Here is a 56780-nt window from a genome sequence, read left to right on the forward strand (position 1 = left end):
CGCCATCATGGCCGGCCGCCAGGCCCGGCTGTCGCTGCAGCTGGCCAGGACCGCCATGCACTGGTCCAGGCTGACCACGGTGCCGGCCGACGAGGCCGAGCGCCTCATCTCGGCCGCCGCCGAGGCGTTCGCCACGTTCCCCGGCACGGCGCGCGAGCACGGCGAGAGCCTCATCGTGCACGCGCGGGTCGTGCTGCGGACCGGCGCCTCGGCGCGGGCGAGCGAGCTGGCGAACACGGCTCTGAGCCTGTCGCACGACCGCGCCGGCACCACGCCCGCCGAGGCCCACCTCGTGCTGGCCACCGTCGCGTTCGACGAGGGGGGCGACGCCTCCGCGCACCTGCGCGACGCTCACCAGGCGCTCGACACGCTCGACCGGCCGGTGTTCGGCTCGGATCGGCAGGCCGCGCGCTGCTGGCGTGAGCTGGGCGACCTCTACGGCAGGGCCGGGTCCAGAACACAACAGACCGCCGCATATCGTAAGGCCCTCGAAGCCGCTGGAGTCCGTTCGGCCATGGCGGGGGTGACCGTCGACGCCACAGTTTCGCGCTGATCCTCCGGGAGCTCCAGATTTGGCGTTTTGAGTCTGGAATAATTAGGGTCTACCAGTCATTGACTCATAGGATGATTGGTTTCCCCGGAGGAGGCGGACTGTGAGTCTGCGTACGGCGCAGCGGGCTTCGCTCGTCGACCAGGTGATCGATCAGCTCAAGGAGCAGATCACCTCAGGGTCGTGGCCGATGAACGGCAAGATCCCGACCGAGACGGTGCTCGCCGAGCAGCTCGGGGTGGGTCGCAACACCGTTCGGGAGGCCGTACGCGCGCTCACGCACGCCGGGCTGCTCGAGTGCCGTCAGGGGGACGGCACTTACGTCCGCGCGACCAGCGAGCTGTCCGGCGCGATGCTGCGGCGGCTCAAGCAGGCCGAGCAGCTCGAGATCCTCGAGGTACGTCGTGCGCTTGAGGTCGAGTCCGCGCGCCTGGCCGCCACCCGGCGCACGGACGACGACATCAAGCGCATCGAGGCGGCCCTGGCCGAGCGCGACCGGGCCTGGGAGCTGGACGACCCCGACTACTTCGTCGAGGCCGACCTGGCCTTCCACATGGCCGTGGCGCACGCGACGCACAACCTGGTGCTGATCGACCTGTACGAGGACTTCTCGGCGGCTCTGCGCGCCAGCATCACGGCCGCGGGGACCTCGCTCGACAAGAGCTACATCCCGCACGACGCCATCGCCCGCGCCATCGCGGCCGGGGACGCTGCGGCGGCCGAGCGGGCGGGTCACGCCTGCATGGAACACATCCTCATCGCCCTCACCGAGTCCTGACCCCTCCCCCGGGGTGTGACAAAGGAGACAGCCGGCTCTGGAATGGCGCCCGATCGCTTCGGTGCTTTAGCGGAAGAGTGAAGCGAAAGGAAGAACGCCATGACCATCCTTGTCGCCTACGACGGCTCGGCCGACGCGCGGACCGCGATCGAGTTCGCGGCCAAGCATCTCGCCGCCGAGCCCACCGTCGTCGTCACAGTGTGGGAGCCGCTGCTCGTGCAGCTCAAGAAGTATCCGCTGGCCGCGGGCGCCCTCGACCAGAGCACCGAGGACGAGTCGCACGCGCAGGCGGAACAGCATGCCCGGGAGGGAGCCGAGCTGGCCATCGCGGCCGGGCTCTCGGATGTCACCTATCGGGCGGTGGCTGACAACGAGTCGATCTGGAAGACGATTGTCGATGTGGCGGATGAGGTGGATGCCTCGGTGATCGTCACGGGGTCGCGGGGGTTGGCGGGGGTGCGGTCGGTGTTGCTGGGCAGTGTGTCCAACCACGTGCTCCATCACGCGCACCGGCCGACGCTCATCGTCCCGCCGGCCAAGCCCGCCCGCTGAGAGAGCTCAGGACCTCAGTCGAAGCGCGCCACCGCACTTCGGCTGGGGTCCTTTTGCGTGAGGAGGACGGCCTCGGGGTCCCTCCAGGGGCCGGGCCCGACCGTGACGACGGCGAGGGGCAGCCCCGGGGTGGGGCGTCAGGAGGCCGTGGGGAGGGGCGTTTCCGTGAAGGTGGCGCAGCCGGGTGAGGGGGCGCAGGCCTGGGGTGGGGGGCAGAGGCGGGTGTCGATGCGGCGCGCGCCAGGCCCCTCGTCGCCGAGCCGGTCGTGGGGGTTGGCCACCGGGCACCGGTCGAGCGACAGGCAGCCGCACCCGATGCAGTCCGTGAGATCGTCGCGCAGCCGCTGAAGCTGCTCGATCCGGTCGTCCAGCTCCCCGCGCCAGGCGGCCGACAGCCGGGCCCAGTCGTCCCGGTTGGGCGTGCGCTCGTCCGGCAGCTCGGCCAGGGCGTCCTTGATGGTCTTCAGGGGGATGCCGATGCGCTGGGCCAGCCTGATGAACGCGACCCTGCGCAGGCTGTCGCGGGTGTACCGGCGCTGGTTGCCGGCCGTACGGCGACTCTTGATCAGGCCCTTGGTCTCGTAGAAGTGCAGGGCGGACACGGCGACCCCGCTGCGTTCGGCGAGCTCGCCGACGGTGAGCTCCTTGGTGTTCCAGGCGACCTTCGTCATACCTGGAGATTACTTGAGGGTTCGCTCGAACAGGGTCTCGAGGACCACGATCGTCTGCGTCCCCGTGACTCCGTCCACCCCGAACACCCGGCGCAGCACGTCCTGCAGCTCCACTGTCCCGGCCGTACGGACCTTGAGCAGCACCGACGCGGGACCCGCGATGACGTGCGCCTCCTCGACCTCCGGGATCGCCGCCAGACGGTCGGCGCTGTCGCCCATCCACGTGCTGCCGTCCACCAGCACGTACGCCGTCACCGCGCGCCCGAGCGCCGCCTGGTCCACCTCGATCGTCGTACGCCTGATCACCCCGCGCTCGCGGAGCTTGCGCACCCGCTCGTGCGCGGCCCCGCTGGACAGCCCCACCGCCTTGCCCAGCACCGCGTACGACCGCGTCGCGTCCTCCTGCAGCAGGCCGATCAGCATTCTGTCGATATCATCCACAACCGAATGCTATCCGGTGATATGCCAGCAGTGCCGAACAGCATATTGTGGACGGCATGACGGACACGATCCCCACTGAGTTCGAGGTGCTCGACGAGCGGTTCGCCGTGGTAGGCGGAGACGACTATGTCGAACGCCTCCACACCGGCACCCGCTGGGCGGAGGGCCCTGTTTACTTCCCGGCCGGCCGGTTCCTGGTCTGGAGCGACATCCCCAACGAGCGGATGCTGCGCTGGGACGAGATGACGGGCGCGGTCGGCCTGTTCCGCCAGCCGTCCGGTTACACCAACGGCAACACCCTCGACCGCGAGGGCCGGCTGATCTCCTGCGAACACGGCAACCGCCGCGTCACCCGCACCGAGCATGACGGCTCGATCACGGTCGTCGCCGACCGCTGGGAGGGCAGGCGGCTCAACAGCCCCAACGACGTCGTGGTCCGCTCCGACGGGTCGATCTGGTTCACCGACCCGCCGTACGGGATCCTCAGCAACTACGAGGGCTACGCCGCCGAGCAGGAGATCGACGGCTGTCACGTCTACCGCGCCGACCCGGTGACGGGCGAGGTCCGCGTCGTGGCCGACGACTTCGCCCGCCCCAACGGCCTGGCGTTCTCGCTCGACGAGAGCCGGCTCTACGTCGCCGACACGCGAATGAAGCACCTGCGCGTGTTCGAGGTGCGCGAGGACGGCACGCTGGCCGGTGGCAAGGTCTTCGCCGAGGGGACGGAGCAGGACATCTTCGACGGCCTGCGGCTCGACGACACGGGCCGCGTCTGGGCCGCGGCAGGCAGGGCGCTGCTCTGCTACGACCCGGACGGCACGCTGATCGGTCGGCTGAAGCTGCCGGAGCCCACGGCCAACCTGGTGTTCGGCGGGCTCAAGCGCAACCGGATGTTCATCACGGCCTCGTCCTCGCTCTACTCCCTGATGACCAACGTCACCGGCGCGCGCCCGGTCTGGGCCGGGCGCTAGCCTCACTCCCACCTGAACAGCCGCACGGCCAGCCCGCTGAAGATCAGCAGCGCGGCGCCCACCACCACGAGGTGCGCGGTCTGCGGCGCGTGGCCCGCCCAGGTGTCCCTGAGCGCCTGGGCGAACGGGCCCGCGACGGAGTAGTCGCTGACCGTCCGCAGTGCGTCCGGCATGAGGTCGCGCGGCACCCACATGCCCCCAAGGAACATCAGCGGGAACATCACCGCGGACCCGATCCCCGGCGCGACCTTCGCGTTGGGCGCCAGCGCGGCGATCACCAGCCCGATGGCCTGCAACGCGGCGCTGCCGAGCAGGAAGACCAGGATGAATCCCACCCACTGCCGCGGCGCCGCCGACCCGAACACCAGCGAGCCCGTCACGATCAGCAGGGCCGTGGTGACCGCTCCGACCACCAGGTTGATCAGGAGCTGCACCCCCAGCAGCCGTGCCGGGTGCACGGGCGTGGTGGACATCCGCCTGAGCACCCCTTGCTCGCGGTACCCGGTCAGCACCGCGGGCACCACGCTGCAGGCCAGGGTCAGCAGCGAGAGCAGCGTCATCAGGCTCGGCATCTGCGTGTCCACTGCCCGCTCCCCCGACGCCCCGGGCTGGGTCATGTCCGGGATGCTGAGGCCCAGCACCAGCAGGAGCGCGACCGGCAGCCCGACCGTGAAGAGCAGGAACGGCCATTCGCGCAGGTGCAGCTTGGTCTCCACGAGGAGCAGCTTCATGACAGCTTCCTTCCGGTGAGTGCGAGGAACGCGTCGTCGAGCGTGGTCTGCTCGATCCGCAGGTCTCCTGGGACGACCCCGTGCTGGGCCAGGGCGAGCGTGACGGCCGGCGCGAGGTTGCCCGTACCGCTCACCACGAGTTGTTCGCCGCTCCTCGTGACCTCGCGTACCTCCGGCAGGGCCCGGAGCAAGGCGTCGTCGACCGGAGCCGACGGCCGGAACCTCAGCCGCTGCTCCCCGCCCACCTGCGCGATGAGCCCGGCAGGCGTGTCCGTGGCCGCCACCTTGCCCGCGTCGATGAGCGCGAGCCGGTCGCAGAGGCGCTCGGCCTCCTCCATGAAGTGGGTGACCAGCACGATCGTCACGCCGGAGTCGCGTACCTGCTCGACCAGCTCCCAGGTGTCCCTGCGGGCCTGCGGGTCGAGCCCGGTGGTCAGCTCGTCCAGCACCGCCACGCGCGGCCTGCCGACCAGCGCCAGCGCGACCGAGAGCCGCTGGCGCTGCCCGCCGGAGAGTTTCTTGAACGCCGTGTCGCGCTTGCCGCCGAGGCCGACCCGTTCGAGCAGCTCGGACCAGTCGGCGGGGTCCGGGTAGAAGGAGGCGTACAGGTCCATGGCCTCCCACACCTTGATCTTCTCGGGCAGCGCCGCGCTCTGCAGCTGCATGCCCAGCACATGCCGCAGCTCGCCCCTGTTGAGCTGCGGGTCCAGCCCGGCCACCCGTACGGTGCCGCCGTCGGGCACGCGCAGGCCGGCCACGCACTCGACCGTGGTGGTCTTGCCCGCGCCGTTCGGGCCGAGGATGCCGAAGATCTCACCCTCCGCCACCTCGAACGACACGTCGTCGACCGCCAGGTGGTCCGGGTACTGCTTGCGCAAGTTCCTGACTTCGATGACCTTCATGCAGACGACGCTAGGAACACGGCCTTCGCCGGGGAATCCGGCTGGATGTCGGGCAAGGGTGTACCTAGGTGCAATGGTCCGGTCGCGCCCGTTGGACCAGACTGGAGGCATGCTGCTCCGAAGGTTCGGTCAGGCCGCGGCGCTGGTCGCGCTCCTCCTCGTCGAGGTGCCGGCGATCGTGCTCAGCCTCACCATGCTGGTGCTGTCGTTCGGGGTGGGCATGGTGTTCCTGTATTCGCCCCAGGTCCAGCTGGTCAGGAGGCTGGCCGAGCTCAACCGGCGGCTGATGCGGAGCTGGACCGACGTCCACATCGAGTCCCCGTACCTGCCCAAGCCCCCGCCGCCGGAGCCGCAGGCGGACGGCCTCTACCGCTCCGACCGGACCCTCTACAAGACGCCGCGGATCCCCGCGTGGAACAACCGGTGGAAGTGGCTGATCTCCGACCCGGCGACCTGGCGCGACATGATCTGGCTGGCGCTCGAACCGGTGGTGAAGGCGGCGCTGCTGCCGGTGTTCGTCACGCTCCCCGAGCGTGGCATGCGGATCTACGCCCTCTGGAGCGACCTGATACTCCGCGCGACCGTCGCCAGCCGCCTGGCGAGCCAGGTGAGCCACCTCAAGCGGACGCGTAACCTGGCCGCCGACTCGCAGGCGGCCGAGATGCGCCGGATCGAGCGGGACCTGCACGACGGCACGCAGGCCCGGCTGGTGGCGATCGGCATGACGCTGGGCGCGGTCGAGCAGCTCGTCGACGACGATCCCGCGGCGGCCAAGGCGCTGCTGTCGAAGGCCCGGGACGCCTCCTCCGAGACGCTGACCGAGCTGCGCCGGGTCATCCGCGGCATCCACCCTCCGGTGCTGGCCGAGCGCGGGCTGGCCGACGCCGTACGCGCGCTGGCCATGGACAGCCCCTTGCAGGTCACGGTGGACGTCGACCTGCCGCACCGGCCGGAGGCGCCGGTGGAGGCGGCGGTGTACTTCGCGGTCAGCGAGCTGCTCTCCAACGCCGCCCGGCACGGCGACGCTCAGGCGGCGACGGTGGACCTCAGCACCGACGGCCCCAACCTGCGCGTCACGGTCACCGACGACGGCCTGGGCGGCGCCGACCCGGCCAAGGGCAGCGGCCTGTCCGGGATCGAGCGGCGGCTGGCCGCCTTCGACGGGCTGCTCGCCCTGAACAGCCCGCCTGGCGGCCCCACCACCGTGGCGATGGAGCTGCCCCGGGTGCTGCCCGAGCACTGGGCGGGCAGCCTGCCCCGGCTGCCGCGCTGGAAGGCGGCCGTCGTCGTGTTCCTCTGGGCCACGGCCTGGTGCCCGACCTTCCCTCAGGGCATCGTGGCCGGCGTCATGAAGACGATCGGCGTCGAGGAGAAGAGCTGGTTCCTCGCCCTGTACCTGCCCGGGCCCTGGCAGTGGCCGGTCATCCTCGGCATGATCACCCTGGGCCTGTGCATGCACATCCTGGCCATCTGGATACCCTCCAACCACAACCGCGACCTCTGGCTCGCGCGTGCCACGCCGATCAAACCCTGGTGCTGATGAAGAACCGCGTACTCGTCGCCGAGGACCTCTACCTGCTCAGAGACGGGCTGGTGCACCTGCTCCAGGCCCACGGCTTCTCGGTCGTGGCGGCCGTGGAGAGCGGGCCCGAGCTGCTGCGGGGCCTGCTGGAGCTGCGGCCCGACGTCTCGATCGTGGACGTGCGGCTGCCGCCCACGTTCACGGACGAGGGGCTGCAGGCGGCGCTCGCGGCCAGGAAGCAGGTGCCCGGGCTGCCCGTCCTCGTGCTGTCCCAGCACGTCGAGCAGCTCTACGCGCGCGAGCTGCTGGCCGACGGCTCGGGCGCGATCGGCTATCTGCTCAAGGACCGGGTCTTCAACGCCGAGCAGTTCATCGACGCCGTACGCAGGGTCGCCGAGGGCGGCACGGCCATGGACCCCGAGGTCATCGCCAAGCTGCTGGCCAGCAACGCCAGGCACGAACCGCTGGCCGCGCTCACGCCGCGCGAGCGGGAGGTGCTGGAGGCCATGGCGGAAGGGCGCTCCAACACGGCCATCTGCCAGCGGCTCTATCTGAGCGAGAGCGCCGTGGCCAAGCACACGGCCTCCATTTTCGCCAAGCTGGGGCTCGCGCCGTCGGACGACGACAACCGCCGCGTACTGGCCGTACTCGCCTATCTCAACAGCCGCTAGGAACCCTCCACCTGGGGTTGGCCATCCGGAGACTGCCCCGACTTGTCGGTCGCACCGGCTATTTTCATAAGGGCATGGCGACGAAGGGGTGGTAGCAGGTGAAAATCCGGGTTAACCGCGATGTTCTGGCAGATGCGGTGGCGTGGGCTGCCCGAGTCCTGCCCTCCCGCCCCGTGGTGCCCGTCCTGTCCGGGCTGCTGCTGGAGGCGGGCGACGAGCTGGTCCTGTCCGCGTTCGACTACGACGTCTCGGCCAGGGCCTCGGTCGACGCCGACGTGGCCGAGACGGGCAGCGTGCTGATCCCCGGTCGGCTGCTGGCCGAGATCAGCAGGAGCCTGCCAGCCGACGACGTGGAGATCGTCACCGAGGGCGCCGAGGCGGTGCTGACCTGCGGGAGCGCGGAGTTCGGGCTGATCACGATGCCGGTCGAGGACTTCCCGACCATGCCCACGATGCCGCCGAGCATCGGCGCCGTCGGCGGCGGCGTGTTCGCCTCGGCGGTCGGCCAGGTCGCACCCGCCGCCAGCCGCGACGACACGCTGCCCATGCTCACCGGCATCAGGGTCGACATCGAGGGCGAGTCCGTGGCCATGGCGGCCACCGACCGCTACCGCATCGCCGCCCGCGACTTCGCCTGGCGCCCGGCCGGCCCCGATCTCGCGGTCTCGGCCATGGTCCCGGCGAAGGTGCTGGTCGAGGTGGCCAAGTCGCTGCGCGGTGGCGAGGTGTCGATCGCGATGGGCGACGGGGTGGCGGGGTTCGAGAGCGTCGGGCGGAGCACGACTGTGCGGCTGCTCGACGAGCAGTTCATCGACTATCGCGCCCGGCTGACCTCCGACTGGTCGATCAGGGCCGACGTGGCGGTGGCGCCGTTCGTCAACGCCATCAAGCGGGTCGCCCTGGTGGCCGAGCGCAACACCGCGATCCGGCTGTCGTTCAGCCAGGGGCAGGTGCTCATCCAGGCGGGCGGCGGCGACATCGGGCGCGGCGCTGAGGTGGTCGACTGCGAGCTGCGCGGCGACGACATCCAGATCGCCTTCCAGTCGCAGTTCCTGCTCGACGGGCTGACCGGGATCGAGAGCGAGCTGGCCCGCATCAACATGGAGTCGCCGACCAGGCCCGCCCTGATCCAGGACGTGCCCGGCGACGCCGAGCCCGCCTTCCGCTACCTCGTCATGTCACTCCGCCAGGGCTGAGCCGCCGGTCTGGCGCTCGGCGACCAGCTTGAACACCCTCTTGAACTCCGTGTACGCCTCCTCGCCCACGGCCTCGGCGTGCTCCGCCTCCATGGCGGCGAGGATGGCGTCCGACTTGACCATGTGATCGCGCCCCTTCTCGGTGGGCACGATCAGCTTGGCCCGCCGGTCGGCCGGGTCCGGCTGGCGCTCCACGTAGCCCAGCTCGACCAGCTCGTCCACCAGCGTGCCGATCACCTGCTTGTGCTGGCCCGACTGCGCGGCCAGGTCCGTGGCCCTGCTGCCCTCGTCATCCAGGTACGCGAGCACCGCCCCGTGCCGGGGCCTGAGCCCGGGATGCCCCTGCCTGCCCAGCGTCTCGAACAGCTGCCGCTGCAGGCTGAAAAGAGTCCTGCTGGACAGGATGCCGAGATCGGGCTCTTCCTGCTTGCGCCGGCTCCTGCGCACGGTCACGTCCTCCATTTAGTCATTAATCTTGATTGTCACTAAATATTACTATATCGTCGACGGCATGAGCATCTTGATCACGGGTGCCAACGGCACCGTTTCCAGCGCTGTCCTCCGCTCCCTGTCCGGCACCCTGTCCGGCATAGGGGACGTGCGGGTCCTCGTGCGTGACGCGGCCAAGGCGCCGTCGGGGGTGGAGGTCACGGTCGGCGATCTGGACGACCCCGCCACGCTCGACCGGGCCTTCCACGGCGTGGACACGTTGTGGCTGCTGACCGCCATGGGCCCGCAGGCGCCGCACGCGAGCATGAACGCCGTCTGGGCCGCCCGGCAAGCCGGGGTGAGCCACGTCGTCCGCATGTCGGCCATCGGCGCGGCCCACGACGCGCCGACCCGCAACGGCCGCCTGCACGCCCTGTCGGACGTCGAGCTCGCGGCCTCTGGCCTCGACTGGACCGTCATCCGCCCGGCCTTCTTCATGCAGAACCTTTTCGGCTCGGTCAACGGCGACACCTTGTACGGCGGGCTCGGCGAGGGGCGGCTCGGCATGATCGACGTACGCGACATCGGCGACTTCGCCGCCACGGTCCTGCGCGCTCCCGCACAGCACAAGGGCAGCACCTACACTCTCACGGGCCCGGCCGCCGTCTCACTGCGGGACGTGGCCGCCGTGCTGGACGAGGTGTACGGCACTCCGATCGCCTATCAGTCGATGGCGCCGGACGACGTCCAACGGTCGATGGTGGACGCCGGGCTGTCCCCGTGGATCGCGGCGGTCACCAGGGAGTACCTGACGGCGTACTCGGCGGGGTGGGGTGACTACACGACGCCGGACTTCGAGAAGGTGATGGGCCGCCCGGCCCGGTCGTTCGCCGACTTCGCCCGCGCCCACGCCGCCGAGCTCCGCCCCTGACCGTCACTCCGGGAGCAGGGCCGGGCCTCCGTGGTCGCGCAGCCGGCGCAGGAACGTCAGGTTGTAGGGTCCGGGGAACTTGATTTGTTACCAGGGTGTTCGACCGGTGAGAAGATCGAGGGTGCTCCGAATAGCGAAAGCCGTACTCGCAAGATTGCCGGAACCGCTGCACGCACTTGCGCTGAAGCATCGTGAACTGCTGAAGTTCGCGGTGGTGGGTGGAACAACGTTCTTAGTGGACAACGCGGTGTTCTACGGGCTGAAGCTGACCATTTTGGAACCGAAGCCGGTAACCGCGAAGATCATCGCGGTGCTCGTGGCGACGATCGTGTCCTACGTGTTGAACCGCGAATGGTCGTTCCGGACCAGGGGCGGCCGCGAGCGCCGTCACGAGGCGGCGCTGTTCTTCCTGGTCAGTGGCGTCGGTCTGGTGCTCAGCTCCGCGCCGCTATGGATCTCCCGGTACGTGTTCCACCTGGAGACCCCGGAGGTGAGCCTGGTGACCCAGGAGATCGCCGACTTCATGAGCGCGCAGATCATCGGCACGCTGATCGCCATGGTCTTCCGCTTCTGGGCGCTCCGAAAGTGGGTCTTCCCCGACGAGAAGGGCCAGTCCGGCAGCGTACGACTGGCTCCCGCTCCCGATTCCACGGACGAGGCGGCTTGACGGCAGCGAATCCAGAAGCCGTTTCGGCGATTGGACTGCTTCATGCCGCTGCTGCGCCCGTCAGTGCTGCGCCATGTCCACGAACCGGCTGTAGTGGCCCTGGAACGCCACCGTCACCGTCGCCGTGGGGCCGTTACGGTGCTTGGCCACGATCAGGTCCGCCTCACCCGCCCGCGGCGACTCCCGCTCGTAAGCATCCTCCCGATGCAGCAGGATGACCATGTCGGCGTCCTGCTCGATGGACCCGGACTCACGCAGGTCGCTCACCGCGGGGCGCTTGTCCGTGCGCTGCTCCGGGCCACGGTTGAGCTGGGAGATCGCGATGACCGGCACCTCCAGCTCCTTGGCCAGCAGCTTGATCGCACGGGAGATCTCCGAGACCTCGTTCTGCCGGCTCTCGGTCTTCTTCGGCGAGCTCATCAGCTGGAGGTAGTCGATGACCACGAACCGCAGGTCGTTACGCTGCTTGAGCCGCCGGCACTTGGCCCGGATCTCCATCATCGACATGTTGGGCGAGTCGTCGATGAACAGCGGCGCCTCCGCCACCTCGCTCATCCGCCGGGCCAGGCGCGTCCAGTCGTCGTCGCCCATCATGCCCGAGCGCATGGCATGGAGGGCGACCCGGGCCTCGGCGGACAGCAGACGCATGGTGATCTCGTTGCGCGACATCTCCAGCGAGAAGATGACCGTGGTCATCCCATGCTTGATAGCCGCAGAACGGGCGAAATCCAGACCTAGCGTACTTTTACCGATGGCAGGCCGGGCGGCCACAACGATCATCTGGCCCGGGTGGAGGCCGTTGGTGAGCTGGTCGAGGTCCTGGAAGCCGGTCGGCACGCCGACCATCTGGCCGCCGCGGCTGCCGATGGCCTCCAGCTCGTCGAGGGCGCCGGGCATGATGTCGGCCAGGGGCGCGTAGTCCTCCGAGGTGCGGCGTTCGGTGACCTTGTAGATCTCCGCCTGGGCGCGGTCGACGAGGTCGTCGACCTCTTCGTTCTGCCCGCCGTAGCCGAAGGAGACGATGCGGGTGCCGGCCTCGATGAGGCGGCGCAGGATGGCCTGCTCCCTGACGATCTTGGCGTAGTAGCCCGCGTTGGCCGCGGTGGGGACGACGGCCGTGAGGGTGTGGAGGTAGGCGGCCCCGCCCACCCGGGCCATCTCGCCGCGCTTCTGCAGCTCGTCGAAGACGGTGACCGCGTCGGCGGGCTCGCCCCTTCCGTAGAGGTCGGTGATGACCTCGTAGACCATCTGATGGGCGGGCCGGTAGAAGTCGTCGGACCGCAGGATCTCGACGACGTCGGCGATGGCGTCCTTGGACAGCAGCATGCCGCCCAGGACGGACTGCTCCGCCTCGATGTTGTTCGGGGGGGTGCGCTCGAAACCAGGGCCTGCGCCCGTCTCGTCGTCAATACTCACCGCGCCCCCTCGAACACTTGCAGGCGGTCGCACCACCCCCACTTGTAGCCGACCGGTCTGACAGTTTCTCGGAGTCGCGAGCCGACGGCAACGCGACCTGTGGACAACCCTGTGGCCAAGCTGTGCACTACCGTGCCCAAGGTGTGAAAGGCCTGTGGACAGTTGCTGTGGATAACTCTCTCGGATATCCACCGAATGGCCTCTGACCTGGGCGAACGGTATCCACCGGCTGTGGAGAAAAGAAAGTTTCGCCGACACGCCGTGTAATGGCCATAATGGACAAATGCTCATTACCCCCAGGGATCGGGAGATACTCCGCTTAGCCGTACCGGCGTTCGGCGCGCTGGTGGCCGAGCCGCTCTTCCTCCTCGCCGACTACGCCATCGTGGGTCACGGGCTGGGCACCACGGCGGTGGGGGCGCTGGGGGTGGCGGGCACGGTTCTCGCGACCCTGGTGAACCTGTGCGTCTTCCTCGCGTACGGCACCACGGCCTCCGTGGCGCGTCAGACGGGCGCCGGGAACCACGCGCGGGCCATGCGCAGCGGTGTGGACGGGATCTGGCTGGCCCTGGCCATCGGCGCGCTCCTGATCGCCGTGTGCTGGCCGCTGGCCCCCGCCATCGTGGAGCTGTTCGGGGCGGGCGAGGGGCAGGGCGCGCAGGCCGTGACGTACCTGCGGATCAGCCTGCTCGGCGCGCCCGGCATGCTGGTCGTGCTGGCCGGGACGGGGGTGCTGCGCGGCCTGCAGGACACCGTCACGCCGCTGGCCGTCGCCATCGGCTCGTTCGTGCTGAACGCGGTCCTGAACGCCTGGTTCGTGCTGGGGCTGGGGTGGGGCATCGCCGGGTCGGCCTGGGGCACGGTGATCGCGCAGACGCTGGGCGCGGCCGTCTACCTCGCCGTCGTGGCGCGGGGCGCGCGGCGGCTGGGGACGCCGCTCACGCCCGGTCTTGCGGGGGTCAAGGAGGCGGGCACGGCCGGGTTCGCGCTGCTCGTCCGTACCCTCTGCCTGCGGGTGGTGCTGCTCGCGGCCACCGTGATCGCCACCAGGATGGGCGAGGCGGAGCTGGCCGCGTACGCCATCGCCACCCAGGTGTGGACGCTGCTGGCGTTCGCGCTGGACGCCATCGCCATCGCCGGGCAGGCCATCACGGGACGCTCGCTCGGCGCCGGAGACGTCGTGTCCACCAGGGCCGCGACCAGGCGGATGGTGCAGTGGGGCGGCTGGTCGGGCGTGCTGCTCGGCCTGCTGGTCGTGGCCGCCAGGCCGCTGCTGCCCGGGCTGTTCGACACGGACCCGCAGGTCACCGACCTGCTGCTGGCGCTGATGTGGCCGGTGGCGGCGTTCCAGCCGGTGTGCGGGGTCGTGTTCGTGCTCGACGGCGTGCTGATCGGCGCGGGCGACCAGCGCTACCTGGCGTGGGCGGGGGTGTGGACGACGCTGGCGTACCTCCCCGCCGCCCTCCTCGCCTCCGGCTTCGGGGTCGTCGCCCTCTGGTGCGCGCTCGGGGTGTGGATGCTCGCCCGCCTGGTCAGCCTCGTACGCCGGGCCGCCGGCACCGCCTGGCTGGTGACCGGAGCGTAGGCGCTCTTACTTTGGGCACAGGCCCCGCTACCTGCAGTGATCTGCGGAAACACTGTGACCGTCCTGTGCTTGCTGTTGTCCGAGTGGTGAGACATTGTGGGCGCGTTCCCTGAGCGGGGTGTTCCTTGTCCACGATTCTGCGGCGACTGCCACCCACCGAGGCGACCGGACTACGCACGGGCGCCCGCCACAGCCTGGCCGAGCTGTACCGCCCGGCCGACCTGGTGGTGCTCGGACTCGGTGTGATCATCGGCGCCGGCATCTTCTCCATCGCCGGGCGGCAGGCGGCCACCACGGCGGGTCCCGGCGTCATCCTGTCCTTCATGATCGCGGGCATCGCCTGCCTGCTCGCCTGCCTGTGCTACGCCGAGCTGTCGTCCACGATGCCGACCTCGGGCAGCGCCTACACCTTCACATACGTCATCTTCGGCGAGGTCTGGGCGTGGATCATCGGCTGGGCGCTGATCCTGGAGCTGCAGTTCGCCGCCGCCGTCGTGGCCAGGGCGTGGGCCGCGATCACGGTCGGGGCGATCGCCAACTTCGGGGTACGCGTGCCGCACCAGGAACTCGTCGGCGACGTCCTCGTGTTCGTGATCCTGGTGCTGCTCACCGGCGTGGTGGCGCTCGGCGCGCGGATCGGGCTGCGGGCCCTGTGGATCATGGTGGCGGCGAAGCTGCTGGCCATCGGGGCGGTCATCGTCGTGGGCCTGCCCCACATCGACGTGCGGAACTTCGGCGAGTTCCACGTGCCGTCCAAGATCCTGCAGAAGCCGCCCACGACCGTGCTGGAGATCCTGTTCGGCCAGAGCCACGCGTTCGGCTGGTTCGGGATCTTCGCGGCGGCCTCGGCCATCGCGTTCGCGTACATCGGGTTCGACATCGTGGCCACCTCCGCCGAGGAGACCGTGAACGCTCCGGCCGCCGTGCCCAAGGGCATGATCCGCAGCCTGATCATCGCCACCGTCCTCTACATCGCGGTGGCCCTGGTCATGGTGGGCATGGTCCCGTACACGAAGATCTCCGAGGACGCGCCGCTGACCGGGGCGTTCCGGGCGGTCGGCGTGGACTGGATGGTGCACGTCATCGACGTGGGCGCGGTGCTCGGTCTGACGACGGTGATCCTGGTGCTGATCGTGGGGCAGACGCGGGTGCTGTTCTCGATGGCCCGCGACGGGCTGATCCCCCGCGGCCTGGCCACGGTCAGCCGGAAATATCACACTCCGACCCGGGTGACGCTGGTGATCGGGGTCGTGGCGATCGTGCTGGCCGAGTTCGTGCCGGTGCTCACGATGCAGGAGCTCGTGGTGATCGGGACGCTGTTCGCGTTCGCGTTCGTGGCGGCCGGGGTGATCGTGATGCGGCGGCGCATGCCGTACCTGGAGCGGGGGTTCAGGGTGCCGCTCTCGCCGCTGCTGCCGGGGCTGTCGCTGGTGGCCACGCTCTGGCTGATGGTGAACCTGCAGCTGCTCACCTGGGCGTGGTTCGCCCTGTGGATGGCCTTCGGCCTGCTGGTCTACCTCGTGTACGGCCGCCGCCACAGCCTGCTGGCCCGCCCGCACACCCCGATCGAGCCGGCCCGCGGCCGCCACCGCCGCTAGAGCCGGCCCGCCACCGCACCCCCGATCGGGTCAGTATGCGGACACCGCCGCCGCTAGAGTCGGCCCGACTCCAGGACGCTGCGCAGGAACTCCCTGGTGCGGGGGTTCTCCGGCTCGGTGAAGATCTGCTCGGCGGGGCCCTTCTCCAGGAGCACGCCACCGTCGAGGAAGCACACCGTGTCCGAAATATCGCGACAAAAGCTCATTTCGTGAGTCGTGAGGATCATCGTCATGCCCGACTCCTTGAGCTCCTTGATGACCCCCAGCACCTCCAGCACCAGCTCGGGGTCGAGCGCCGAGGTGACCTCGTCCAGCAGCATCAGCCTGGGCTGCGTGGCCAGCGCCCTGATGATGGCCACCCGCTGCTGCTGCCCGCCCGAGAGCTGGTCGGGGTAGGCCCGCGCCTTGTCCGCCAGCCCGAACCTGGCCAGCAGGCCGTGCGCCTGCTCCTCGGCCTCCCCCTTGGCCACCTTGTGCACCTGGCGCGGCGCGAGCGTGACGTTGTCCAGCACGGTCATGTGCGGGAACAGGTTGAACGCCTGGAACACGATGCCGAGCCTCTTGCGCACGTCGTCCACGTTCACGCGCGGGTCGGTGATGTCCTCGCCGTCGAGGAGGATCACGCCGTCGTCCACGGTCTCCAGCAGGTTGACGCAGCGCAGGAGCGTGGACTTGCCCGAGCCGGAGGCCCCGATGAGGCTCACCACCTCATGCGGGCGCACCTCGAGGTCGATGCCGCGCAGCACGCTGTGGTCGCGGAAGTTCTTCCACACCCCGTCAATAGTGAGAAGGCTCATGCGCCACGCCTCCTGCGCGTGCGGGCCGCCAGGTGGTCGGTGAACCTCGCCAAGGGGATGGTCAGCAGGATGAACAGCAGCGCCGCCGCCAGGTAGGCCGTGTAGTTGAACGTGCTGGCCGCGTGGATCTGCGCCTGCCTGAGCGCCTCCAGCGGCCCGATGGTCGCCACGAGCGCGGTGTCCTTCTGCAGCGAGACGAAGTCGTTCAGGAGCGGCGGCACGACCCTGCGGGTGGCCTGCGGCAGCACCACGAACCGCATGGTCTTGAAGTGGCTCAGCCCCAGCGAGCGGGCCGCCGCGACCTGGCTCGGGTGGATGGAGTCGATGCCCGAGCGGAACACCTCGGCCACGTATGCGCCGTACGAGAGCGTCAACGCGATGATGCCCAGTGTCACCAGGTCGGTCGGAATGCCCTGCAGCCGGAGCGCGGGCAGCCCGAACCCGGTCAGGTAGATCACCAGGATCGTCGGCACACCGCGGAAGACGTCGGTGTAGAGCGTGGCCAGCGCCCGGATCGGGAAGAACGCGGGCTTCCTGATCCCCCTGGCCAGCGCCACCAGCATCCCGACGACCAGGATCAGCGGCTCGGCGATCAGGAAGATCTTGATGTTGAGCAGGAAGCCCTTCAGCACGTCGGGCAGCGCCTTGACGAGCTCGTCGGGGTTGAAGAACTTGTCCTGCACCGTGGGCCAGCCGGGTGAGTTCGTGACGATCCAGGCGACCAGCACGATGAAGACGATCGTCGAAACCGTCGCGAGCGACGCCGAGCGGCGGGCGTGCGACCGGCGCACCCGCTCCCGCTCGACCTGCCGCTCCGACTTGACCCACGCGCCCGCCGCACCCGTCCCGGACCCGCCGAACTCGCCCGCGGCCTGACCGACTCGGCCGAACTCGCCCGCCGCCGGCTTGCCAGGTCCACCGGGCTCGCCCACCGCCGCCTTGCCGGGTTCGCCGGATTTGCCCGCCGCGCCCTTGCCGGGTTCGTCGAACTCGCTCATCGCAGCTCTGGCGCGCCCGCCGCCGAGCCGAGCCACGCCTGCTCGATCTTGGCCAGCTCGCCCTTAGACTTCAGCGCCTCAACGGCCTTGTCGACGCACGGCTTGAGCGCGCTGCCCTTCTCCATGACCAGCCCGAACTCCTCGGGCGTGCCACCCGTCGAGCTGAACTGCCCCACGATCTTGGACTTCTCGACCTGCGCGGCCGTCACGTAGAACGCCGTCGGCAGGTCCACGACCAGCGCGTCCACCTGCTTGTTCTTCAGCGCGTTGACGGCGTCGATCTGCTCGTTGTAGACGTTGGGGTCGTCGGCGGGCTTGATGACGTTCTTCACCGCGTCGAGCGAGGTCGTGCCCACCTGTACGCCGATCTTCGCGCTCTGCAGCTCGGCCAGGCTCTTCGCCCCGGCGAACTTGCTCCCGTCGATCGCCACGATGGCCTGCTTGACGGTGTAGTAGCCCTTGCTGAAGTCGACCGCCTTGGCCCGGTCGGGCGTGATGGACACCTGGTTGACGTCGAAGTCGAACTGCTTGACGCCAGGGGCGAACGCCGAGTCGAACTTGATCGTGCTCCACTGCACCTCGGTGCGGTCGAAGCCGAGCTCCCCCGCCACTGCGAAGGCCACCGCGCTCTCGAAGCCCTGCCCGTTGCTCGGGTCGTCGTCCTTGAACCAGGGCTCGAAGGCGGGCTTGTCGGTGCCGATGGTCAGCTTGCCCGCGTTGACCAGCTTGAGCTGGTCCTTGGTGCACGCGGTGGACGTTGACGCGATCGGGCTCGCCGAGCTCGACGTGTTGTCGACCGGCGCGCAGCCGACGAGCGCCACGGCCAGCGCGAGCAGCATAAGGGGACGGGCCATGGCAGCCTCCAGGGGGAACATGCGAAAGAACGAACGCATTCTACGCTGACCGAATAGGAAATTACGCCCGGCGGTGCCCCTGACCACGGAGTTGGCCAAGATGGGCTCGCGTAACGGCGGCCCGCCGGTGAAGGGTCAGCGGGCGTTTCCTGGAAGGCGCTGAGCCGGAGTACGGCGGGTGGCCTGACCGTGCGCAGCCGTACAGGATGGGGTTTTTCAGCCGGTGGCCAGCGGGCGTTTCCGGGAAGGCGCTCACGAGGGCAGGAAACGTGAAAGCCCCCTCCGGGCGGAGGGGGCTTTCGCAGCAGGACTCAGCCCGCGACGACCTCGACGTCCACAGAGGCCGAAACCTCGGGGTGGAGCTTGATGGTGACGCGGTGCGAGCCGACGCTCTTGATCGGGTTGACGATCTCGATGCGGCGGCGGTCGACGATCGGGCCACCGGCGGCCTTGACGGCGTCGGCGATGTCGCCCGTCGTGATCGAGCCGAACAGGCGGCCGGACTCGCCGGCGCGCGTGGTCAGGCGGACGCGCAGCGCGCCGATCTGACCGGCGACCTCCTTGGCGGTGCCGAGGTCGCGGATCTCGCGAGCGTCGCGAGCCTTCCTGATCGTCTCGATCTGCTTCTCGGCGCCCCGCGTCCAGCGCATGGCGTAGCCGCGCGGGATGAGGTAGTTACGGCCGTAGCCGTCCTTGACCTCGACGACGTCGCCAGGGGTGCCGAGGCCGGAGACCTCGTTGGTGAGGATGAGCTTCATATCGACAGGCCTCCTTAGCGCGCGGTGCTCGTGTAAGGCAGCAGGGCCACCTCACGCGCGTTCTTGATCGCGGTCGCCACGTCGCGCTGGTGCTGGGTGCAGTTGCCCGTCACCCGGCGCGCACGGATCTTGCCGCGGTCGGAGATGAACTTCCGCAGCAGCGCCGTGTCCTTGTAGTCGACGTAGGAGATCTTGTCGTGGCAGAACAGGCAAACCTTCTTCTTCGGCTTGCGCAGTGCCGGCTTAGCCATCGTGGTGCTCCTTTCAGAGCCCCGCCTTCACGGGCGGGAATGGACTCGGGCTTGTGGACAGGTTTTAGAAAGGCGGTTCGTCGCTGAAGTCGCCGCCGCCGCCTCCGAAGCCGCCGCCGCCCTGCTGGCCGCCGCCGCCTCCGAAGCCGCCACCACCGCCACCGCCGCCGCCGTAACCGCCGCCGCCCTGGGGCGGGGCGGGCGAGGCGGAGGCCCACGGGTCGTCGGCCGGGCCGCCGAAGCCGCCTCCGCCGCCGCCACCACCCTGGCGGGAGGTGCGGTTGACCTTGGCGGTCGCGTTACGCAGGGACGGGCCGACCTCGTCGACCTCGACCTCGTAAACGGTGCGCTTCTCGCCTTCCTTGGTCTCGTAGGACCGCTGCTTGAGCCGCCCCTGCACGATGACCCGCATCCCGCGCTGCAGGCTCTCGGCGGCGTTCTCCGCCGCCTGCCGCCACACGTTGCAGGTCAGGAAGAGGCTTTCGCCATCTTTCCACTCGTTGGTCTGACGATCCATGAACCGCGGAGTGGACGCGATGCGGAATCGAGCCACCGCTTGCCCCGTCGGGGTGAAGCGCAGCTCCGGGTCGTCGACGAGGTTGCCGACGATGGTGATTACGGTGTCGCCTGCTGCCATGGCTAGCGCTCGCCTTCCTGCACGCCTTCGCTTGGGTTACGGCTCAGAGTACGGGGCTTCCCCGACAAAAACCGGGGGTTAGTGCACGTCCGGACGCAGGACCTTGGTGCGCAGGATGCCCTCGTTGAGGTTCATCTGCCGGTCGAGCTCCTTGACCGTCGCGGGCTCCGCGGACAGGTCGATGACGGCGTAGATGCCTTCCGACTTCTTGTCGATGTCGTAGGCGAGACGGCGACGGCCCCAGACGTCGACCTTCTCCACGGTGCCGCCGTCGTTGCGGACCACGGAGAGGAACTGGTCGAGGGACGGCGCGACAGTGCGCTCATCGAGCGAAGGGTCCAGGATGACCATTACTTCGTAACGACGCATGCGGACTCCAACCTCCTCTGGACTCTTGCGGTCACGACACTCTGCCGTGACAGGAGGACGCTGACGTCTGTGCCCGGGCGCCCCTTTCGGCGCCCCGGGGCGATGGTTCGACCATCACAACGCAGCTTGCCCAGGTTACCAGCCGCGGGAAGGTGGGAAGGCCTTTAGGAAACCTAGGGGGTGGTGGCCGTGCCACATGTCCTTCAGCCCTCCGAGAGGGAGCGGTTCAGGCTCACACTCAACAGCGACGGACATGCGCATCCGGTGGAGAACGCCCTGGCGGTGGGAGCGCTCGTTTGCGGTCTCGTTGCCTTCGTCTCCACATTCTGGGTCTCCGCGCATCCGATCTCCTCGTGGGTCGGCACGCTGGGCTTCGGGGTCGGGTTGTATTCCCAGTACGTCTCGGCGACCACGCCGCAGCGTGCGCTCAACATCGTCGGCATCGTGGGATCGTTCGTGGGAGCCGCGCTGGGCATCGCCCACGGGGGCTTTCTCCCCCACTGAACGTCATCGAGGTGCTGCGGAACGGCCCCGGCGCGGGGCCGTTCCCGCATGCCGCTCACCCGCCGATGTGCAGATCTATACCGAGCAGGACCAGGAACCAGAGGAACACCGCGAGCAGCGCTTCCGCGAGGTCCCTGAGCAGTCCGGGGGTGATGTAGTGGTACACCCAGCCCACGTAGATCCCGATCACGATGTAAACGAATAAGATCAGCGCTCGCCAGCGCCAGTGTGCCATGTCGTTTCTCCTCGATTTGGGGGCGCATGGCGACTTCCCGAGCGCGCGTCCGGCAAACCGATCGGTCCCCCGGCTGCCGCCCTGCTCTGCGGCGTAAGCTCGGGAACTATGGTGCGCATCGGAGCTCATGTCGATCAGGACGATCCCGCCGCCCACGCCGAGGCGGTGGGGGCCGAGGTGGTGCAGTTCTTCCTCGGCGACCCGCAGGGGTACGACAAGCCGGTGCTGCCCGCCAAACCGGTCGAGGGCGTCGACATCTACATCCACGCCCCCTACCTGGTCAACGTCGCCACCACGAACAACCGCATCAGGATCCCCAGCCGCAAGCTGCTGGAGCAGCACCTCAAGGCCGCCGCCGGGCTCGGCGCCAAGGGCCTGATCGTGCACGGCGGCCACGTCAACAAGAGCGACGATCCACAGGCCGGCTTCGACAACTGGCGCAAGGTGTTCGAGCGCATGGAGTGCCCCATCCCCGTGCTGATCGAGAACACCGCGGGCGGCGGCAACGCGATGGCGCGCAAGCTGGAGCGCATCGCCCGGCTGTGGGAGGCGCTCGACGGGTTCGACGTGGGCTTCTGCCTCGACACCTGCCACGCCCACGCGGGCGGCGAGGAGCTGGTCGACCTGGTCGAGCGGGTCAAGGCCATCACCGGCCGGATCGACCTCGTCCACTGCAACGACTCGCGCGACGACTTCGACTCCGGCGCCGACCGCCACGCCAACCTGGGCAAGGGGAAAATCGACCCCGAGCTGATCCTGGCGGTCTGCCGCGCGGCCGACGCGCCGATCGTGGTGGAGACGCCCGCCGACGGCCAGGCGGACGACATCGCGTTCCTGCGCAAGAATCTCTAGGAAATACACACAGCCTGTGGATAACTTCCCTGGATTACCAAGACGAAGAAGTGGGTAGGGAATTATCCCGCCCACGCGCCGCTCAGGAAACGTTCCGCGTTGAGCAGCATGAGCGGCCCGAAGATCAGGGCGTACACGACCATCACCCACGGCCTCCTGGTCGCGACCTTCGCGACCAGGATCCACAGCGGGAACCACAGCAGCAGCGAGCGCGGGATCGACAGGTAGTACGCCGAGGTCATCAACGCCGCCGCCTGCAGCCCCGTGTAGACCAGCTCGCTCCACCGGCGCAGCGCGAGCAGCCAGATCAGCGCCGCCAACGCCACGACCGCCCCGGTGATCTCCATCCGGAACGCCACCGCGAAGTCGTCGGAGCCCATGGCCGAGCGCCAGGTCGTCTTCCACGCCTCCCACGGCCAGGCGAAGTCCCGCCCCCACCCGGCCTCCTGCGCGTGCTTCCACGCCAACCAGTCACCCGACCTGCGGTAGTGGTAGTACGAGTACGTCGCCAGCGGCACGAACGGCACGACCAGCCACCCCGCCTGCCGGATGCGCTGCCGGATCGGCTCACGCCGGGTGAAGAACTCCACGACGAGCGCGACCGCGAGAAACAGCCCCGTGATCCGCACGCACGAGGCGCCCGCGGCGAGGGACGCCGCTAAGGACCATTGCCCCTGCCTGGCGGCCAGCCAGGCCGGGATCGCGAAGGCCAGGAAGAGGGACTCGCTGTAACCCGCCGCCAGGAACACCGCCATCGGGTAGAGCAGCAGCGCCAGCACCGCCATCCAGCCGGAGGCGCCTTCCAGCTCGGCCAGCCGGGCCAGCGCCACCATGGCCACCGCCCCGGCGGCGAGCGAGATGAGCAGCCCGGCCGCCGCCCAGTCCGGCACGACGAGGTGGACCACCCGCAGCAGCATCGGAAAGCCGGGGAAGAACGCGGGCAGCCCGTCGTCCACAGGCTTGCCGGGCTCGCCGTCGTAGCCGTACTGGGCGATGGTGATGAACAGCCCGGCATCCCACTTGCGCCACTTGTCGGCGTACGCGCCGAGGGCCGTCCCCAGCAGCGTCATCACCAGCAGCCCCGCCCGCGAGCCGAACCAGAGCAGTAACGCGTCCCGGCCGGCCGAGCGGGTGATCATCGAACGGCTGGTGTCAGCGTGAACCGGTCACGAGCGTCGTCGAAGACGCCCCCACCCTGGTCGTCGACGTCGCCCTGGCGGACCACGTCCTTGTCGGGACGGAGGATGTCCCGCACCACGAACGCCATCATGATCCCGATCGTGATGACCCGCCCCCAGACGGCGGTGAAGTACGTGTCGTCACCGATGCCCAGGTCGTTCCTGCTGAAGGGCGCCTGCGCGACCAGGTAGAGCCAGATGGCGACGAAGTACCAGATCTCGGCGAGCTGCCACAACACCAGCGGCTTCCAGTTGGGCCTGGCCAGCACGGCGAAAGGCACGAGCCAGAGCACGAACTGCGGCGACCACACCTTGTTCGTCATCATGAACGCGGCCAGCGCCAGGAAGCAGATCTGCGCCAGCCTGGGCCGCCGCGGCGCGGCCAGCGCGAGCACGGCGATGCCCAGGCACAGGATGGCCAGGGACGCCATGCCCAGCTTGCTGACGTCGCCGTCCCCCAGGATGGGGATCCCCTTGTTCTGGAAGAACAGCCACGGCGAGCCCCAGTCGACCCCGCGTTCCTGGGAGAAGACGTAGAACCTGCGCCATCCCTCCCACGCGAAGATCATGAACGGCGCGTTGACCACGATCCACGCGCCGGCCGTGGAGCCCAGGGTGACCAGGAACGGCCGCCATCGCGCGGTGCGCAACGTGAGCAGGAACAGCGCCCCCAAGAACATCAGGGGATAGAACTTGGTCGCGATGGCCAGCCCCAGCAGCACCCCGGCCAGCACCTGCCGTTGCCGCGCCCAGGCCAGCAGCATGCCCATCGACAGCGCGCCGGCGACCAGGTCCCAGTTGATGTACGCGGCCAGCACGACGGCGGGCGAGATGGCGTACCAGAGCGCGTCCCACCGCCGCGTGGGCCCGGCCACCGCGGCCATCAGCAGGACGCCGACGACCAGGCAGATGCCGAGCAGGATGACCGTCAGGTCGTAGAACCTGACGGCCTGCGCGCCCACGTCGGCTCCGACCGCCCTGGCGAACCAGCTGATCACCTGCATGACCTCGCCCAGCACGACCGGGTACTCGACCTGCTTGTCGAACGGCACGGCGGCGAAGTAGGGATCCTGGGTCGACAGTGCCCTGTCGAAGTACAGGGGGTAGATGTCGGTGTAGCAGAAGTTCGTGTACGTCGTGACCTGGTCGTTCCAGCCGCCGGTGCGGCAGGGCAGGCGCACGACGTACGCGAGGGTCGCCCCCAGGGCCGCGAACAGCCCCAGGGGAAGGTACGGAACGGCACGCGCCACGAAGGGGACGCGCACCTCCGTGCTCGTCACCGGTCCTCAGGTCTGGACATCGGCGACCATCCCGAGGGTCTCGGTTCGGGCGCCCGGCCGCCACCGACCCCGTCGCCGTCGGCGGTCTGCGGGATGCCGCCGTCGCCGTTGTTTCCGTTGTTGCCGTGGTTGCCGTTGTTCCCGTTGTTGCCCGGGTCTTCGATGGTGACGTCGTCGTCGGGGGTGGCGTTGTCGTCACACGGGTTGACGAGGCAGTCCTGGTTGCCCTGGTCGTCGAAGGGGTTGTCCCCGGTGTCGAACGGGTTGTCGGGGGTCTTCGTCGGCTTGGGCTCGGGGCTCGGCACGATGTTCTCGGCCAACCCCACATCGGCCTTCTGGGGGAACTGCTCGACCGGCAGGTTCTCGTGAGCCGCCAGCATGAACTTCTGCCACGTGAGCGTGGGCGCGTCAGCACCCTCGAAGCCCAGACCCCGCTCGTACGGCAAGCTCCAGGGATTCTGGCCGTTGTACTTCGTGCTCTTCTTGTTGTTGGGCGTCACCGGGCAGGTGCGGTTCGCGTTGGGCGGGACGACCTTGCCCGTCTTCGTCTTGCACTCCTCGCGGTAGAACCCGACCGCGGCGGAGATCTGCGGCGTGTAGCCGACGAACCAGGCGCCGTTCTCGTCATTGTTCGTGCCGGTCTTGCCGGCGGCCGGCCGGTTGCCCAGCCCCTTGCCCCGCGCGGTGCCGCTCCGCAGCACCTCCTCCATGGCGACGGTGGCGTCGGCGGCGACACCCGGGTCGATGACCCGCTTGGAGGCCAGCTGCTCACCGTAGACGACCTGCTTGCCCAGCCTGACTTCCTGCACCACGTGGTACTTGGTGTACTTGCCCGCGTTGGCGAAGATGGAGTAGCCGGCGGCCTGCTCGATCGGCGTCACCAGGGCGCTGCCGATGGCGAACTGGTAGTGGTGCTTGTCGACGTCGTCTTCCATGCGCTGCTGGTTGAACCCGGCCGCCTCGACGAGGTTCTTCACGTCGTCGATCTTGCCGGGGAGCGCGTACGCCATCGACACGTACGCCGTGTTGACCGACTGGGCGGTGGCCTTGATCACGTCGACGGCCTGGCCGACGTTGTGGCTGTTCTTGAAGCCGCCCCGCGCCTGGCCCGGCAGCACCTTCGGCACCGTCACGTTGCCCGGCACGAAACTCTTCAGCGAGTAGCCGGCCTGCAGCCAGGCCGCCAGCACGTACGGCTTGAACGCGGACGCGGCCTGCTTCTTGGCGTCGAAGGGCTCGTTGAACGGGTCGGTGACGTAGTTGCTTCCGCCATTGAACGCCAGAACGCGGCCGTTCTTCGGGTCCACCGCGGCCAGACCCGCGTGGAACTCCTTGGTCATGCCGTCCGTCGTGCTCTTCACCGCGACATCGGCGGCCTTCATGAGCCTCTTGTCGAACGTGGAGATGATGTGGTAGCCGCCGCTCCTGACCGCGTCGGGGGTGAGGCCGCGCCGCTCCTTCAGCTCCTGGAGGACCTGCGTCACCATGTAGCCCCGGAGGCCGCCGAGCTCGTTGCTGTCGCTGTCCTTGCGGAGCTTGGGGAACTTCGCGGTCTCCGGCAGCTTGCCGTATTTGTCCGGCCACTGCTCGGCCATGTACTGGATGACGGTCTTCCAGCGGGCCTTGAGCTCGGGAGCATCGGGCTCCCAGTTGGGCTGCTGGATGCGCGCGGCGAGGTAGGCGCCCTGCTCGGGCGTCAGCTTGGCGGCGGTGGCGTCCTTGTCGAAGTACGCCTGCGCGGCGGCCTGGACGCCATAGGCCTTGCCGAAGTTGACGGTGTTCAGGTAGGTCTTCAGGATGTCGTCCTTGGACAACTCCTCGTCGAGCTTGACCGCGACGAAGATCTCCATGACCTTGCGCTTGATGGACACTTCCTGGCTGAGGCCGTCGTAGTAGTTACGGGCCATCTGCTGAGTGATCGTCGAGGCGCCCTGGAGCTGCTGTCCGGTCGCGGTCATGTACAGCGAGCGGAACATGCCGGAGATGGAGACGCCGGAGTCCTCGTAGAACGTCTTGTTCTCGATGGCCACCGCGGCGTCCCGGACGCTCGGGGACATCTTGGAGATGTCATCGAGGATCTCGCGCTTCGTACCGAGCTTGGCGATCTCGGTCTTGCCGTCCCGGTAGTAGATGGTGCTCTGCTGCGCGAGCGCGTCGGACTTGGCCTGGTCGGCGGTCGGCACCGGCGTGTTGGCGTACGCGACCATGACCATGCCGAAGAGGCCGGCCGCGAGCACCACGAACCCGGCCACGACGATCTTCCAGCTGGGCACGAACCTGCGCCAGCCGCCCTTGCCGTCGCCGCCGCCCTTCTTGGTCGGAGGCCCGGGCGGCCCGGGCGGCCCGCCGTCGCCCTTCCTGCGCGAGCGCCGCGGCGCGTCGCTGACGATCGTCTCCTGGTTGCTCATCCCCCGCGCCTCCTGCCGGGCGCGCGTGCGCGGCCCCGGCTGGTCACCGCGCGTAGCCGGCCCGTCGCCACGCATGGGAGGGCCGTCACCGCGCGTGGGCGGTCCGTCGCCACGCGTCGGAGGCCCGTCACCGCGCCTGGGAGGCTCGTCGTACGGCTGCGCGGCCATGGCGCCGGTCTGCTCGTAAGCGGCTTCCGGACGACGCTGCGGCTGCGCCGGACCACCCCAGCCCGACTCACCGGTTTGCGGAGGAGAACCCTGGGGCACAGAACGGGATGAGCTGGAACGACGGCGCCTTCCTGGGCGGGCCGTCCCCTCATTCATGCTGTTACTCACACGTCCTCGCATCGTCGTCGGAAACATAAACGGCGGTGGGCGTGAGGTATCTCGCCGCCCTCGGTCTTCACAGTTGGCTGACGAGGTCAGGCGGTCCGTTTCCGAGGACGTATGAAACCGTCAGGTGGTTCCAGGAACAACCTTGGCAGACCTCGACAACGTACACGCGGAACTCATCGTAATCATGAGCCATTGCGACGAGTTCCGATGTGACCTTTGCCTGTCCGGCATGCCTACCGAGCGCATCGCCGTAGACGTAGGTCACATTGGTGACGTTCTCCCTTTCGCATACCGGGCAGAGACGTTCGGTCGGCTCGCCCAGGTGGCGCGCCGCGCGAAGGAGGTAGGGCTGTGCGTCACACACGTCGCCCCGCGAGGTGCGCCCCATGCGCAGGGAGCGGACCACCGCCCGTTTCGCAAGGCCGTAATCCACCACCCTTCGCTGTGACCACATGAGCGCCAGACTACGGCGTTTTGCGGCTGCATCCCAACGACTTGGCAGATTCACAGATTGCCGCCATATAGCGACGCGACGTATCCTGGGGATGTATCGGCTCGATACATCGACGCGAGAGGGGGCGGGTTCCGATGGGCGGCGGACAGGGCAGGGTCTTGGAACTGGCCGTGCTCGGGTCGCTGCACGAGACGCCACTACACGGCTATGAGCTGCGCAAACGGCTCAACGCCCTGCTGGGGATGTTCCGTGCGTTCTCCTACGGATCGCTGTACCCCTGTCTGCGATCACTCCTGGCTCAGGGCCTCATCGTGGAGGAGCAACCCGCTCCCACCACGATCGTCGGCGGCAGATCGAAGATCGTTTACAAGCTGACGGCCGAGGGCAAGGAACGGCTACAGGACATGCTGACGCAGGCCGGCCCCTCCGCTTGGGAGGACGAGAGTTTCGGCGTGCACTTCGCGTTCTTCCGCCACACCGAGGCGGAAGTACGGCTGCGCATTCTCGAAGGCCGCCGTAGCCGGCTGGAGGAGCGGCTCGACGCGGTGCGCACGGCTCTGGCGCGCACCAGGGAGCGCCTCGACAGTTACACGCTCGAGCTGCAGCGGCATGGGCTCGAGTCGGTCGAGCGCGAGGTGCGCTGGCTCAACGAGCTGATCGCGACAGAGCGTCGGGCCTCATCGGAAGAGGGGCCCGCAAGAGATACCACGTCAACTGATGAGTAAGGGAGCGAATGCGATGGGTTCGGTTCGCGTGGCCATTGTCGGTGTCGGAAACTGCGCGTCATCGCTGGTCCAGGGCGTCCACTACTACAGGGACGCCGACCCGGACACTCGGGTCCCGGGCCTCATGCACGTGAAGTTCGGCGATTATCACGTCGGTGACGTCGAGTTCGTCGCCGCGTTCGACGTCGACGCCAAGAAGGTCGGCCGTGATCTGGCGGAGGCGATCGTCGCCAGCGAGAACAACACGATCAAGATCTGCGACGTGCCGCCCACGGGGGTGACCGTCCAGCGCGGCCATACCTTCGACGGTCTGGGTGAGTACTACCGGGAGATCATCGAGGAGTCCGACGAGGCGCCCGTCGATGTCGTCCAGGTGCTCCGTGACAACCAGGTCGACGTCCTGGTCTCCTACCTGCCGGTGGGCTCGGAGGACGCGGACCGCTTCTACGCCCAGTGCGCCATCGACGCCGGCGTGGCGTTCGTGAACGCGCTGCCGGTTTTCATCGCCTCCGACCCGGTGTGGGCGGAGAAGTTCACCAAGGCCGGGGTGCCGATCGTCGGCGACGACATCAAGTCGCAGGTAGGCGCCACCATCACGCACCGCGTGATGGCCAAGCTGTTCGAGGACCGCGGGGTGGAGCTGCTGCGCACGTACCAGCTCAACGTCGGCGGCAACATGGACTTCATGAACATGCTGGAGCGCAAGCGGCTCCAGTCCAAGAAGATCTCGAAGACGCAGGCGGTCACCTCGCAGATCCCGCACGAGATGGGCAAGGCCGACGTGCACATCGGGCCGTCGGACCACGTGCCGTGGCTGGACGACCGGAAGCTGGCGTTCGTGCGGCTCGAGGGCCGCTCGTTCGGCGACACGCCGCTCAACCTCGAGTACAAGCTGGAGGTCTGGGACTCGCCGAACTCGGCGGGGATCATCATCGACGCGGTACGGGCCGCCAAGATCGCCCTCGACCGCGGGATCGGGGGCCCGATCCTGTCGGCGTCCTCGTACTTCATGAAGTCGCCGCCGAAGCAGTTCTCGGACGACGAGGCCAGGGACTACGTCGAGAAGTTCATCCGGGGTGAGGTCGAGCGCTGACCTCCCGTCGGCGCCGCACCCGTCTCCACGGGTGCGGCGCCGTGCCGTCTACGGGCGGGCGGCCGGGGGCAGCTCGGCGGGCGAGGCGGGATGCCAGGTCAGCGGGTCGGCGCCGAGGTCGGCCAGCAGCGGCACCTGCTCCTGGCACCAGGGCGAGACGGCCAGCAGCCCGTTGCGCACCCCCTCCGCGAACTCCTTCCACGGCATCCACATCGTCTCCCCCACCTCGGCGGGGTTGGGGACGGCGGGCGAGGTCACGGTGACGCGGTAGACCGGGCAGAGCTCGTGCTCGACGATCCCGTTGGCCATCACGGCGCGGTAGGAGAAGGCCGGCAGCATGAGGTCGACGCGGTCCACCGTGAGCCCCAGCTCGTAGGAGAGCCGGCGCTCGACGGCCCGCTCCAGGGGCTCGCCCGGCAGCGGGTGGCCGCAGCAGCTGTTGGTCCAGATCCCCGGCCACGTGAGCTTGCTGTCCGCTCTCCTGGTCAGCAGCACCCGGCTCTCGTGATCGAAGACATAGCTGGAGAACGCCAGGTGAAGGGGTGTCTCGCGACCGTGCACCGCCAGCTTGGGCGCTGTCCCGAGTGCGTGGCCGTCGCGGTCGACCAGCACAACGTGTTCCTCAGTCGTCACGCTATGAAGCGTACGAGACACGGTGACCGTTCGGAACCCATGGCCCACCTGCCGCAGCACGACTCTCGCGCATCCTAGGCGATGGGGGGAGGGCTAGGCTGGCGGCGTGTCATTTGTGGCCGACCTACGCGTGGTCCTTCGAGGCGAAGATTTCCGGCGGTTGTTCGCCACCCGGCTGATCTCCCAGTTCTCCGACGGGATCTTCCAGTTCGGGGTGGCCGGGTTCGCCTTCTTCAGCCCCGAGACCAAGACGACGGCGCTCGCGGTGGCCGCCGGGCTGGCGGTGCTGCTGCTGCCGTACAGCGTGCTCGGGCCCTTCGTGGGCGTGTTCATCGACCGCTGGTCACGACGGCAGATCCTGGTGGTCGCGCCGATCGTGCGCGGCGCGCTGCTGCTGGTCGCGGCGGCGCTGGTCGCCGCCGACGTGCCGGACTCGGTCTTCTACGGGGCGGCGCTGGCCGTGCTGGGCGTCAACAGGTTCTTCCTGGCCGCGCTCGGCGCCTCGCTGCCGCACGTGGTGCCGGCCGAGCGGCTGATGGCGGCCAACGCGGTCGTCCCCACGTCGGGCACCGTGGTCACGTTCGTGGGCATCGGTCTCGGCTATCTGCTGCGCAAGGTGTTCGGCGCCGAAGACTACGGCGTGGCGCTGCTCCTGGTCGTCTCGGGCGTGGTGTTCGGCCTGAGCGCGCTGGTCGCGCGGACGATGGACCGCGGCCTGCTCGGCCCGGTGTCCGACCCGAGCCGGCCGCAGGCGCGCGAGGCCCTGCGCAACGTGGTCGGCGGCCTCTCGGACGGCGCCAGGCACCTGGTCAAGCACCGCGTCGCGGCCTCCACCATGGGCGCGATGGCCGCCCACCGCTTCTTCTACGGAATGGCCACCGCGCTCGGCATCATCCTCTACCGCTACTACTTCTACAACGGCGACGCCGACGCCGCGCTGAGCGGGGTCAGCCTGGTCGTGGCGACCTCCGGCGTCGGCTACGCCATCGCCGTCGTCATCACCCCGTACGCCACCGAGCGGTTCACGATCGAGCGCTGGGTGCCGATCGCGCTGACCACGGCCGGGCTGCTGACGGCGGCGCTGGTGCTGCCGTTCCAGGAGTGGGGGCTGCCGGTGGCGGGGTTCGTGCTGGGCGTGGCCGGGCAGAGCGTCAAGATCTGCGCCGACACCACGGTCCAGCGCGACGTCGAGGACATCTACCTGGGCCGGGCGTTCTCGATCTACGACATGCTCTTCAACGGCATGTACGTCCTCGCCGCGGCCCTGTCGGCGGCCATCCTGCCCGCCGACGGCAAGTCCTACACGGCCGTCGTGCTCGCCGCCGTCGGCTATCCCCTGGCCGCGCTGGCGTACCGGATGATCACACGCCCGCGTCGTTCGACCTCGCCCACTCCAACAACGCCTCGGTAGCCGCCTCCTTGCCGATCATGCCCTTGTCGAGCCTGATCTCCAGCAGGAACTTGTACGCCTGCCCCACCACCGGCCCCGGCCCGATGCCGAGGACCCGCTGGATCTCGTTGCCGTCGAGCTCGGGCCGCATCTTGGCCAGCTCCTCCTCGTCGGCGAGCCTGGCGATGCGCTCCTCGAGCTGGTCGTAGGTCCGCGACAGCGCCGTGGCCTTGCGCTTGTTGCGCGTGGTGCAGTCGGCCCTGGTCAGCTTGTGGAGCCGGTCCAGCAAGTGGCCGGCGTCGCGCACGTAGCGGCGTACGGCGCTGTCGGTCCACTCCCCCGTGCCGTAGCCGTGGAAGCGCAGGTGCAGCTCGACCAGCCGCGCCACGTCCGACACCACGTCCTTGGGGAACTTCAGCTCCGTCATGCGCTTCTTGGTCATCTGCGCGCCGACCACCTCGTGGTGGTGGAACGACACCCGCCCGCCCGTCTCGTGGCGGCGCGTCTTCGGCTTGCCGATGTCGTGCAGGAGCGCCGCCCAGCGCAGGATCCGGTCGGCCTTGCCGTCCTCCTCCTGCGCGATGGCCTGGTCGAGCACGGTCAGCGTGTGCTCGTAGACGTCCTTGTGCCGGTGGTGCTCGTCGATCTCCAGCCGCAGCTTGGGCAGCTCGGGCAGCACGTGCGCGGCCAGCCCGGTCTCGACCAGCAGCCGCAGGCCCTCGCGCGGGTTGGCGCCGCAGACGAGCTTGTCGAGCTCCTCGCGGATGCGCTCGGCCGAGACGATCTCGATGCGCCCGGCCATCTCGGTCATCGCCGCCACGGCGCCCTCGTCCACCGCGAACCCGAGCTGCGAGGCGAACCTGGCGGCCCGCAGCATGCGCAGCGGGTCGTCGCCGAAGGACCGCTCGGGGGTGCCCGGCGTGCGCAGCACCTTGGCCTTCAGGTCGTCGAGCCCGCCGTACGGATCGACGAACTCGTGGCCCGGCAGCCGCACCGCCATCGCGTTGACCGCGAAGTCGCGCCGTTCGAGGTCCTCGTCGAGCGTCTCGCCGTACATGACCTCGGGCTTGCGCGACTTCGGGTCGTACGACTCGCTCCGGTACGTCGTGATCTCGATCAGCCAGCCGCCCTTGCGCAGGCCCACCGTGCCGAAGTCGATGCCGATGGTCCACACGGAGTCGGCCCAGTCCCTGACGAGCTCCAGCACCCGCTCGGGGCGGGCGTCGGTGGTCAGGTCGAGGTCGTTGCCGATGCGGCCGAGCAGCAGATCGCGTACGGGGCCGCCGACGAGGGCCAGCTCGTGGCCCTGCGCGGCGAACAGGCGGCCGAGCTCGTCGGCCACCGGGGCGATCTTGCGGAACAGGTCCGTCATGGCCCGCCGTTGGCTGTCAGTCAGAGTTGAGTCGGACAAGCGGGTAGGTCCTTCTGGGAGCATTCCGGAACATATCCCCCGAGCCACACCAGGTCCGGGTTACCGTCGGTCCAAGGACCGTCGGGGGCCAGGGAACGAGGCAAGGAGGACTATATGAAGGACGCCCTCGCGATCCACCGCTGGCTCCTCGCCCACCAGGTCCATCATGAGATCGTACGCCTTCCGCGTCCCATGACATGCGCGGAAGATCTGCCTGAGGCGGTCTCCGCCGCACCGAGCAGGTGCCTGATGGTCACAGTGCTCGAGGTCGCCACGAGGGTCGGCCGCGAGGTCGTCATCGCGGTCACCACCCCCGTGTCGGCGCCGCCACCGGTGGGAGCCGTCGGCGGAGTGCTGGGCGTGCGCCGGGTGCGACCGGCTCCGGTCCACGTGGTCAACGCGGCCACCGACTACGCGAGCGGGCTGGTGTGCCCGCTGCTCCTGCCCGAGCCGCTGCCCAAGTTCATCGACGACCGGCTGCCGGCCGACTTCCTGGCCGACGACGGGCCGGTCTACACCGCGACCGGCGAACGGCATACCGCCCTGACCCTGCGCGCACTCGACCTGATCGCACTCCTGCCAGGCAAGATGGTCGACCTCAGGGCGAAAGGAACACGTGAGGCGGTCGCGCGGCGGCACTGAGCCCGTACCATTGCGGGCGTGTGTCGTCGTCCTCCAGTTCGGGCATTCGCGTGATCCGTAAGGCCACGCTGCTCGCCGCGCTGCTCGCCCTCACCGTGGTGGCGACCGCGCCCGGCGCGGCTGCCACGAAGTCCGCGAAGGCGAGCAGGCAGACCCTGGCCGTGTCGATCGCGTCGATCTCGCCTCAGGTGCCGACCTCGCAGACCGATGTGATCAAGTTCACCGGCACGCTCCGCAACGACAGCGGCGCGCCGCAGAGCGGCCTGCGCGTACGCCTGCGCTACACGCCGCAGAAGCTCCCCGACCGCGTCACCATGGCCGCCTACCAGACCGACCAGAATCCCGCGACGCTGCCGTTCCGCGCCTCGCAGAACTCGTTCATGGACATCCCGGCGCTGGCCGCCGGCGCCCAGGCACGATGGGAGTTCACCGCGACCCCCATACAGCTCGGCTACGGCTCGTTCGGGGTCTACCCGGTGGCCGTGGAGGTGATCCAGAACGGCCTGCAGGTCATGGCGCCGCAGCGCACGTACCTCACCTACGCGCCTCCCACGGTGCCGAAGCTGCCGCGCAACAAGCTGGCCATCGCCCTGCCCGTCATCGACCAGCCGCACCGCGGGACCGACGTCGACCCGAAGACCCGCATGCCGCTGTTCGTGAACGACAAGCTGAGCCAGTCGATCACCGGCAAGGGCCGCCTGGCCGACCTGGCGCGCATCGCGCAGGCCGCGCCCAAGGCCGTCACCTGGCTCATGGAGCCCTCGCTGCTCGACGACCTCGACGCGATGAAGAACAAGTACCTGGTCAAGGTCAAGGACGAGACGCAGGAGAAGCCCGCCAACCCCGAGGCCGCCAACTGGCTGACGACCATGCGCACCGCGCTGGCCGACTCTCCCGTGGTCGCGGTCCCGTACGCCGATCCCGACGTGGCCGCGCTCGCGCACCAGGGGCTGGACACGCAGACCGGCCGGGCGATCGAGCTGGGCAGGCAGAAGGCCGCCGCGCTGCTCCAGCGCGAGGTCAAGACCAACATCAACTGGCCGCCCGCGGGCATGCTCGACGCCGACGCGCTCGACCTGCTCTCGGTCAGCCTCCCGGCCGGCAAGGAGCGGGTCGACACGGTCCTGCTCAACTCCACCAACCTGCCGCCGCAGCCGCCCGTGCCGTTCACACCCGACGCCGCCTCCACGCTCGACTCGGTGAACGGGCCCGTCACCGCGCTGGTCGCGGACGCCGAGCTGAGCAAGCTGTTCGAGCCCGCGGCGCCCACGTCCGTGCTGCTCAGCACGCAGCGGTTCATCGCCGAGACCGCCATGATCGCCGCGGAGGCCGGCCAGGCCTCGCCCAGGTCCCTCGTCATCGCCCCGTCGCGCCGGTGGGACCCCAACCCCACGCTCGTCAACGCGCTGATGAAGACCGCGGACAACCTGCCGTGGCTGCGGCTGACCCCGCTGGAGTCGATCAAGCCGGGCAAGCTGTCGGTCCCGCGCGCCGGGCTGACCTACAGCGACCAGGACCGCAAGGAAGAGCTGACCGCGAAGTACCTCGACCCGGTCAAGGGCCTCGCGTCGAAGGCGCAGCTCACTTCCCTGATCACGGAAGCCAAGACGCCGTCGAGCTTCGACGCGGCGGTCCTGCGGCTGACCTCCTCGGCCTGGCGCAACAGCACCCGCGCGGGCCGCGCGGTGACCAAGCTGGTCAGCGCGGCGGTGACGGACCAGACCGACAGGATCCAGATCACCGGAGCGGGCCCCAGCTGGACGCGCACGCTGGCGGGCAGCAACGGCGCGGTCCCGATCAGCGTCAAGAACGAGCTGGGCGTTCCGATCGCCCTCTACATCGACGTCACGTCCAACAACCGCGAGCTGTTGCAGGTCAACTTCGACCAGCGCGGGCCGATGAAGATCGGCCCGCGGCAGAGCGGCACGGTCCAGGTGCCGATGAACGCCGCGGCCGGCACGAGCGGCGACGCGACGGTGACCGTGCAGCTCAAGACCTCCGACAACCAGCCGTACGGCAAACCGCAGCGGCTGACCATCCGTATCACCGGCTACACCGGGATCGCCTCGGTGATCGTGGGCGCCGCCCTGACCGTGATGCTCGCCGCCGTGGTGATGCGAGTGCTGCGGCGCAGGTCGGAGCGGAAGCTCGCGCACGCGGCCAAGACCCGGGAGAATGAGATCGTATGAGTCGCATGCTTCGGGCCAGCGCCATCATGGCCGCGGGCACGATGGTGTCCAGGGTCACGGGGTTCGTGCGGACCATGGTGCTGGCCTACGCCATCGGCACGAAGGCGCTGGGCGACTCCTACAACGCGGCGTACGCGATCCCGTACAGCATCCTCGACCTGCTGCTGCTCGGCGTGCTGAGCAGCGTCGTGGTGCCGATGATCGTCCGGGCCCAGCAGCACGACGCCGACGGCGGCCGGGCGTACGAGCAGCGGCTGCTGACGCTCTCCGGGGTGGCGCTGATCGTGGTCGCGGTGGTGGCGGTGTTCGGCGCGCCGCTGCTGATCGACCTCTACACCGACTGGGCCCCGGGCAGCCCCAAGTTCGAGGTCGCGGTCACGCTGGCCCGCTTCATCCTGCCGCAACTCGCCTTCTTCGGCGTGGGCGCGGTGGCGGGCGCCATCCTCAACACCCGCGACCGTTACGGCGCGCCCATGTGGGCGCCGGTGGTCAACAACCTGGTCGTCATCTGCGTGTTCCTGGCGTACGCCATGGTCGGCGGCGAGCGCGACAACATCGAGCAGATCAGCACCGGCGACATGGCGCTGCTCGGGCTGGGCACCACGGCGGGCATCGTGGCCCAGGCGGTCATCCTGATCGTGGCGCTCAAGCGGGTCGGGTTCGTCTTCGTACCCCGCTTCGACGTGCGCAACGCGCGGCTGGGCGAGATGGCCAGGGCGGGCGTCTGGACGATCGGCTACGTGATCGTCACCCAGCTCGGCTTCATGCTGACCACCAACCTGGCCAGCGCGGCCGGCGACGTGGTCGAGGGGCACGGCATCAGCCCGTACACGCTGGCGTTCCAGCTCTTCCAGCTCCCGTACGGCGTCATCGGCGTCTCGGTGATCACCGCGATGCTGCCCAGGATGAGCCGGGCCGTCGGCGAGGGGCGCTTCCACGACGTGCGGAGCGAGTTCGGGTCGAGCGTGCGGCTGATCTGCTCGCTGATGGTGCCGGTGTCGCTGCTGCTCATGGTGCTCGGGCCGGCGATCACCGTGCCCATCTACGGCCACGGCGCCAACAGCGTCGCGGACGCCGTCTTCATCGGCAACGTGCTGCAGGTCTACGGGCTCGCGCTGGTGCCGTTCGCGCTGTTCCAGCTGTTGCTGCGGGTCTTCTACAGCTTCGGCGACACCCGTACGCCGGTGTTCATCGGCGCGGCCACCACGGCGGCCAACGCGGCGCTCATGCTGGTGTTCAACGCGTTGCTGCCGGCCCGGTACCTGGTGATGGGGCTGGCGCTCGCGTACGCCATCGCGTACGCGCTGGGCGCGGTCGGGGCGTGGTTGCTGGCCAGCCGCCGCGTCAGAGGGCTGGGTGGCTGGACCATCGGCATGGCGTTGACCAGGATGTATCTGGCGGCTCTGCCCACCGCTGTGGTGGCGCTCGCGGCGGTTTGGGTAGTCACGGGGGTGTTCGCCGGGCTAGGGTTCGTCAATTCGCTGATCGTTCTCGCGGTCGGCGGGGGCCTCGGGTTGCTGCTCTATCTAGGCGTCGCGCACAGAATGCGCATCCCCGAGGTCAATTCCATCGTTGGGATGGTCGCTGGGCGGGTAGGCCGGTAAAGAACGCGGGCCGAATCCACTCGGCACTAACATGGAGCCCGACACGCGCGAATGGAAGCAGGAGGGGCGTGGGCGGATCCACCCGGCATAGCGTGCCTTCGTGGGACACCACCACGCAGGTGAGTCGAGTCATGAACACGCCCGATCGGCCAAGCGGAGTGAACCTGTGAGCACGTCGGCCGTCGAACCCGGCACCCGTCTGGCCGAGCGCTTCCGGCTCGAGGACCGCGTCAGCGAGTCCGACGGAGCCACGCTCTGGAAAGCAATCGATGAGATCCTCGCGCGTCCCGTGGCCGTCCACACCTTCGCGCCCGACTTCCCCCGCGTCCACGAGGTGGTCACGGCCGCCCGTGCCGCGAGCAGGCTGACCGACCCGCGCCTGACGCAGGTTTTCGACGCCGCGGAGGACGACAAGGCCGCCTACGTCGTCAGCGAGTGGGTCACCGGCGAGTCGCTGACCGACCTGCTCGCCTCCGGCCCGCTGGATCCCGAGCGCGCGGCGGGGCTGGTGGCCGAGGCCGCCGAGGCGCTCGCGCACGCCCACGAGGCCCAGCTCTACCACCTGTGCCTGCGCCCCTCCCACCTGGTGTGGACGACGGGCAACACGGTCAAGGTGCTCGGCGTGGCCGTCGACGCGACCCTGTACGGGCTCACCACCGACCAGCCGGCGCTCGACGACGCCGAGGGGCTGGGCCGGCTGCTGTACGCCGGGCTGACCGGTCACTGGCCGGGCGACGAGGAAGAGGGCGGCCTGCCCGCGGCCCCCATGACCGACGGCCACTTCTGCACACCCCGGCAGGTCACCGCCGGCGTGCCGAGCTACCTCGACACGGTGACCGTGCGCGCGTGCCTGCCCGAGTCCCGCAGGGGCACGGGCGCGCTGGCCAGCCCGTCCGACGTGGCCGAGGCGCTGTCCGGCGTGGCCAGGCCCATGCCGATCCCGATCTCCTACCCCTCGACCCCCGCGGTGGCCTCCGCCTCCCACACCGAGGGCCTGGACCTCGTCCACCGGCAGCAGCTCACCGTCCCGCAGAGCCCGCCCCCGCCGCCGCGCCGTCCCGCGGGCGGCGGCAGCACGCTCAACCGCGTGCTGATGACGCTGGTCGTGCTGCTCGTCATCGCGGCCGTCGGCGTCGGCGCCTGGACGATCGGCCGCAGCCTGGGCAGCCCGACCAAGCCCGAGGCGTCGGGCTCCAGCCCCAGCGCCTCCACGTCCGCCTCGGCCGAGGCCCAGACCGTCAAGCCGAAGAAGGCCCAGGGCTTCGACCCGCTCGGCGACAACAACGAGAAGCCCGAGATGGCCGACCTGGCCATCGACGGCAAGCCCGGCACGCTGTGGAAGACGGAGCGCTACACCAGCGCCGACCTGGGCAATCTCAAGAAGGGCGTCGGCCTGCTGCTCGACATGGGCAAGTCCATGCAGATCAGCGACGTGGTCGCTACGCTGTCCGATGCTTCGGGCGCGTCCGTCGAGCTCAAGGTGGGCGACTCACCCGATCTGTCCGCACTGAAGACGGTGGCGACCGCGAAGAACGCCGCAGGTAAAACCACTCTTACCCCTGATCAACCGGCAACTGGACAGTACGTTTTGATCTGGTTTACCCGGGTTCCGATGGATGGCGGCGAGTTTCATGGCACCATCTATGAAGTAGTGGTGCACTCTCCCGGATCGGCATAACCAGGAATCTCTCTTGTGAACTCCCCACCCGAGACACCCTCAGCAGCGGAGCGGCCGGCGATCACAGACGCCGAGCTGCTGACCGCGCACATCAACGGGGACCCTCACGCCTTCAGCGAAATCGTCAAACGGCACCGCGACCGCATGTGGGCGGTCGCCCTGCGTACGCTCGGTGACCCCGACGAGGCCGCCGACGCCGTGCAGGACGCCTTCGTCTCCGCATATCGCAAGGCTTCCACGTTTCGCGGCGAAGCGGCCGTCACGACCTGGCTCCACCGGATCGTGGTCAACGCCTGCCTCGACAGGATGCGCCGTAAATCGGTCAGGCCCGTCGCCGACGACGAGCTGATCGAGGCCGCTGAGCGCGAGACCCCCCTGCCTGACCAGACCGTCGAACGCGAAGTCTCCATGGAGGTTTCGGCCGCATTGAAACTCCTGCCCACCGACCAGCGGGCGGCTCTCGTCCTCGTCGACATGATGGGTTATTCGGTCGAAGACGCAGCTCAGGTGCTCCAAGTGCCGAGCGGCACGGTCAAGAGCCGGTGCGCTCGAGGGCGCGCGAAACTTGCCCCAATTCTTTCCCATCTGCGGAACCGATCGGACCTCAATCGCGTCTCATCCGCGAAGGGAGCAGAACTTCGTGACGGGTGATACGCACTACGATCTGGAAATCCTGGCCGAGCTGGCCGAGGGTCTCCTAGACGTCGACACGGCGCGCCGGGTCCGCGAGCATCTCGCGGTCTGTGACCCATGCGGGGAGCTACTGGCAGACCTGGCGGCGGTTCGCGAGGTGCTCGCGGCGACCCCCACACCGGCCATGCCGATGGGCGTCGCACTGCGCATCGACAAGGCTTTGGCCGCCGAGGCGGAGTTCCGGCGGGGAGGTGTCGGCCTCGTGGAGGCGCCCGACTGGGACGAGCTCATGCGGGACGCCCCGTGGGAACGACCGGTCGAGGTGGCCGCTGAGGCGGCCCCTGAGCCGGTGCGGCTGGGCGTCGTCTCCGACGACGGCACGATCGTCCCGGCCAAGCCCTCTCGCAGACGCCGATGGGCGATGCCCGCGATCGCGGCCGCGGCGGCGGTCGCCGTGGTGGGCACGGCGGTGGCCTCCACCGGCCTGCTCGCGAGCGGCGGCGGAAGCAGCGGCGTCGACGTGATGGCCGGCGGCGTGACCGAGACCTCCGTTGTCCCCTCGACCCCGGCCAAGGTCCCCACGATGGCCAGGTCCTACGGGCTGACCGACAGCGGCCACAACTACAGCGACCAGGACCTGCGCCAGCCGCTCGAAGGCATGTTCGGCTTCCAGCGCATGGTGGGTGGCGGCTCCGACGACGACGGCAAGGTCGACAAGTGCGTGAAGCGGGTCTCGAGCCGCTCCAAGCTGCCGGCGTACGCGGTCGACCAGGGCCAGTACAACGGCCAGGAGGCCCTCGTCGTGGCCTCGTGGAAGGACAAGGCCAGCCAGAGGCTGCGCATCGACATCGTCGACCCGTTCAACTGCAAGAACCTGCGTAAGCCCACACTGGGCCGCTGGTAAAGGACATACACGTCAGAGCCCGCCTCGGCGGGCTCTTTCGCTTTGTGCGAGCGTTGTGTGTAGGGCCGGGAATCAGGGCGGCCTAGGATCTGTTGACGCCCGTGCAACAGCAGACGAGGAAGGCGTGGGAGCGTTGAGCGACGTTCGTAACGTGATCATTATTGGATCCGGCCCAGCTGGCTACACCGCGGCCGTCTACTCCGCGCGCGCCGAGCTCAAGCCGCTGGTCTTCGAGGGCTCCGTGACAGCCGGCGGCGCCCTCATGAACACCACCGATGTGGAGAACTTCCCGGGTTTCCCCGACGGCATCATGGGCCCCGACCTCATGGACAACCTGCGCAAGCAGGCCGAGCGGTTCGGCGCCGAGCTGGTCACCGACGACGTGGTCGAGGTGGACCTGGAGGCGAACCCCAAGGTCGTCAAGACCCACACCGACACCTACTACGCCAAGTCGGTCATCCTGACGATGGGCTCCGGCTACCGCGAGCTCGGTCTGGAGAACGAGAAGCGCCTGTCCGGGCATGGCGTGTCCTGGTGTGCGACGTGTGACGGCTTCTTCTTCCGCAACAAGGACATCGTGGTCGTCGGCGGCGGCGACACGGCGATGGAGGAGGCCACGTTCCTCACCAGGTTCGGCCGCATGGTGACGGTGGTGCACCGCCGTGGCGAGCTGCGCGCCAGCAAGATCATGCAGGAGCGGGCGCTCGCGAACGACAAGATCAGTTTCGTCTGGGACTCCGAGGTCGTCGACGTGCTCGGCGACACCCGCGTCGAGGCCGTGCGGCTGCGTAACGTCAAGACCGGCGAGGAATGCGAGCTGGCCACCGACGCGTTGTTCATCGCGATCGGGCACGACCCGCGCACCGATCTGGTCAAGGGGCAGATCGACCTCGACGAGGACGGCTACATCAAGGTGGCGTCGCCGTCCACGGCGACCAACATCGACGGTGTGTTCGCCGCGGGAGACGTTGTCGACCACACCTACCGTCAGGCCATCACCGCTGCCGGCACCGGCTGCTCGGCCTCGCTCGACTCCGAGCGCTGGCTGGCGAACAACGAGAAGTGAGTAAGGAGCGCACCGTGAAGGCTGTCACCGACGCCTCTTTCGAAGCCGACGTCCTCAAGAGTGACAAGGCCGTGCTGGTCGATTTCTGGGCCGAGTGGTGCGGGCCGTGCCGTCAGGTCGCCCCCATCCTGGAGGAGATCGCCAAGGAGCACGGCGACAAGCTGGAGATCGTCAAGCTCAACATTGACGAGAACCCCGACGTTCCGCGCCAGTACGGTGTGCTCCAGATCCCCACGATGAACGTCTACCAGAACGGCGAGGTCGTGAGGCAGATCATCGGCGCCAAGCCGAAGGCCATGCTGCTGCGCGAGCTCGACGGCATCATCTAGCCCGCCCTCCCGCGGCGCGCGCCCGGCCCCCCGCCTCTGGCGGGGGGCTTTCGCGTTCTCCCGGTCTTATACGGCCCTGCTTGAACCGCCCTGCTTGAACCGCCCTGTGCAGCCGCTTGTACGGGCCTGTGCGGTCGTCAGACGGGACGTAGCGCCCGTTCCGGACTCATGGAGCCCAGGAGTCGCTCCAAAGCCACCTCGACGTCCTCACGCCACGAGACGGCGGTCTTGAGCTCCAGCCGGAGCCGCGGAAAACGCAAATGCGGACGAACCGTCTTAAAACCAACAGAAAGGAAGTATTCCGCCGGAACTACGCAACTAGGCTCTTCCCACTTGAGGTCGCCAAAAGCTTCAATGGCTTTCACGCCACGCCTGGTCAGGTCTTTGGCCACGCCCTGGATCAGCATCCGACCCAGCCCGCCACCCGAGAACTCCGGAATGATGTGCGCGGTCATCAGCAGCACGGCGTCGGCGCTGACCGGCGAGGTGGGGAAGGCCACGGACCGGGGGCTGTAGAGCGGCGGGCTGTAGAGCACGAACCCGGCAGGCACCCCGTCGACATAGGCGATTTTCCCGCAACTGCCCCACTCGAGCAGCGTGCCGGAGAGCCACGCCTCCTTCTCCAGCCCAGGATCCCCCGACCGAACCGCCCGCTCCCCGCTCATGGGGTCAAGCTCCCAGAACACGCACCGCCTGCAGCGATGGGGCAGATCTTCAAGATTGTCCAGGGTTATGTTGACCAGCCGACGCGACAACTACGGCCCCCTGTCGTTGACCCGGAAAAGCGCGCGAAAACCGCGTCCACAGGTGGCATCGTAGCCCAGTGAAGATACCGCCAGCGGACACCACGACGGTCGAGCCCGTCACGGGCGACATGTCCGGTTAGCGTAATCTGGTATTTCAGTCCGATATGACACCTAGGAGGTGGGCCGTGACAGGAGAGCTGGATCACGGTCAGGCACCCGCGACCCAAGGGTCGCGCATCGACGCTTACGTCGATCGGTACGCCGCGCGAGCTACCGGGATGGTCGCCTCCGAGATCCGAGCTCTTTTCGCCGTCGCGTCGAGGCCCGAGGTGGTCTCGCTCGCGGGCGGCATGCCGTACGTCACGGCTCTTCCCCTCGACATGGTCGGCGAGCTGGTCTCCGACCTCGTCACCAAGCGCGGCCCCGTCGCGCTCCAGTACGGTTCCGGCCAGGGTGACCCGCACCTGCGTGAGCAGATCTGCGAGGTCATGCGGCTGGAGGGGATCAACGCCGGGGCGGACGACGTGGTCGTCACCGTCGGTTCGCAGCAGGCCCTCGACCTGATCACCCGGATCTTCATCGACCCGGGCGACGTGGTGCTCGCCGAAGGGCCCTCGTACGTGGGGGCGCTGGGTACGTTCGCCGCCTATCAGGCCAAGGTCGTTCATATCGCCATGGACGATCAGGGCATCGTGCCCGAATCCCTCGCCCAGACCATCTACGCGCTGGAGACGGCCGGGGCGCCCATCAAGTTCCTGTACACGATCCCGACCTTCCACAACCCGGGCGGCGTCACCCTGAACATCGCCCGGCGGCAGCAGGTGCTCGACATCTGCCAGCGGGCCGGGGTGCTGATCATCGAGGACAATCCGTACGGACTGCTCGGCTTCGACGGGGAGCCCATGCGCGCCCTGCGCGCCGACAACCCGGACGGCGTGGTCTACCTGGGGTCGTTCTCCAAGACACTCGCCCCCGGCTTCCGCGTCGGCTGGGCGCTGGCCCCGCACGCCATCCGCGACAAACTCGTGCTGGCCATGGAGTCGGCCGTGCTGTCGCACTCCTCGTTCACCCAGCTCGCCGTGGGCCAGTACCTCGCCACGCAGCCCTGGCGGGAGCAGATCAAGACGTTCAGGGAGCTCTACCGAGAGCGCCGCGACGCGCTCCTGGACGCGCTCGAATCCCTGATGCCGCCCGAGGTCACCTGGACGCGACCCGCGGGCGGCTTCTTCGTGTGGGCGACCCTTCCCGAGGGGCTCGACTCGAAGGCCATCCTGCCGCGGGCGGTGGCCGAGCGGGTGGCGTTCGTACCGGGGACCGGGTTCTTCTCGGACGGGAGCGGGGCGCGGCACATGCGGCTCTCGTACTGCTTCCCCGAGCCGGACCGGATCCGGGAGGGAGTGCGGCGGCTGGCCGGCGTGATCGACCAGGAGATGCAGCTGAGGGACACGTTCGGCACCAGCTCGGCCCGCGACCACCAGGGCGTCGACACCCCCGGCCCCGACCTGGCCTAACCCCTGTCTCCAAGGGGGCCGGCACCGCCTCACCGCTCCGCCGGCCCCAACCGAGCCCACCCTCGGACCCCGGCTACCCCCTGCACTGATCACCCTCTTCAGGGACCAGCCAGGCCCCGCTCCACCCACCCCTCTTCAAGCCTGGCCACCCCTGCTCAACTTGTTCCCCAGGCCAGCCACCCCTTGCTCCACCTACTCCCCCGGGCCAGCCGCCCTTTGCTCCATCTGTTCCCGGGGCAGCCACCTCTGCTTGACCTGCTCCCCCGGGCCAGCCGCCTTTGTCCACCCAGCCACCCCGAGGCCTGGCCTGGGCCGCGGCGAGCTGCGCCACCGCGCTGGACCTGTGCCCCTGCTGCACCCCATCAGGCTTCCGGGCATACCTCCCTTCGGCCACGAGCGCCCGCACCAGAGCACCACCAACGCCTTTTGGCCTTCACCCTCCCCGGGCCGCCGCCCACTGCCCGATCTCACACCCACCTGAGAACCGCCACCCGCCTGGCCACGCACCGCCACCCGCTCACCCGCCTGGCCTCGCGCCTGGCCACGCACCACCACCCGCGCGCCTCACCCCGCTCGGGCACCGCCACCGACGTGCCTCACACCCGCTCGCGAACAGCCACCACCGTGGCCTCGCACTCTCACGGACACCGCCACAGCCTTAGCGCCGCTCCCTTCCTGATCACCGTCCCCAGCCCTCCCCCCACGCGCGCCATCCCAAAGTCCGCCCGCCACCACCCTGGCGCACACCATCGCCACTTGCCCCTTCCAGGCACCATCGCCCTGCCCCATAAGCAGGGCCCACTGACCAGATCTCCCTGACCAAGACCCCTGACCGTAGGCCTTCTCCAAGCCCCGCCACCGCCCAGTTCACTGCGGCTTGGCGGTACGGTTGGACAGCGGCGCGTGCGATCAGCGGAGGAGATGTGATGAGCGATCTGGGCCACGTGCTCGTGCTGGCCGGAGGTCTCTCCTATGAGCGAGAGGTGTCCCTGCGCTCCGGTCGCCGAGTCAGCGAGGTGCTGCGTGCGGCGGGAGTCGACGTGGAGGCCCGCGACACCGACGCGTCCCTCGTGCCCTCCATCCTCGCGGACCCGCCGGACGCGGTCTTCGTGACCCTCCATGGCGGCGCGGGCGAGGACGGCGCGATCCGTTCCGTCCTCGAGCTTCTCAATGTCCCGTACGTGGGCGCCGACCCGGACGCGTGCCGAGTGGCCTTCGACAAGCCCACGGCCAAGGCCGTCGTACGCTCGGTCGGCCTGCGGACGCCGCAGTCCGTCACCCTGCCGAAGGAGACGTTCCACGACCTCGGCGCCACGGTGGTGTTGGGGCGCATCATCGAGCGCCTCGGCCTGCCTCTCTTCGTCAAGCCCGCCCGAGGCGGCTCGGCGCTGGGCGCCTCGATCGTCCGCACGGCAGAAGAACTCCCCGCCGCCATGGTCGGCTGCTTCGCGTATGGCGACACGGCGCTGATCGAACAGTACGTGGATGGCGTAGAGGTGGCGGTCTCCGTCGTGGACCTCGGCAACGGCCCGGAGGCTCTGCCGGCCGTGGAGATCGTCCCGGACGAGGGCGTCTACGACTACGCGGCGCGCTACACGGCCGGACACACCGAGTTCTTCGCCCCCGCCCGTCTCTCCGCCCAGGCGGCCACGGCGTGCGCCGAGACGGCGGTAACCGCCCACACGGCTCTCGGCCTCCGGGACATCTCCCGTACGGACCTGATCGTCGACGCAGACGGCATCCCGCACTTCCTGGAGGTCAACGTGGCCCCAGGAATGACGGAGACCTCACTCCTCCCAATGGCCGCCGAGGCTGCCGGCCAAGACCTGGGCGACCTCTGCCGCACCCTCCTCCAGAACGCCGCCACCCGCGCCCACACCTGACCACCACTCCCTCCCACCTCCTCTACAGCCGACCAGTAAGCGCGCCTGCCCCGGACTCCCAGGCGCGCCCTCCCACCCGTGACCTCACCTCACGGATAACCCGCTCCCATTCGCCCGAGCGCGGCTAACTCAAAAAACAGCTCGCGTCCGTGCACCCGCCAGCACAGCCCTCCCGAAAGCCGACGTCGAAGACCGGCTCGGAAGCGAGCACCCAACGGCAAGCCAACCCGAGGCCGAGCAACCGCCAGCACGACCACCCCGAAGCGAACGACCGGCACCAGAGCCGACTCGGCGACGAACGCCTCGCTGCACGGCCAACCTCGCCTCAAGCACCCGACAGCACGCCGCTCCAGAGCGAACGGTCAACACCACTGTCAGCACACAGGCGGACATCCAGCACTTCGGCCAACCCGAACGAGGGCAACCGCCACCGCGAGCATCCCGCAGCGAACACTCGGCACCACGGCCGACACCCAGGTAGACGTCCGGCAGCTGGGCAAGCACCACCGAGGCGAACGGTCAGCACCACAGCGGACGCAGAGACAAACGTCCGACAGCACGGCCAACCCAGAGGCCAGCGCCCGCCACCGCGACCGCTCCCGGCGCGAACGGCTAACACCGCCGCCGACGCAGGGACAGACATCCGGCAGCGCAGCCAACCCAGAGGCGAGCAACCCCCAGCACGACCACCCCCCAGCGCGAACGGTCAGCACCACCGCCGACTCAAAGACAGCCATCCGACAGCGCAGCCAACCCACAGTCCAGCGCCCGCCGGCACGACCACCCCGGAAGACGAACGACCGGCACGACCGCCGACTCAGAGGTGAGCATCCGAGAGCACGGTCGGTTCGGGGCCGCTTCCGGCGGAGTGGCTGAGTCCTTGAGACAGCACAGCACACGGCTCAGAGCGGGTTTCCTCCCGGTAGAGGCCACAGCGGCGCGACGCCTGCTGGAGTGGAGCGCCACGCGCTTGGCCAGGGCGACCCAGCCCTCCCCTGTCCGCTAGCGCTTCTCCACCGCCACCCTTGCCTTCGCCTTCCCGCGCTGAGCCACCACGGACGCCAGCCACTATGCAGAGGAAGAGCACACGCGTGCGTACCAGCGCCGGCTGCACCTAAGTCGTACGCCTCCCGTTAATCACCAGCCCATCCACAGAACGCGCGGAAGAGTGACCCCACCGAATCCACAGCCTCGTGGGACGGGATCGATCGACGGATGCCCGAGCGCCGAGCTGAAGGTAGATAAGTAGCCTTACCGTGTGCTGATCGATTCGATGTACCCCAAGAGCTTCGCCAGCGACAACCACGCCGGCGTTCACCCGACCATCCTCGAAGCCATCGCCTCAGCCAACCACGGAGACGCGCCCGCCTACGGCGACGACAACTGGACCTCGGCGTTCGAGGAAAAGGCCAAGGAAGTATTCGGCGCGGGCGCCGATGGCTTCGCGGTGCTCAATGGAGCGGGCGCCAACATGGTCGGGCTGGCCCTCATGCTCGGCCGCTACGACGCGATCCTCTGCGCCGACAGCGCCCACATCGCCACGCATGAGGCGGGAGCCTCGGAACGCCTGCTCGGCGTCAAGCTGATGACGATCCCCACCGAGGACGGCAAGCTCCGCCCGGAAGACATCAAGTCCCGCTTGGGCGGGGTCGGCAACCCCCACGAGTCCCAACCCACGGTGGTCTCCATCTCCCAAGTCACAGAGCTCGGCACCTGCTACTCCCCCGCCGAGATCGCCGCCGTGGCGGAGGCGGCACACGAGTCTGGCCTACGGCTCCACATGGACGGCGCCAGACTCGCGAACGCCGCCGCCTTCCTCGACTGCGATCTGAAAGCCATCACAACGGACGCCGGGGTGGACATCTTCAGCTTCGGCGGCACCAAGAACGGCGCTCTGGCGGCCGAGGCGGTCGTCGTCCTCGACTCCTCGCTCGCGCCCGCCGTCCCGTTCCTCCGCCGCCAGTCACTGCAACTCGCCTCGAAGATGCGCTTCATCTCGGCGCAGCTTTCGGCGCTTCTGACGGACGACCTATGGCGCGAGAACGCTTCTCACGCCAACAAGATGGCGGCCCGGCTGGCGGACGGACTCGCCGATGTGCCCGGCGTTTCCTTGGCGCACCCGGTCCAGTCCAACGCCGTCTTCGCCGTCCTCCCATCCGCCGTCGCGGAGACCCTCAGGGGGCGCTACCTGTTCCACTACTGGGACGAGCGCGCCGGCGTCGTCCGCTGGATGACCGCCTTCGACACGACGCCGGAGAACGTGGACGACTTCCTCGACGACCTCCACAAGGCCGCCGCCGCGTAGCCTAGCGCCCACGCCGCCCGCCGTTTCACGTGAAACACATCGCCCCTCTCAGCAGCGCGACACGGCTCCATGTTTCACGTGAAACGCTCCCCAAGAACCGCTCACCCCGAAGTACCACCGCCCGTAAGACGATCTGCCAACCCGAGCCCTCGACCAACCCAAGCACTTCGTTTCACGTGAAACATCGGCCACCCGAAGGGGAGCTTGGCGTCGGTTTCACGTGAAACAGCGGCCCCGGCGAACCGTCCGCCGCGGTCTCACGTGAAACAGCAATCCAACCCAGGCGCCTCAACGGTTGCGCCGGCCGTCACCGCCGCCGCGCCCGTACGCGAGGATGCCAGCGGGCAGGAGCCGATCGGCTGGCAATGACGGTTTCATGTGAAACAGCGAATCCGAACCGGGCACGTCAGTCGTTCGTCCGCCAGCACCGCCGCGACGTCCATCGCGGGGCCGCTAGGGGCGGGGGTCGATCGGTAGGCAGCGACGGTTTCACGTGAAACAGCGTCAGTCTTCGGACTCCCGCATCGCTCGGACAGCTTCCGGCGCCATCGTGCCGATGATCCGCTCAAGGTCGTCGATCGTGGCGAACTCAACGACGATACGTCCCTTGCGGCGGCCCAGATCCACCTTCACCTTGGTCTCGAAGTGATCCGAGAGGCGGTCGGCGAGGTGGGTGAGACCGGGAGCGGTGGGCTTGGGCGCCTGGCGCTCACGCGCGGGCTTTGTGGCCGCCTTGGCGCTCCCCATCGCGACGATCTCCTCAACCGCCCGAACCGAGAGGAGCTCTGCCACGATTCGCTTGGCCAGTTCGATCTGCTCGTCAGCGCTGCCGAGGCCGAGGAGGGCTCGAGCGTGACCGGCGCTGATGACCCCTGCGGCCACCTTCTGCTGAACCTCGGGCGGGAGGTTCAGGAGGCGGAGGGTGTTGGTGATGTGGGAGCGGGAACGGCCGACCTTCTGCGCCAACTGATCGTGCGTCGCCTGGAAGTCGTCGAGGAGTTGCTGATAGGCGGCGGCCTCCTCAAGGGCGTTCAGCTGCTCACGCTGAAGGTTCTCGATGAGGGCGTCCCGAAGGAGATCATCGTCCTGAGTGTTGCGAACGATCGCCGGAACCGGGTCCAAGCCGACCTGCTGACACGCCCGCCAGCGCCGCTCCCCCATGATCAGCTCGTACTGACCTCCACCGACCGATCGAACCACGATCGGCTGCAGGAGACCGACCTCGCGGATGGATGCCGCCAACTCCTCGAGGCGTTCCCCGTCGAAGATCTCACGCGGCTGGCGCGGGTTGGGGACGATCGCGTCCAGCGCGACCTCCTTGAAGTACGCGCCAGCGATCGGCCTCGGGCCGGTATCCGCCGTTGAACCGTTCGACGGGGCCGACACCGTTCCCGTTCCGTCAACGATGGGACCGGTCGGGATGAGCGCCCCAAGCCCCTTGCCCAATCCCCGCCGCTGCTGACTCACTGCGTCTCCTCATCCACCCGGCCGATTCCGGTCACTCCAGGAGAGGTTACCGTCGTGCGCGCGACGGGGCGCCCCCTCGCCACACACCACCCGGTTCTATTTACACCGACACGATCACAAACCAACCGAACGACTGACTTGAGCCCATCTCCCGCCCGAGACAATCGCCACCACCACACGATCCGCCGCCGCAGTCAAGGGTCCCATGCCGCGCCTGAACGCACTTCCCCCGCAGTGCCCTCCGGACGCACTCACCACCTTTCTCCTCCATCTCACTGCTCCGCATCGCCGCGATCGCATCATCTCGCCTCCCCGCCTCATCACTCCCCCCGTCCCACCGCCTCGCCGCTCGCCGCCTCGACTCCCTGTTCCATTGCCTCGCTGCCGCGCCACCCCGCCGTCCTGCCGTCCCACCGCCTCGCTACCGCGCCGCTTCACCGCCGCGCCACCCCGCCATCCCGCCGTCCCACCGCCCCGCCGTCGCGCCTTCCTGGCCCGCCGCCTCGCCACTCCCCCGTTCCAACGCCTCGCCTTCCCACGCTCCGCGCTGCCTTGGCACAGCGCGGCGTCGGCCTTGGGGGCAGCTCCGCTGGGTGTGAGGGTTCTGCAGGGTTGCCCCATCGCCATAACCCCGGATGCCGAGGCGGCCGCAGAACGGCGGGGTTGCGGGTGCCTACGTCCATCGGACAGTGCGCTTGGACGTCACGCTTGACGCCAGCGGTGCTTGGGGGCGCCTTCGTCCAGCGGACGCTGCACTTAGCGCGGCTTGACGGCTGCGTTGCTCGGGGGTGCCTTGAGCCACCGCACGGCGCGCTTAGACGCCGAGGCGGTGCTGGCGGGTGAGACGCCACCGCGTGATCACGCCCGCAGTGGTTTCCGAGGAGACCCTGGGCTGGTGGTCGGCAGCCCGAGCCCCCTGGGAAGGCGGAGCCGCGAGACGCCCATGCGGCAAGACGGGGATGCGGTTGGAGGACGTTCGAATGTCACTCCGCCTACCCAGCCCGCAACCGCACTCACCGTGCCTCGCTCGCGTGCCACGGTGCCGACGCCTCACGATCCTGCCGATGCGTCCGGCCCGCAACGGCGGCGACTGTGCCCCCGGTCGCGAGCCGCAGTGGCCGGCGTCTCATGATCTTGCTGGCGCGTCGGTCCCTTCGCCCTGTCCGTCCGGCTACCCTGCTGCGGGGCTTACCTGATTGCTCTACTGCCGCGCTTATCTGGCTGCTTTGCCCCCGCTGGTCCGGCTTGCTTGGCTGCCCTGTTGGCTCTGTTGGCTCTGTCGGCCCTGTCGGGCCCGGATGGCCTGGCCGTCCTGTCGCCTCTACCGGCCCCGCCGGAGCGACCGGAGCGGCTGGCGTGGCTGGCGTTGCTGGCGTGGCTGACTAGGTTGCCTGGCAGCCCTGCCCGTTGTGCCCATCCTGTTGCCCGGCTGCCCTGTCGGCCCGACCACCCGGCTGCACAACTGCTTTGCTGCCGTGCCAACCAGACTGTCCAGCTCGTCCGGCTGTCCACAGGCCCTGTCGGCCCACACGCCTCGATCGTGGTGCTCGATTCCGGGCCGCTCTGCAGGCTCTCGTCAACCCTCCCTGCAGTCACCCGGCATTCGCCACCTTTTGTCCCGGCAGGCTCGCCTTTACCTCCCGTCGCGTCGCCGCCTCGCTGTGCCGCTCGCACTCGGGGGTCGGTGTCCCCTGTCTGGTCGTGTCACCGGGAGGCCGTGATGCTGGCTCGCGCCGGCCCCTGTGGCGGCAGCTTGTCGTTTGCGCGTGCTGCCGTCTTGGTGTGCCTGGGGCAGGGGGTCGGGCCTCTACGGCGGTTCTGCGATCGGTGGGGAGGCATGCTCGCGTGCCCTGACTCGCTGCTGCTCGGGTCGAAGCAGGAGGAGGAAGGGCGAGGGCCGGTGGGTTGGGTTGCGGGCAGGTGAGTCGAGGCCCGCGGTAGGCGGGATAGCTGCGTGCGGCGGGGTGTGGGTGCTGTGGCGGGAAGGTGGGTGTGGAGGGGCCCGGGTGTGGGCGTGGGTGGGTGACGGCTTGGCGGCCGGTCGGATGAGCGGGGCGCGGGAGTTGTGGTGCTGGGGTGGGGTTAGGCGACGGGGGCGCGGTGGGCGATCTCGCGGGCGGCGTCCATGTAGGCCATCGCGCCGCTGGAGCCCGGGTCGTACGTCATCACCGACTGCCCATAGCTGGGTGCCTCCGACAGGCGGACGCTGCGGGGGATGACCGTGTTGAGCACCGTGTCGCCGAAGTGCGACCGGACCTCGTCCGCCACCTGAGAGGCCAGCCGGGTCCGCCCGTCGTACATCGTCAGGACGATGGTCGAGAGCTTCAGCGTCGGGTTGAGGTGTGCGCGGATCAGGTCGACGTTCCTGAGGAGCTGTCCGAGGCCCTCCAGGGCGTAGTACTCGCACTGGATCGGGATCATGACCTCCTCGGCCGCCACCAACGCGTTCACCGTCAGCAGGCCCAGGGAGGGCGGGCAGTCGATCACGATGTAGTCGAGGTCGATCGCGTCGTACGCCGCCAGCGCGCGCCTCAGGCGGGCCTCACGGGCCACCAGCGAGACCAGTTCGATCTCCGCGCCAGCCAGGTCGATGGTGGCCGGGGCGCAGTAGAGGTTCGGCATGTCGGGGACCTGCTTGACGATGTCCGCCATCGGGAGGTCGTCGACGAGGACCTGGTAGACGTCCGGCACGTCGCCGCGGTGCTCGGTGGCCAAGGCTGTGGAGGCGTTGCCCTGAGGGTCGAGGTCCACCACGAGGACGCGCTGCCCATGCATCGAAAGGGCGGCGGCGATGTTCACCGATGTGGTGGTCTTGCCCACTCCGCCCTTCTGGTTGGCCACCGCGATCACCCTGGTCTTGGATGGACGCGGCCACGTGCCGTCCCCGCCGTCGGGAGTCTGAGCGGCCGTCGGGGTTGCGGATGTTTCACGTGAAACCACTGAGCTGAGCGCCTCTCGTACCAACGGCGAATCACCGGGATTCAGGGGGGTCTGGGTCACGATGTCCATCCTTTCAACCAGTGGTGTGCCGGTGCCAGGAGTTGACTGTCGCGACACGCCCATTTCGGGCCAGCCAACCCCGCTTGGACTCTCGGACGGACGGCTGTCCGGCCAACCAAGACCGCTTGACGCGACTGGCACGACCGTCACCTCCTTCGTCGACGCCTGGCTCGCTCCGGCGTGCGACCCGCTACCACCCGAACCAGTGTTGCAGGCGGCTCGACCTTACCGTGCCCGACGGTCACAAGCTCGGCCGTTCGTGCCCCGATGGCCCGCAATTGGGACTCCGCCTCGGCGAGCTCCTCGGCGGCGCGCTCCCCCTTCATGGCGATCAGCTCGCCACCCTCGTGGAGCAGCGGCATGGCCCACTTCAGCAGGCGATCGAGCGGCGCGACGGCACGAGCGCTGGCGACGTCGAACTCGCGCTTGCCCGCCAGCTCCTCCGCCCGGCTGCGCAGCACCTCGACGTTGTCGAGCTTGAGCGCCTCGACACACTCCTCCAAGAAGACGGTACGGCGAAGCAGCGGCTCCAGGAGCGTGACCGTGATGTCCTGCCGGACGATCGCCAGCACGAGCCCGGGCAGCCCGGCGCCGGAGCCGATGTCCACCAGGTGCACGTCCGGGGGCACGGCCTCGGCCACGACCGCGCAGTTGAGCAGATGGCGATCCCAGATCCTGGGCACCTCACGCGGACCCAGCAGCCCGCGGACCACGCCGGGCCCCGCCAGCAGCTGGGCGAACGCGTTCGCGCGTTCCCAAGCCTCCCCGGCGAAGACGTCCCGCGCTATGTCCGGCGGCGCCGGAAGCTCATCGCTCACTGGTCGGTGGCCCTTTCTGGGGCTGGTGGCCCTTGTTCGGTGGGAAGCCGGGTGGTCTCTACCCAAGGCTAAAGGTGAGATCACAGTGGAAGACTAGCGGGCCGGTCTGAAGGCGACCTTTCAGCACGCCGCCGTCGGTGAGACCCGGTCCGGATGGAGAGCGTTAACAAGGATGATGCGCGCATAAATGCGCGCTATGACATACGTACAGGGATAAAAGAGCCTAAATGCGAAACGGCCGTCCACCACGCGTGCGTGCGGGCAGACGGCCGGATCGGATGGCGTAACACCCCTCAGGCGGGCAGGACCACCACGTAGCGGTGTGGCTCCTCGCCCTCGGACTCGCTGCGGAGCCCGGCGGCCGCCACCGCGTCGTGCACGATCTTGCGCTCGAAGGGGGTCATCGCGTGCAGCGACTTGGGCTCGCCGCCGTCCTTGACCTCGTTGGCGACCTCGGTGCCGAGCTTGGTCAGCTCGGCCCTGCGCCGCTCGCGGTAGCCCCCGACGTCGAGCATCAGGCGCGAGCGCTCGCCGGTCTGCCGGTGCACGGCGAGGCGGGTCAGCTCCTGGAGCGCCTCCAGGACCTCTCCCCCGGGACCGACGAGCTCGTTGCCCTTGAGCCCCACGACGGAGACCATGGCGCGGTCGCCCTCGACGTCCATGTCGATGTCGCCGTCGATGTCGGCGATGTCGAGAAGGCCCTCGACGTAGTCGGCAGCGATCTCGCCTTCCTGCTCCAGCGCGTTGAGATCAGGAGCCTTCTCCTGCTCGGCCTCGGTCATGGCCGGCCTCTCCTTCATGTTCAAGACTTCTTGCTGCCGGTGCGCTTGCTGCGGGACTGGCGGCTTGGCTGCTGCCTGACGATCTTAGGCTCCGGCGGGGGCGGAGGTGCCTGCTCTTCGGGCGTGGTCTTGCGGAGCTTGGCGAACAGGCCGGGCTTGGCCTCGATGGGGACCGCGTTGCCCTTGGCGTCGAACTGCGGCATCGGGTGCCGGCTGTAGAACCAGTGCTGCTGGCCCAGCGTCCACAGGTTGGTGGTGACCCAGTAGAGGATCAGGCCCAGGGGGAAGTTCAGGCTGAAGAAGGCGAACAGCGGCGAGATGTACATCAGGATCTTCTGCTGCTGCGCCATGGGGTTGTCCGGCATCTGGGCCATCGAGCGGGTGACGCTCTGCCGGACGGTGAGGAAGGTGGTGAGCGAGCTGATCGCGACGAAGCAGCCGATGATGATCTTCTCGCTGACCTGGGCGGCCTCGAAGAACGTGGCAGGAAGCGGGGCGCCCAGGATGAGGGCCTGCTTGGCGCTGTCGACCAGCTCCTGCGTCATCCCGAACTTCGGCTGGTCCGCCGCGATCGCCCGGAGCACGGTGAACATCGAGATGAAGATCGGGAATTGGGCCACGACAGGGAGACAGCCGCCGAGGGGGTTGGCGCCCGCACCCTGGTACAGCGCCATGACCTCCTGGTTCATGCGCTGCTTGTCGTTCTTGTAGCGCTTGCGGAGCTCCTGGACCTTCGGCGCCAGCTCCTGCATCTTTCGCGACGAGCGCATCTGCTTGAGGAACAGCGGGAAGATCAAAATCCGCATGCAGATGGTCAGCGTGATGATGGTGAGCGCCCAGGTCAAACCGCTGTTCGGGTCGAGCACCGTGCTGTATGCCTGGTGGATCCAGGTAATGACTTGGGCGACGGCTGTGTACAGCCAGTTGAGCCAGGACAGCTCCACCGAGCTATCTCCCTTGCGTTTCGTGGGACCGGACCGGGCGTGGGGGCACCGGGTCTATACCTCCGGGATGGAATGGGTGGCACCGCCCGATGCGCCGGACAGTCAGCCAAATGCCGCGCAACGCTCCGTGCGTGGCGATCGCCTCGAGTCCATACGCACTGCAGGACGGGTAGAAACGGCAGCGTGGACCCAGCATCGGGCTGATGAACGCCCGGTAGAACCGGATCGGGATGATCAGCGCCCGAGCGGCGAGGCTCGGCGTCACCCCTTGCGGCTGCTCCGTCATTTTTGTCCACCCGTCGAGGACTCGCGCCGCCTGAGCAAACGTTCCAGTGCGGAGTCGAGCTCGGCGGCCAGAAGCTCGAATCGCGCGGACGCGGCCGGTGGATTGGCGCGTACCACCAGCAGGCTACCTCGCGGCAGCCGGTCGAGACGGTCCCGCATCAGGTGTCGGAGCCGTCGCTTGACCTTGTTCCGGGTCACGGCGCCGCCTACGGCCTTGCTCACCACGAAACCCACTCGAGGGGACTCTTCCCCCGAAGTGGCGAAATGCACCACCAGAGTCGGACGACCAGCGCGCTTACCGCGCCTGACCGCCGCCTCGAACTCTTCCCCGCGCCGCATGCGGGAGTGACGGGACAGCACCGTATACGCCTAACGCCCGCCGGCATGACGCACCGACGGGCCATATACGCGCGGAACGATCAGGCCGACAGCTTCTCGCGGCCCTTGCGGCGGCGAGCGGCGAGGATGGCGCGACCGGCCCGGGTGCGCATCCGCAGCCGGAAGCCGTGGGTCTTCGCGCGGCGACGGTTGTTCGGCTGGAAAGTACGCTTGCTCACGGGTGGGCTCCAGGCTTGAAGGTGCGCCACAAGGGCGCTGTACACACATGGATGGCCTGCCAGGGAAGCGAGGGCACGCGAAATAGCCGTCGCGTGACAAGCCGACCGTCGTACGTTACGGGGGAAGTACCCCTCAGGTCAAACTGGACGGGTTATCCACCTTTCCACAGGCGACTTTTCCACCGTCGAGCCTGCGTCCACAGTATGTGCACCCAGGTGCCACTAGGCTGTGGACAATGCCTTGAACACAGCTGTGCACATAGATACTGTCGGCCCTTCCGAAGCCGCTAAAGGGCTGTGCACAACCTGTGGATCTCCTGTGGAGGGCCTGGGCATGGAGCCCGGCCGCCACGTTGTGGACGAAGGGGCCGCCGATCACCGCGGGCGGCCGCGCTTGTGGATAAACGATCGCGGGGGGCCGCGAGAGGAAGGAGGGGGAGCCGCACCATGAACGGTGTCGACCTCGGCACGGTATGGGCGAGGGCCCTGAGCAACTTCCTCAACGAGAACGTGCCGATCCAGCAGCGTACGTGGCTCGGAATGGTGCGCCCGATCGCGCTGGCGAACGACACGATCGTGCTCGGCGTCCCCAACGACTTCCTCAAGGACCTCATCGAGGGCAAACTGCGCCCGCTCGTGGCGCACGCGCTGTCACAGGAGCTC

Annotated in this window: 57 protein-coding genes (2 of these 57 only partly in view); 28 read left to right on the forward strand and 29 right to left on the reverse strand. The window is 68.7% G+C overall.

The annotated features are described in order from the left end of the window. The 3 genes from AB0L65_RS30385 to AB0L65_RS30395 all read left to right on the forward strand — a co-directional run. Positions 1-553 carry the final stretch of a helix-turn-helix transcriptional regulator gene (locus tag AB0L65_RS30385; protein ID WP_364251893.1) on the forward strand. 791 nt of this gene lie to the left of the window's left edge, so the window shows 553 of its 1344 coding nt (coding positions 792-1344); its start codon lies beyond the left edge, outside the window; its stop codon occupies positions 551-553. Positions 554-653: 100 nt separating this feature from the next. Beyond that, positions 654-1328, forward strand: a complete 675-nt coding sequence (locus AB0L65_RS30390) for a FadR/GntR family transcriptional regulator (protein WP_350724133.1) — start codon at positions 654-656, stop codon at positions 1326-1328. A gap of 99 nt (positions 1329-1427) precedes the next feature. Next, positions 1428-1880 (forward strand): universal stress protein, encoded by a 453-nt coding sequence (locus AB0L65_RS30395; protein WP_364251896.1) that lies wholly within the window; start codon positions 1428-1430, stop codon positions 1878-1880. A 137-nt stretch (positions 1881-2017) separates the two neighbouring features. Here the strand turns inward: AB0L65_RS30395 and soxR are convergent, their stop codons facing one another. Both soxR and AB0L65_RS30405 read right to left on the reverse strand, forming a co-directional pair. Then, entirely contained in the window at positions 2018-2551 is a 534-nt protein-coding gene (gene soxR / locus AB0L65_RS30400) for a redox-sensitive transcriptional activator SoxR (RefSeq protein WP_364251899.1), read from the reverse strand. Between the two features lie 9 nt (positions 2552-2560). After that, positions 2561-2992, reverse strand: coding sequence for an Lrp/AsnC family transcriptional regulator (locus tag AB0L65_RS30405; protein WP_364251902.1), 432 nt, complete (start codon positions 2990-2992; stop codon positions 2561-2563). 56 nt (positions 2993-3048) lie between these two features. Between AB0L65_RS30405 and AB0L65_RS30410 the strand changes: the two genes are divergently transcribed. Next, positions 3049-3963: an SMP-30/gluconolactonase/LRE family protein gene (locus tag AB0L65_RS30410; RefSeq protein WP_364251905.1), complete on the forward strand. Its 915-nt coding sequence runs from the start codon at positions 3049-3051 to the stop codon at positions 3961-3963. 2 nt (positions 3964-3965) lie between these two features. On the opposite strand, the gene AB0L65_RS30415 is transcribed toward AB0L65_RS30410, so the two are convergent. Continuing rightward, positions 3966-4694 (reverse strand): ABC transporter permease, encoded by a 729-nt coding sequence (locus AB0L65_RS30415; protein WP_364251908.1) that lies wholly within the window; start codon positions 4692-4694, stop codon positions 3966-3968. Further along, on the reverse strand, positions 4691-5596 hold the full coding sequence (locus AB0L65_RS30420) for an ABC transporter ATP-binding protein (protein ID WP_364251911.1): 906 nt from the start codon (positions 5594-5596) through the stop codon (positions 4691-4693). The genes AB0L65_RS30415 and AB0L65_RS30420 overlap by 4 nt, the downstream gene beginning before the upstream one ends. Positions 5597-5705: 109 nt before the next feature. On the opposite strand from AB0L65_RS30420, the gene AB0L65_RS30425 reads away from it, so the two are divergent. From AB0L65_RS30425 to dnaN, 3 genes are all read left to right on the forward strand, one after another. Beyond that, positions 5706-7136, forward strand: coding sequence for a histidine kinase (locus AB0L65_RS30425; RefSeq protein WP_364251914.1), 1431 nt, complete (start codon positions 5706-5708; stop codon positions 7134-7136). Beyond that, positions 7136-7789, forward strand: coding sequence for a response regulator transcription factor (locus tag AB0L65_RS30430; RefSeq protein WP_350724149.1), 654 nt, complete (start codon positions 7136-7138; stop codon positions 7787-7789). Before AB0L65_RS30425 ends, AB0L65_RS30430 begins: the two co-directional genes overlap by 1 nt. 98 nt (positions 7790-7887) lie before the next feature. Further along, entirely contained in the window at positions 7888-8985 is a 1098-nt protein-coding gene (gene dnaN, locus AB0L65_RS30435; protein ID WP_364251917.1) for a DNA polymerase III subunit beta, read from the forward strand. Here the strand turns inward: dnaN and AB0L65_RS30440 are convergent. Then, entirely contained in the window at positions 8968-9447 is a 480-nt protein-coding gene (locus tag AB0L65_RS30440) for a MarR family winged helix-turn-helix transcriptional regulator (protein WP_364251920.1), read from the reverse strand. The genes dnaN and AB0L65_RS30440 overlap by 18 nt on opposite strands. Positions 9448-9496: 49 nt before the next feature. Here AB0L65_RS30440 and AB0L65_RS30445 point away from each other — a divergent pair, with 49 nt between their 5' ends. Together AB0L65_RS30445 and AB0L65_RS30450 are read left to right on the forward strand one after the other, a co-directional pair. Beyond that, positions 9497-10345 (forward strand): SDR family oxidoreductase, encoded by an 849-nt coding sequence (locus tag AB0L65_RS30445; RefSeq protein ID WP_364251922.1) that lies wholly within the window; start codon positions 9497-9499, stop codon positions 10343-10345. A 154-nt stretch (positions 10346-10499) separates the two neighbouring features. Then, positions 10500-11012, forward strand: coding sequence for a GtrA family protein (locus tag AB0L65_RS30450; protein ID WP_364251924.1), 513 nt, complete (start codon positions 10500-10502; stop codon positions 11010-11012). Positions 11013-11072: 60 nt separating this feature from the next. On the opposite strand, the gene dnaB is transcribed toward AB0L65_RS30450, so the two are convergent. Further along, positions 11073-12428 (reverse strand): replicative DNA helicase, encoded by a 1356-nt coding sequence (gene dnaB, locus AB0L65_RS30455; RefSeq protein ID WP_350724159.1) that lies wholly within the window; start codon positions 12426-12428, stop codon positions 11073-11075. Positions 12429-12711: 283 nt separating this feature from the next. Here dnaB and AB0L65_RS30460 point away from each other — a divergent pair, with 283 nt between their 5' ends. Beyond that, the gene (locus AB0L65_RS30460) at positions 12712-14013 is read left to right on the forward strand and encodes an MATE family efflux transporter (protein WP_364251927.1); all 1302 of its coding nucleotides are present in this window, start codon (positions 12712-12714) and stop codon (positions 14011-14013) included. Between the two features lie 125 nt (positions 14014-14138). Continuing rightward, positions 14139-15611 carry an amino acid permease gene (locus AB0L65_RS30465; protein WP_364251930.1) on the forward strand — a complete coding sequence of 491 codons (1473 nt, stop codon included), beginning with the start codon at positions 14139-14141 and terminating at the stop codon, positions 15609-15611. A 53-nt stretch (positions 15612-15664) separates the two neighbouring features. On the opposite strand, the gene AB0L65_RS30470 is transcribed toward AB0L65_RS30465, so the two are convergent. The 7 genes from AB0L65_RS30470 to rpsF all read right to left on the reverse strand — a co-directional run bounded on the left by AB0L65_RS30470 (position 15665) and on the right by rpsF (position 20275). Next, positions 15665-16408, reverse strand: a complete 744-nt coding sequence (locus AB0L65_RS30470) for an amino acid ABC transporter ATP-binding protein (protein WP_364251933.1) — start codon at positions 16406-16408, stop codon at positions 15665-15667. Beyond that, on the reverse strand, positions 16405-17406 hold the full coding sequence (locus AB0L65_RS30475) for an amino acid ABC transporter permease (protein ID WP_364251936.1): 1002 nt from the start codon (positions 17404-17406) through the stop codon (positions 16405-16407). The genes AB0L65_RS30470 and AB0L65_RS30475 overlap by 4 nt, the downstream gene beginning before the upstream one ends. Beyond that, the gene (locus AB0L65_RS30480; RefSeq protein WP_350724169.1) at positions 17403-18260 is read right to left on the reverse strand and encodes an ABC transporter substrate-binding protein; all 858 of its coding nucleotides are present in this window, start codon (positions 18258-18260) and stop codon (positions 17403-17405) included. The genes AB0L65_RS30475 and AB0L65_RS30480 overlap by 4 nt, the downstream gene beginning before the upstream one ends. 311 nt (positions 18261-18571) lie before the next feature. Next, entirely contained in the window at positions 18572-19018 is a 447-nt protein-coding gene (rplI, locus tag AB0L65_RS30485; RefSeq protein WP_185069541.1) for a 50S ribosomal protein L9, read from the reverse strand. 14 nt (positions 19019-19032) lie between these two features. Further along, the gene (gene rpsR / locus AB0L65_RS30490) at positions 19033-19269 is read right to left on the reverse strand and encodes a 30S ribosomal protein S18 (RefSeq protein WP_020543048.1); all 237 of its coding nucleotides are present in this window, start codon (positions 19267-19269) and stop codon (positions 19033-19035) included. Positions 19270-19333: 64 nt separating this feature from the next. Next, positions 19334-19906 (reverse strand): single-stranded DNA-binding protein, encoded by a 573-nt coding sequence (locus AB0L65_RS30495; protein WP_364251939.1) that lies wholly within the window; start codon positions 19904-19906, stop codon positions 19334-19336. A gap of 78 nt (positions 19907-19984) precedes the next feature. Continuing rightward, complete coding sequence (gene rpsF / locus AB0L65_RS30500; RefSeq protein WP_080044189.1) at positions 19985-20275, reverse strand: 30S ribosomal protein S6; 291 nt, start codon at positions 20273-20275, stop codon at positions 19985-19987. Positions 20276-20539: 264 nt separating this feature from the next. Here rpsF and AB0L65_RS30505 point away from each other — a divergent pair, with 264 nt between their 5' ends. Then, entirely contained in the window at positions 20540-20779 is a 240-nt protein-coding gene (locus AB0L65_RS30505) for a hypothetical protein (protein ID WP_364251942.1), read from the forward strand. Between the two features lie 55 nt (positions 20780-20834). Here AB0L65_RS30505 and AB0L65_RS30510 read toward each other — a convergent pair whose 3' ends face one another. Then, the gene (locus AB0L65_RS30510; RefSeq protein ID WP_364251945.1) at positions 20835-21014 is read right to left on the reverse strand and encodes a hypothetical protein; all 180 of its coding nucleotides are present in this window, start codon (positions 21012-21014) and stop codon (positions 20835-20837) included. Positions 21015-21122: 108 nt separating this feature from the next. On the opposite strand from AB0L65_RS30510, the gene AB0L65_RS30515 reads away from it, so the two are divergent. Continuing rightward, entirely contained in the window at positions 21123-21866 is a 744-nt protein-coding gene (locus AB0L65_RS30515) for a deoxyribonuclease IV (protein WP_355192904.1), read from the forward strand. A gap of 62 nt (positions 21867-21928) precedes the next feature. Here AB0L65_RS30515 and AB0L65_RS30520 read toward each other — a convergent pair whose 3' ends face one another. The 4 genes from AB0L65_RS30520 to AB0L65_RS30535 form a co-directional block, all read right to left on the reverse strand. Beyond that, complete coding sequence (locus AB0L65_RS30520) at positions 21929-23005, reverse strand: mannosyltransferase family protein (protein WP_363978843.1); 1077 nt, start codon at positions 23003-23005, stop codon at positions 21929-21931. Then, positions 23002-24324 carry a glycosyltransferase 87 family protein gene (locus AB0L65_RS30525; RefSeq protein ID WP_364251948.1) on the reverse strand — a complete coding sequence of 441 codons (1323 nt, stop codon included), beginning with the start codon at positions 24322-24324 and terminating at the stop codon, positions 23002-23004. Before AB0L65_RS30525 ends, AB0L65_RS30520 begins: the two co-directional genes overlap by 4 nt. After that, positions 24321-26732 carry a transglycosylase domain-containing protein gene (locus AB0L65_RS30530; protein WP_364251951.1) on the reverse strand — a complete coding sequence of 804 codons (2412 nt, stop codon included), beginning with the start codon at positions 26730-26732 and terminating at the stop codon, positions 24321-24323. The genes AB0L65_RS30525 and AB0L65_RS30530 overlap by 4 nt, the downstream gene beginning before the upstream one ends. A gap of 403 nt (positions 26733-27135) precedes the next feature. After that, positions 27136-27522: a DUF5318 family protein gene (locus AB0L65_RS30535; protein ID WP_350724183.1), complete on the reverse strand. Its 387-nt coding sequence runs from the start codon at positions 27520-27522 to the stop codon at positions 27136-27138. Positions 27523-27656: 134 nt separating this feature from the next. On the opposite strand from AB0L65_RS30535, the gene AB0L65_RS30540 reads away from it, so the two are divergent. After that, positions 27657-28247, forward strand: a complete 591-nt coding sequence (locus AB0L65_RS30540; RefSeq protein WP_350724184.1) for a PadR family transcriptional regulator — start codon at positions 27657-27659, stop codon at positions 28245-28247. A 13-nt stretch (positions 28248-28260) separates the two neighbouring features. Continuing rightward, positions 28261-29340 (forward strand): inositol-3-phosphate synthase, encoded by a 1080-nt coding sequence (locus AB0L65_RS30545; RefSeq protein ID WP_364251955.1) that lies wholly within the window; start codon positions 28261-28263, stop codon positions 29338-29340. Between the two features lie 48 nt (positions 29341-29388). On the opposite strand, the gene idi is transcribed toward AB0L65_RS30545, so the two are convergent. Then, a complete protein-coding gene (idi, locus tag AB0L65_RS30550) occupies positions 29389-29973 on the reverse strand; it encodes an isopentenyl-diphosphate Delta-isomerase (RefSeq protein WP_364251958.1) in 585 nt (194 codons plus the stop codon). Positions 29974-30079: 106 nt separating this feature from the next. Here idi and AB0L65_RS30555 point away from each other — a divergent pair, with 106 nt between their 5' ends. Further along, positions 30080-31384 carry an MFS transporter gene (locus tag AB0L65_RS30555; protein WP_364251961.1) on the forward strand — a complete coding sequence of 435 codons (1305 nt, stop codon included), beginning with the start codon at positions 30080-30082 and terminating at the stop codon, positions 31382-31384. On the opposite strand, the gene AB0L65_RS30560 is transcribed toward AB0L65_RS30555, so the two are convergent. After that, the gene (locus tag AB0L65_RS30560; protein WP_364251964.1) at positions 31335-32798 is read right to left on the reverse strand and encodes a CCA tRNA nucleotidyltransferase; all 1464 of its coding nucleotides are present in this window, start codon (positions 32796-32798) and stop codon (positions 31335-31337) included. The genes AB0L65_RS30555 and AB0L65_RS30560 overlap by 50 nt on opposite strands. Positions 32799-32888: 90 nt before the next feature. Here AB0L65_RS30560 and AB0L65_RS30565 point away from each other — a divergent pair, with 90 nt between their 5' ends. The 8 genes from AB0L65_RS30565 to trxA all read left to right on the forward strand — a co-directional run bounded on the left by AB0L65_RS30565 (position 32889) and on the right by trxA (position 41819). Continuing rightward, entirely contained in the window at positions 32889-33416 is a 528-nt protein-coding gene (locus AB0L65_RS30565) for a YbaK/EbsC family protein (protein WP_364251967.1), read from the forward strand. Positions 33417-33466: 50 nt separating this feature from the next. Next, positions 33467-35605: a DUF6049 family protein gene (locus tag AB0L65_RS30570; RefSeq protein ID WP_364251970.1), complete on the forward strand. Its 2139-nt coding sequence runs from the start codon at positions 33467-33469 to the stop codon at positions 35603-35605. Next, entirely contained in the window at positions 35602-37209 is a 1608-nt protein-coding gene (gene murJ / locus AB0L65_RS30575) for a murein biosynthesis integral membrane protein MurJ (protein WP_364251973.1), read from the forward strand. The genes AB0L65_RS30570 and murJ overlap by 4 nt, the downstream gene beginning before the upstream one ends. A 166-nt stretch (positions 37210-37375) precedes the next feature. Further along, positions 37376-38887, forward strand: coding sequence for a protein kinase family protein (locus tag AB0L65_RS30580; RefSeq protein WP_364251976.1), 1512 nt, complete (start codon positions 37376-37378; stop codon positions 38885-38887). A 15-nt stretch (positions 38888-38902) separates the two neighbouring features. After that, a complete protein-coding gene (gene sigM, locus AB0L65_RS30585; protein ID WP_364251979.1) occupies positions 38903-39538 on the forward strand; it encodes an RNA polymerase sigma factor SigM in 636 nt (211 codons plus the stop codon). Beyond that, positions 39528-40424: a zf-HC2 domain-containing protein gene (locus AB0L65_RS30590; RefSeq protein ID WP_364251981.1), complete on the forward strand. Its 897-nt coding sequence runs from the start codon at positions 39528-39530 to the stop codon at positions 40422-40424. The genes sigM and AB0L65_RS30590 overlap by 11 nt, the downstream gene beginning before the upstream one ends. Positions 40425-40557: 133 nt before the next feature. Further along, positions 40558-41490, forward strand: a complete 933-nt coding sequence (gene trxB / locus AB0L65_RS30595) for a thioredoxin-disulfide reductase (RefSeq protein WP_364251983.1) — start codon at positions 40558-40560, stop codon at positions 41488-41490. Positions 41491-41504: 14 nt separating this feature from the next. After that, complete coding sequence (trxA, locus tag AB0L65_RS30600; RefSeq protein ID WP_364251986.1) at positions 41505-41819, forward strand: thioredoxin; 315 nt, start codon at positions 41505-41507, stop codon at positions 41817-41819. A gap of 137 nt (positions 41820-41956) precedes the next feature. Here trxA and AB0L65_RS30605 read toward each other — a convergent pair whose 3' ends face one another. Continuing rightward, positions 41957-42574: a GNAT family N-acetyltransferase gene (locus AB0L65_RS30605; protein ID WP_350724210.1), complete on the reverse strand. Its 618-nt coding sequence runs from the start codon at positions 42572-42574 to the stop codon at positions 41957-41959. A 269-nt stretch (positions 42575-42843) separates the two neighbouring features. Between AB0L65_RS30605 and AB0L65_RS30610 the strand changes: the two genes are divergently transcribed. The 3 genes from AB0L65_RS30610 (at position 42844) to AB0L65_RS30620 (ending at position 48264) form a co-directional block, all read left to right on the forward strand. Continuing rightward, positions 42844-44076: a PLP-dependent aminotransferase family protein gene (locus AB0L65_RS30610; RefSeq protein ID WP_350724349.1), complete on the forward strand. Its 1233-nt coding sequence runs from the start codon at positions 42844-42846 to the stop codon at positions 44074-44076. A gap of 926 nt (positions 44077-45002) precedes the next feature. After that, positions 45003-45959: a D-alanine--D-alanine ligase gene (locus AB0L65_RS30615; protein ID WP_364251989.1), complete on the forward strand. Its 957-nt coding sequence runs from the start codon at positions 45003-45005 to the stop codon at positions 45957-45959. Positions 45960-47217: 1258 nt separating this feature from the next. Then, positions 47218-48264 carry a beta-eliminating lyase-related protein gene (locus AB0L65_RS30620; RefSeq protein WP_364251992.1) on the forward strand — a complete coding sequence of 349 codons (1047 nt, stop codon included), beginning with the start codon at positions 47218-47220 and terminating at the stop codon, positions 48262-48264. A 504-nt stretch (positions 48265-48768) separates the two neighbouring features. On the opposite strand, the gene AB0L65_RS30625 is transcribed toward AB0L65_RS30620, so the two are convergent. The 8 genes from AB0L65_RS30625 to rpmH form a co-directional block, all read right to left on the reverse strand. Then, on the reverse strand, positions 48769-49731 hold the full coding sequence (locus AB0L65_RS30625; RefSeq protein ID WP_364251995.1) for a ParB/RepB/Spo0J family partition protein: 963 nt from the start codon (positions 49729-49731) through the stop codon (positions 48769-48771). A gap of 2082 nt (positions 49732-51813) precedes the next feature. Then, a complete protein-coding gene (locus tag AB0L65_RS30630) occupies positions 51814-52740 on the reverse strand; it encodes a ParA family protein (RefSeq protein WP_363978797.1) in 927 nt (308 codons plus the stop codon). A gap of 137 nt (positions 52741-52877) precedes the next feature. Further along, entirely contained in the window at positions 52878-53549 is a 672-nt protein-coding gene (rsmG, locus tag AB0L65_RS30635; RefSeq protein WP_357746441.1) for a 16S rRNA (guanine(527)-N(7))-methyltransferase RsmG, read from the reverse strand. Between the two features lie 293 nt (positions 53550-53842). Continuing rightward, complete coding sequence (locus AB0L65_RS30640) at positions 53843-54331, reverse strand: R3H domain-containing nucleic acid-binding protein (RefSeq protein ID WP_350724222.1); 489 nt, start codon at positions 54329-54331, stop codon at positions 53843-53845. Positions 54332-54351: 20 nt separating this feature from the next. Beyond that, the gene (gene yidC, locus AB0L65_RS30645) at positions 54352-55275 is read right to left on the reverse strand and encodes a membrane protein insertase YidC (protein ID WP_364251998.1); all 924 of its coding nucleotides are present in this window, start codon (positions 55273-55275) and stop codon (positions 54352-54354) included. Positions 55276-55279: 4 nt separating this feature from the next. Next, entirely contained in the window at positions 55280-55561 is a 282-nt protein-coding gene (yidD, locus tag AB0L65_RS30650; protein ID WP_319718238.1) for a membrane protein insertion efficiency factor YidD, read from the reverse strand. After that, complete coding sequence (gene rnpA, locus AB0L65_RS30655) at positions 55558-55920, reverse strand: ribonuclease P protein component (RefSeq protein WP_350724226.1); 363 nt, start codon at positions 55918-55920, stop codon at positions 55558-55560. The genes yidD and rnpA overlap by 4 nt, the downstream gene beginning before the upstream one ends. A gap of 59 nt (positions 55921-55979) precedes the next feature. Further along, positions 55980-56117, reverse strand: coding sequence for a 50S ribosomal protein L34 (gene rpmH / locus AB0L65_RS30660; protein ID WP_043614899.1), 138 nt, complete (start codon positions 56115-56117; stop codon positions 55980-55982). Between the two features lie 447 nt (positions 56118-56564). Here rpmH and dnaA point away from each other — a divergent pair, with 447 nt between their 5' ends. Continuing rightward, positions 56565-56780: the 5' portion of a chromosomal replication initiator protein DnaA gene (gene dnaA, locus AB0L65_RS30665; RefSeq protein ID WP_364252001.1), read on the forward strand. 1362 nt of this gene lie beyond the right edge of the window; 216 of the gene's 1578 nt are visible here — the first part of the coding sequence; its start codon is at positions 56565-56567; its stop codon lies beyond the right edge, outside the window.

Source organism: Nonomuraea sp. NPDC052116, from assembly GCF_040680035.1.
Lineage (GTDB): Bacteria > Actinomycetota > Actinomycetes > Streptosporangiales > Streptosporangiaceae > Nonomuraea > Nonomuraea angiospora_A.

What these genes read in the sequence shown, in the direction of transcription:
- AB0L65_RS30395 (WP_364251896.1), top strand. Translation starts at nt 1,428, where the DNA reads ATGACCATCCTTGTCGCCTACGACGGCTCGGCCGACGCGCGGACCGCG.
- soxR (WP_364251899.1), bottom strand. Translation starts at nt 2,551, where the DNA reads ATGACGAAGGTCGCCTGGAACACCAAGGAGCTCACCGTCGGCGAGCTC.
- AB0L65_RS30410 (WP_364251905.1), top strand. Translation starts at nt 3,049, where the DNA reads ATGACGGACACGATCCCCACTGAGTTCGAGGTGCTCGACGAGCGGTTC.
- AB0L65_RS30415 (WP_364251908.1), bottom strand. Translation starts at nt 4,694, where the DNA reads ATGAAGCTGCTCCTCGTGGAGACCAAGCTGCACCTGCGCGAATGGCCG.
- AB0L65_RS30420 (WP_364251911.1), bottom strand. Translation starts at nt 5,596, where the DNA reads ATGAAGGTCATCGAAGTCAGGAACTTGCGCAAGCAGTACCCGGACCAC.
- AB0L65_RS30425 (WP_364251914.1), top strand. Translation starts at nt 5,706, where the DNA reads ATGCTGCTCCGAAGGTTCGGTCAGGCCGCGGCGCTGGTCGCGCTCCTC.
- AB0L65_RS30430 (WP_350724149.1), top strand. Translation starts at nt 7,136, where the DNA reads ATGAAGAACCGCGTACTCGTCGCCGAGGACCTCTACCTGCTCAGAGAC.
- AB0L65_RS30440 (WP_364251920.1), bottom strand. Translation starts at nt 9,447, where the DNA reads ATGGAGGACGTGACCGTGCGCAGGAGCCGGCGCAAGCAGGAAGAGCCC.
- AB0L65_RS30445 (WP_364251922.1), top strand. Translation starts at nt 9,497, where the DNA reads ATGAGCATCTTGATCACGGGTGCCAACGGCACCGTTTCCAGCGCTGTC.
- AB0L65_RS30460 (WP_364251927.1), top strand. Translation starts at nt 12,712, where the DNA reads ATGCTCATTACCCCCAGGGATCGGGAGATACTCCGCTTAGCCGTACCG.
- AB0L65_RS30470 (WP_364251933.1), bottom strand. Translation starts at nt 16,408, where the DNA reads ATGAGCCTTCTCACTATTGACGGGGTGTGGAAGAACTTCCGCGACCAC.
- AB0L65_RS30475 (WP_364251936.1), bottom strand. Translation starts at nt 17,406, where the DNA reads ATGAGCGAGTTCGACGAACCCGGCAAGGGCGCGGCGGGCAAATCCGGC.
- AB0L65_RS30480 (WP_350724169.1), bottom strand. Translation starts at nt 18,260, where the DNA reads ATGGCCCGTCCCCTTATGCTGCTCGCGCTGGCCGTGGCGCTCGTCGGC.
- rplI (WP_185069541.1), bottom strand. Translation starts at nt 19,018, where the DNA reads ATGAAGCTCATCCTCACCAACGAGGTCTCCGGCCTCGGCACCCCTGGC.
- rpsR (WP_020543048.1), bottom strand. Translation starts at nt 19,269, where the DNA reads ATGGCTAAGCCGGCACTGCGCAAGCCGAAGAAGAAGGTTTGCCTGTTC.
- AB0L65_RS30495 (WP_364251939.1), bottom strand. Translation starts at nt 19,906, where the DNA reads ATGGCAGCAGGCGACACCGTAATCACCATCGTCGGCAACCTCGTCGAC.
- rpsF (WP_080044189.1), bottom strand. Translation starts at nt 20,275, where the DNA reads ATGCGTCGTTACGAAGTAATGGTCATCCTGGACCCTTCGCTCGATGAG.
- AB0L65_RS30510 (WP_364251945.1), bottom strand. Translation starts at nt 21,014, where the DNA reads ATGGCACACTGGCGCTGGCGAGCGCTGATCTTATTCGTTTACATCGTG.
- AB0L65_RS30515 (WP_355192904.1), top strand. Translation starts at nt 21,123, where the DNA reads ATGGTGCGCATCGGAGCTCATGTCGATCAGGACGATCCCGCCGCCCAC.
- AB0L65_RS30520 (WP_363978843.1), bottom strand. Translation starts at nt 23,005, where the DNA reads ATGATCACCCGCTCGGCCGGCCGGGACGCGTTACTGCTCTGGTTCGGC.
- AB0L65_RS30530 (WP_364251951.1), bottom strand. Translation starts at nt 26,732, where the DNA reads ATGAGCAACCAGGAGACGATCGTCAGCGACGCGCCGCGGCGCTCGCGC.
- AB0L65_RS30535 (WP_350724183.1), bottom strand. Translation starts at nt 27,522, where the DNA reads ATGTGGTCACAGCGAAGGGTGGTGGATTACGGCCTTGCGAAACGGGCG.
- AB0L65_RS30540 (WP_350724184.1), top strand. Translation starts at nt 27,657, where the DNA reads ATGGGCGGCGGACAGGGCAGGGTCTTGGAACTGGCCGTGCTCGGGTCG.
- AB0L65_RS30545 (WP_364251955.1), top strand. Translation starts at nt 28,261, where the DNA reads ATGGGTTCGGTTCGCGTGGCCATTGTCGGTGTCGGAAACTGCGCGTCA.
- AB0L65_RS30560 (WP_364251964.1), bottom strand. Translation starts at nt 32,798, where the DNA reads ATGCTCCCAGAAGGACCTACCCGCTTGTCCGACTCAACTCTGACTGAC.
- AB0L65_RS30565 (WP_364251967.1), top strand. Translation starts at nt 32,889, where the DNA reads ATGAAGGACGCCCTCGCGATCCACCGCTGGCTCCTCGCCCACCAGGTC.
- murJ (WP_364251973.1), top strand. Translation starts at nt 35,602, where the DNA reads ATGAGTCGCATGCTTCGGGCCAGCGCCATCATGGCCGCGGGCACGATG.
- AB0L65_RS30610 (WP_350724349.1), top strand. Translation starts at nt 42,844, where the DNA reads ATGGTCGCCTCCGAGATCCGAGCTCTTTTCGCCGTCGCGTCGAGGCCC.
- AB0L65_RS30615 (WP_364251989.1), top strand. Translation starts at nt 45,003, where the DNA reads ATGAGCGATCTGGGCCACGTGCTCGTGCTGGCCGGAGGTCTCTCCTAT.
- AB0L65_RS30630 (WP_363978797.1), bottom strand. Translation starts at nt 52,740, where the DNA reads ATGGACATCGTGACCCAGACCCCCCTGAATCCCGGTGATTCGCCGTTG.
- AB0L65_RS30640 (WP_350724222.1), bottom strand. Translation starts at nt 54,331, where the DNA reads ATGACCGAGGCCGAGCAGGAGAAGGCTCCTGATCTCAACGCGCTGGAG.
- yidD (WP_319718238.1), bottom strand. Translation starts at nt 55,561, where the DNA reads ATGACGGAGCAGCCGCAAGGGGTGACGCCGAGCCTCGCCGCTCGGGCG.